46 protein-coding genes (2 of these 46 running past the window's edge) are annotated in these 57,671 nt (G+C 67.1%); 21 read left to right on the top strand and 25 right to left on the bottom strand.

Annotated elements, in window-relative coordinates:
• The 3 genes from P0M04_RS24225 to P0M04_RS24215 all read right to left on the bottom strand — a co-directional run.
• On the bottom strand, nt 1-1,276 hold the beginning of the coding sequence (locus tag P0M04_RS24225) for a glycosyl hydrolase (protein ID WP_259449228.1). Its footprint begins 1,412 nt before the window's first position; the window shows 1,276 of its 2,688 coding nt (coding positions 1-1,276); its start codon is at nt 1,274-1,276; its stop codon lies beyond the left edge, outside the window.
• Between the two features lie 156 nt (nt 1,277-1,432).
• Nucleotides 1,433-2,728: an L-rhamnose catabolism isomerase gene (gene rhaI, locus P0M04_RS24220; protein ID WP_259449229.1), complete on the bottom strand. Its 1,296-nt coding sequence runs from the start codon at nt 2,726-2,728 to the stop codon at nt 1,433-1,435.
• Between the two features lie 60 nt (nt 2,729-2,788).
• Nucleotides 2,789-4,897 carry a bifunctional rhamnulose-1-phosphate aldolase/short-chain dehydrogenase gene (locus P0M04_RS24215; RefSeq protein ID WP_259449230.1) on the bottom strand — a complete coding sequence of 703 codons (2,109 nt, stop codon included), beginning with the start codon at nt 4,895-4,897 and terminating at the stop codon, nt 2,789-2,791.
• Nucleotides 4,898-5,218: 321 nt separating this feature from the next.
• Here P0M04_RS24215 and P0M04_RS24210 point away from each other — a divergent pair, with 321 nt between their 5' ends.
• From P0M04_RS24210 to P0M04_RS24185, 6 genes are all read left to right on the top strand, one after another.
• Nucleotides 5,219-6,121 carry a DeoR/GlpR family DNA-binding transcription regulator gene (locus tag P0M04_RS24210; RefSeq protein ID WP_259449231.1) on the top strand — a complete coding sequence of 301 codons (903 nt, stop codon included), beginning with the start codon at nt 5,219-5,221 and terminating at the stop codon, nt 6,119-6,121.
• Entirely contained in the window at nt 6,118-7,125 is a 1,008-nt protein-coding gene (rhaS, locus tag P0M04_RS24205; RefSeq protein WP_259449232.1) for a rhamnose ABC transporter substrate-binding protein, read from the top strand. The genes P0M04_RS24210 and rhaS overlap by 4 nt, the downstream gene beginning before the upstream one ends.
• A 130-nt stretch (nt 7,126-7,255) precedes the next feature.
• The gene (locus P0M04_RS24200; protein ID WP_259449233.1) at nt 7,256-8,767 is read left to right on the top strand and encodes a sugar ABC transporter ATP-binding protein; all 1,512 of its coding nucleotides are present in this window, start codon (nt 7,256-7,258) and stop codon (nt 8,765-8,767) included.
• Nucleotides 8,764-9,762, top strand: coding sequence for an ABC transporter permease (locus P0M04_RS24195; protein WP_259449234.1), 999 nt, complete (start codon nt 8,764-8,766; stop codon nt 9,760-9,762). The genes P0M04_RS24200 and P0M04_RS24195 overlap by 4 nt, the downstream gene beginning before the upstream one ends.
• Complete coding sequence (locus P0M04_RS24190; protein WP_259449235.1) at nt 9,759-10,784, top strand: ABC transporter permease; 1,026 nt, start codon at nt 9,759-9,761, stop codon at nt 10,782-10,784. Before P0M04_RS24195 ends, P0M04_RS24190 begins: the two co-directional genes overlap by 4 nt.
• Nucleotides 10,781-12,121 (top strand): FGGY-family carbohydrate kinase, encoded by a 1,341-nt coding sequence (locus tag P0M04_RS24185; RefSeq protein WP_259449236.1) that lies wholly within the window; start codon nt 10,781-10,783, stop codon nt 12,119-12,121. Before P0M04_RS24190 ends, P0M04_RS24185 begins: the two co-directional genes overlap by 4 nt.
• A 134-nt stretch (nt 12,122-12,255) precedes the next feature.
• Here the strand turns inward: P0M04_RS24185 and P0M04_RS24180 are convergent, their stop codons facing one another.
• On the bottom strand, nt 12,256-12,822 hold the full coding sequence (locus P0M04_RS24180; RefSeq protein ID WP_259449237.1) for a hypothetical protein: 567 nt from the start codon (nt 12,820-12,822) through the stop codon (nt 12,256-12,258).
• A gap of 423 nt (nt 12,823-13,245) precedes the next feature.
• Between P0M04_RS24180 and P0M04_RS24175 the strand changes: the two genes are divergently transcribed.
• Nucleotides 13,246-13,995 carry a PEP-CTERM sorting domain-containing protein gene (locus tag P0M04_RS24175; RefSeq protein ID WP_259449238.1) on the top strand — a complete coding sequence of 250 codons (750 nt, stop codon included), beginning with the start codon at nt 13,246-13,248 and terminating at the stop codon, nt 13,993-13,995.
• 379 nt (nt 13,996-14,374) lie between these two features.
• Nucleotides 14,375-14,854, top strand: a complete 480-nt coding sequence (locus tag P0M04_RS24170; protein WP_259449239.1) for a YbaK/EbsC family protein — start codon at nt 14,375-14,377, stop codon at nt 14,852-14,854.
• Between the two features lie 8 nt (nt 14,855-14,862).
• Here P0M04_RS24170 and P0M04_RS24165 read toward each other — a convergent pair whose 3' ends face one another.
• From P0M04_RS24165 to P0M04_RS24155, 3 genes are all read right to left on the bottom strand, one after another.
• The gene (locus tag P0M04_RS24165) at nt 14,863-17,145 is read right to left on the bottom strand and encodes a putative bifunctional diguanylate cyclase/phosphodiesterase (RefSeq protein WP_259449240.1); all 2,283 of its coding nucleotides are present in this window, start codon (nt 17,143-17,145) and stop codon (nt 14,863-14,865) included.
• A 138-nt stretch (nt 17,146-17,283) separates the two neighbouring features.
• A complete protein-coding gene (locus P0M04_RS24160) occupies nt 17,284-21,069 on the bottom strand; it encodes a beta-galactosidase (RefSeq protein ID WP_259449241.1) in 3,786 nt (1,261 codons plus the stop codon).
• The gene (locus tag P0M04_RS24155; protein ID WP_259449242.1) at nt 21,066-22,490 is read right to left on the bottom strand and encodes a glycoside hydrolase family 28 protein; all 1,425 of its coding nucleotides are present in this window, start codon (nt 22,488-22,490) and stop codon (nt 21,066-21,068) included. The genes P0M04_RS24160 and P0M04_RS24155 overlap by 4 nt, the downstream gene beginning before the upstream one ends.
• Nucleotides 22,491-22,703: 213 nt before the next feature.
• Here P0M04_RS24155 and P0M04_RS24150 point away from each other — a divergent pair, with 213 nt between their 5' ends.
• The 3 genes from P0M04_RS24150 (at nt 22,704) to P0M04_RS24140 (ending at nt 26,419) form a co-directional block, all read left to right on the top strand.
• Nucleotides 22,704-25,721, top strand: coding sequence for a TonB-dependent receptor (locus P0M04_RS24150; protein WP_259449243.1), 3,018 nt, complete (start codon nt 22,704-22,706; stop codon nt 25,719-25,721).
• Between the two features lie 80 nt (nt 25,722-25,801).
• Nucleotides 25,802-26,014: a hypothetical protein gene (locus P0M04_RS24145; protein WP_259449244.1), complete on the top strand. Its 213-nt coding sequence runs from the start codon at nt 25,802-25,804 to the stop codon at nt 26,012-26,014.
• An 18-nt stretch (nt 26,015-26,032) separates the two neighbouring features.
• Nucleotides 26,033-26,419 carry a glyoxalase superfamily protein gene (locus tag P0M04_RS24140; protein ID WP_259449245.1) on the top strand — a complete coding sequence of 129 codons (387 nt, stop codon included), beginning with the start codon at nt 26,033-26,035 and terminating at the stop codon, nt 26,417-26,419.
• Here P0M04_RS24140 and P0M04_RS24135 read toward each other — a convergent pair.
• The 7 genes from P0M04_RS24135 to P0M04_RS24105 all read right to left on the bottom strand — a co-directional run bounded on the left by P0M04_RS24135 (nt 26,416) and on the right by P0M04_RS24105 (nt 33,247).
• Nucleotides 26,416-27,615: a glycosyltransferase family 9 protein gene (locus tag P0M04_RS24135; RefSeq protein ID WP_259449246.1), complete on the bottom strand. Its 1,200-nt coding sequence runs from the start codon at nt 27,613-27,615 to the stop codon at nt 26,416-26,418. The two genes, P0M04_RS24140 and P0M04_RS24135, sit on opposite strands and share 4 nt — an antisense overlap.
• Before the next feature lie 98 nt (nt 27,616-27,713).
• Complete coding sequence (locus P0M04_RS24130; protein ID WP_259449247.1) at nt 27,714-28,301, bottom strand: helix-turn-helix transcriptional regulator; 588 nt, start codon at nt 28,299-28,301, stop codon at nt 27,714-27,716.
• Nucleotides 28,302-28,307: 6 nt separating this feature from the next.
• Nucleotides 28,308-29,027 carry a hypothetical protein gene (locus tag P0M04_RS24125; protein ID WP_259449248.1) on the bottom strand — a complete coding sequence of 240 codons (720 nt, stop codon included), beginning with the start codon at nt 29,025-29,027 and terminating at the stop codon, nt 28,308-28,310.
• Nucleotides 29,028-29,048: 21 nt separating this feature from the next.
• On the bottom strand, nt 29,049-29,582 hold the full coding sequence (locus P0M04_RS24120; RefSeq protein ID WP_259449249.1) for a hypothetical protein: 534 nt from the start codon (nt 29,580-29,582) through the stop codon (nt 29,049-29,051).
• Nucleotides 29,575-30,030 carry a (2Fe-2S)-binding protein gene (locus P0M04_RS24115; RefSeq protein WP_036227903.1) on the bottom strand — a complete coding sequence of 152 codons (456 nt, stop codon included), beginning with the start codon at nt 30,028-30,030 and terminating at the stop codon, nt 29,575-29,577. The genes P0M04_RS24120 and P0M04_RS24115 overlap by 8 nt, the downstream gene beginning before the upstream one ends.
• A 14-nt stretch (nt 30,031-30,044) precedes the next feature.
• Nucleotides 30,045-32,198, bottom strand: coding sequence for a xanthine dehydrogenase family protein molybdopterin-binding subunit (locus P0M04_RS24110; RefSeq protein WP_259449250.1), 2,154 nt, complete (start codon nt 32,196-32,198; stop codon nt 30,045-30,047).
• 110 nt (nt 32,199-32,308) lie between these two features.
• Nucleotides 32,309-33,247, bottom strand: coding sequence for a GlxA family transcriptional regulator (locus tag P0M04_RS24105; RefSeq protein WP_259449251.1), 939 nt, complete (start codon nt 33,245-33,247; stop codon nt 32,309-32,311).
• A 202-nt stretch (nt 33,248-33,449) separates the two neighbouring features.
• Here P0M04_RS24105 and P0M04_RS24100 point away from each other — a divergent pair, with 202 nt between their 5' ends.
• The 3 genes from P0M04_RS24100 to P0M04_RS24090 all read left to right on the top strand — a co-directional run bounded on the left by P0M04_RS24100 (nt 33,450) and on the right by P0M04_RS24090 (nt 35,390).
• Nucleotides 33,450-34,328: a PhzF family phenazine biosynthesis protein gene (locus tag P0M04_RS24100; protein ID WP_259449252.1), complete on the top strand. Its 879-nt coding sequence runs from the start codon at nt 33,450-33,452 to the stop codon at nt 34,326-34,328.
• A gap of 64 nt (nt 34,329-34,392) precedes the next feature.
• Nucleotides 34,393-34,743 (top strand): TfoX/Sxy family protein, encoded by a 351-nt coding sequence (locus P0M04_RS24095; RefSeq protein WP_259449253.1) that lies wholly within the window; start codon nt 34,393-34,395, stop codon nt 34,741-34,743.
• Between the two features lie 113 nt (nt 34,744-34,856).
• Nucleotides 34,857-35,390 (top strand): hypothetical protein, encoded by a 534-nt coding sequence (locus P0M04_RS24090; protein ID WP_259449254.1) that lies wholly within the window; start codon nt 34,857-34,859, stop codon nt 35,388-35,390.
• A 24-nt stretch (nt 35,391-35,414) separates the two neighbouring features.
• On the opposite strand, the gene P0M04_RS24085 is transcribed toward P0M04_RS24090, so the two are convergent.
• Nucleotides 35,415-35,699, bottom strand: coding sequence for a hypothetical protein (locus tag P0M04_RS24085; RefSeq protein ID WP_259449255.1), 285 nt, complete (start codon nt 35,697-35,699; stop codon nt 35,415-35,417).
• A 201-nt stretch (nt 35,700-35,900) separates the two neighbouring features.
• Between P0M04_RS24085 and P0M04_RS24080 the strand changes: the two genes are divergently transcribed.
• The gene (locus P0M04_RS24080; protein WP_259449256.1) at nt 35,901-36,263 is read left to right on the top strand and encodes a hypothetical protein; all 363 of its coding nucleotides are present in this window, start codon (nt 35,901-35,903) and stop codon (nt 36,261-36,263) included.
• A gap of 23 nt (nt 36,264-36,286) precedes the next feature.
• Here the strand turns inward: P0M04_RS24080 and P0M04_RS24075 are convergent, their stop codons facing one another.
• Entirely contained in the window at nt 36,287-37,906 is a 1,620-nt protein-coding gene (locus P0M04_RS24075; RefSeq protein WP_259449257.1) for a right-handed parallel beta-helix repeat-containing protein, read from the bottom strand.
• 108 nt (nt 37,907-38,014) lie between these two features.
• Here P0M04_RS24075 and P0M04_RS24070 point away from each other — a divergent pair, with 108 nt between their 5' ends.
• The 4 genes from P0M04_RS24070 (at nt 38,015) to P0M04_RS24055 (ending at nt 41,302) form a co-directional block, all read left to right on the top strand.
• On the top strand, nt 38,015-39,022 hold the full coding sequence (locus tag P0M04_RS24070; protein WP_259449258.1) for a S41 family peptidase: 1,008 nt from the start codon (nt 38,015-38,017) through the stop codon (nt 39,020-39,022).
• A gap of 7 nt (nt 39,023-39,029) precedes the next feature.
• Complete coding sequence (locus P0M04_RS24065) at nt 39,030-39,764, top strand: hypothetical protein (RefSeq protein ID WP_259449259.1); 735 nt, start codon at nt 39,030-39,032, stop codon at nt 39,762-39,764.
• Nucleotides 39,765-39,785: 21 nt separating this feature from the next.
• The gene (gene lspA / locus P0M04_RS24060) at nt 39,786-40,259 is read left to right on the top strand and encodes a signal peptidase II (RefSeq protein ID WP_259449260.1); all 474 of its coding nucleotides are present in this window, start codon (nt 39,786-39,788) and stop codon (nt 40,257-40,259) included.
• A 71-nt stretch (nt 40,260-40,330) separates the two neighbouring features.
• Nucleotides 40,331-41,302, top strand: coding sequence for a family 43 glycosylhydrolase (locus tag P0M04_RS24055; protein ID WP_259449261.1), 972 nt, complete (start codon nt 40,331-40,333; stop codon nt 41,300-41,302).
• 29 nt (nt 41,303-41,331) lie between these two features.
• Here the strand turns inward: P0M04_RS24055 and P0M04_RS24050 are convergent, their stop codons facing one another.
• Genes P0M04_RS24050 through P0M04_RS24040 form a run of 3 tightly spaced genes read right to left on the bottom strand, consistent with a single transcriptional unit; the run spans nt 41,332 to nt 43,689 of the window.
• Nucleotides 41,332-42,096, bottom strand: coding sequence for a hypothetical protein (locus P0M04_RS24050; RefSeq protein ID WP_259449262.1), 765 nt, complete (start codon nt 42,094-42,096; stop codon nt 41,332-41,334).
• Nucleotides 42,083-42,919 (bottom strand): DUF2491 family protein, encoded by an 837-nt coding sequence (locus P0M04_RS24045; protein WP_281042087.1) that lies wholly within the window; start codon nt 42,917-42,919, stop codon nt 42,083-42,085. The genes P0M04_RS24050 and P0M04_RS24045 overlap by 14 nt, the downstream gene beginning before the upstream one ends.
• A 5-nt stretch (nt 42,920-42,924) precedes the next feature.
• Entirely contained in the window at nt 42,925-43,689 is a 765-nt protein-coding gene (locus P0M04_RS24040) for a hypothetical protein (protein WP_259449264.1), read from the bottom strand.
• 76 nt (nt 43,690-43,765) lie between these two features.
• On the opposite strand from P0M04_RS24040, the gene P0M04_RS24035 reads away from it, so the two are divergent.
• Entirely contained in the window at nt 43,766-44,257 is a 492-nt protein-coding gene (locus P0M04_RS24035) for a phage regulatory CII family protein (protein WP_056125469.1), read from the top strand.
• Here the strand turns inward: P0M04_RS24035 and P0M04_RS24030 are convergent, their stop codons facing one another.
• The 6 genes from P0M04_RS24030 to P0M04_RS24005 all read right to left on the bottom strand — a co-directional run bounded on the left by P0M04_RS24030 (nt 44,258) and on the right by P0M04_RS24005 (nt 56,831).
• Complete coding sequence (locus tag P0M04_RS24030; RefSeq protein WP_259449265.1) at nt 44,258-44,695, bottom strand: hypothetical protein; 438 nt, start codon at nt 44,693-44,695, stop codon at nt 44,258-44,260.
• Between the two features lie 96 nt (nt 44,696-44,791).
• Nucleotides 44,792-45,814 (bottom strand): glycoside hydrolase family 43 protein, encoded by a 1,023-nt coding sequence (locus P0M04_RS24025; RefSeq protein WP_259449266.1) that lies wholly within the window; start codon nt 45,812-45,814, stop codon nt 44,792-44,794.
• Nucleotides 45,815-45,912: 98 nt separating this feature from the next.
• Nucleotides 45,913-49,194, bottom strand: coding sequence for a DUF8487 domain-containing protein (locus P0M04_RS24020; protein ID WP_259449267.1), 3,282 nt, complete (start codon nt 49,192-49,194; stop codon nt 45,913-45,915).
• 3 nt (nt 49,195-49,197) lie between these two features.
• Nucleotides 49,198-52,902, bottom strand: a complete 3,705-nt coding sequence (locus P0M04_RS24015; RefSeq protein WP_259449268.1) for a TonB-dependent receptor — start codon at nt 52,900-52,902, stop codon at nt 49,198-49,200.
• Between the two features lie 290 nt (nt 52,903-53,192).
• Nucleotides 53,193-53,903: a GntR family transcriptional regulator gene (locus tag P0M04_RS24010; RefSeq protein WP_259449269.1), complete on the bottom strand. Its 711-nt coding sequence runs from the start codon at nt 53,901-53,903 to the stop codon at nt 53,193-53,195.
• 3 nt (nt 53,904-53,906) lie between these two features.
• On the bottom strand, nt 53,907-56,831 hold the full coding sequence (locus tag P0M04_RS24005; RefSeq protein ID WP_259449270.1) for a DUF4982 domain-containing protein: 2,925 nt from the start codon (nt 56,829-56,831) through the stop codon (nt 53,907-53,909).
• A 172-nt stretch (nt 56,832-57,003) separates the two neighbouring features.
• Between P0M04_RS24005 and P0M04_RS24000 the strand changes: the two genes are divergently transcribed.
• Nucleotides 57,004-57,671 carry the 5' end (the start) of a right-handed parallel beta-helix repeat-containing protein gene (locus P0M04_RS24000; protein ID WP_259449271.1) on the top strand. The gene runs 985 nt beyond the window's last position, so 668 of the gene's 1,653 nt are visible here — the first part of the coding sequence; it begins with the start codon at nt 57,004-57,006; its stop codon lies beyond the right edge, outside the window.

Genomic DNA, 57,671 nt, shown 5'->3' with positions numbered 1-57,671 from the left:
GCCAGCCGTGGCCGATGAACTGGTTCACGCCTTCAAGCAGCATGCGGTCCGCTTCCACCTTCATGTCCAGCGGCGTGGCCGCGAACGCGGGCGAATGGAGCCATGTCCACGTCTCGGCCGAGATGACGGGCCGGCCGTACAGGTGACCCGCGGAGGTGGCGAGGCGCGTGAATGAGAATTCGCGGAACTGCGGCCCCTCGCCTTCCGGCAGCGCGACGAGGCGGTTGCTGGACAGCGACACGGCCGGCTCGCCATACGTCTGCGAGCGGAACTGCGTGCCGTGTTTCTTCGCCCAGGCGTCGATCGGCGTGAGGTAGCGCTCGTTCACGAGCTCCGTCTGCGTCAGTGCCCAGTCGTGGCGCACGGCGGCCGCATCCGGTCCCTGCCCCGTGAACACGGCCGGCAGGTGCGGCACGATGTCGTAGCCGCGCCGCCGCCGGAACTCGGCGACGAAATCATCGGTCCAGTCGGTGTTGTAGACCTCCAGGCTGTCCGAGAACACGGCATACGGCGGCGCATCGCCGAACGCCTTCATGAGCGGTTCGGCCACGGTGGCGAGGTGATGGTCGACGGCCTTGCGGCTCAGGTGGTCGAGGACGAAGCCTTCCGCGCCCAGCGCGGCGCGCTTGACCTGCTGGCCCGTGCGGCTCGCGATGTACACGACGACCTTGCGGGGCGCACCGTCCGGCGCGATCGCGGCGCGGCCGTCCGTACCGGGTTGCACCTGCAGCGGTTTCAGGGACGCCGGATCGCCGCCCGTGCCGACGAAGGCCGCGATCAGCTTTTCGCCGTTCATGACGGCCGGCAGCACGAAGCTCGCCGCGCCGGCCGGCACGTCGACGACGGCCTGGCGCAGGCGCGATGCCGCTTCGCCGACGGTGACGTGCGGCCCGCCGTAGGGCCAGCCGCTGGCCAGGGTCATGTCGACGCGCATGCCGTTGGCACGGCCCGTGCGGTTGGCGAAGCTCACCGCATCGAGGAATTCGGGAGAGAGATACGGCACGTTGCGGATGCCGCGCGCGGCATCGTCGAGCTCCATCGGATACACGGGCTGGATCTCGAACCCGCCGATACCGCCGGCCTTCATCGCGAGGATCTCGCGTTCCAGCTCGGGTTTCACGACGGCGGGGCCGAACCACCACCAGCGCATCATGGGACGGGCGTCGGGTGGCGGCGATTGCAGGTGCTGGGCGACGTCGGCGAACGTCGTGGACGGACCGGCCGCGTGCGCGGCGAAGGCGCATGACAGGACGAGCGCCAAAAGGGTCTTGCTCATGCGGGAAAACTCCGGGACGAGTGGACAGAACGCGCCGGAAGCACCGGCGGCCGTAAATTTCCCGTCATTCCCGCGCAGGCGGGAATCCAATGTCGCGTGCGCGCACACGAGATTGGGCCCCTGCCTGCGCAGGGGCGACGTCCGGTTACCGCAGTCTCAAACGATCCCGCTGCTGCTCGCTCCCGCCTTCGCGGGACGTGCGCTCGCGACCCTGTCGCGATACCCGCTCGCCCGGTAGCACGCCACCGGATCCGCCGCGCCGCCCGAGCGCACGCGCGCCATCGCAAGGATGGGCGACACGTCCGTGCGGAACGCCTGTTTGAGCGCCTGCGCCGACAGCAGCACGTCGTTCGATTCCTGCAGCTCCGCCAGTTGCGCACGGTCGACGAGCGCGGCCTGTACGTACGCGCGCTGGACTTCCACCGCGCTGTTCATCAGGCTTTCCACCGGGTCCGTCACGTTGTGCGACTGGTCCAGCATGTAGGCCGGCTTGAACGCCGGGCCCTCGCGCAGCGCGGCATCGGCCAGCTCGTTGAAGACCAGGAACAGCTGGAACGGATTGATCGAACCGGAGTCCAGGTCGTCGTCGCCGTATTTGCTGTCGTTGAAGTGGAAGCCGCCCAGCTTGCCGAACTGCGCGAGGCGCGCGACGATCATTTCGATGTTCGTGTTCGGCGCATGGTGGCCCAGGTCGACGAGGCATTTCGCCTTGGGACCCAGCGCCGTCGCGCACGCGAAGCTCGTGCCCCAGTCGGCGATGGTGGTCGCGTAGAACGCCGGCTCGAACAGTTTATGTTCGATGAAGACGTTCCAGTCGTCCGGCAGCGCGGCGTAGATCTCGCGCATGCTGTCCAGGTAACGCTCCAGCGCGCCGCGCAGGTTGTGCTGGCCGGGGAAGTTGGCGCCGTCGCCGACCCACACCGTCAGCGCCTTCGAGCCAAGTTCGCGCCCCAGCTCGATGCACTCGATGTTGTGCTTGACGGCCTGCGCGCGCGTGGCGCTGCTGTTCGCCGTCAGGCTGCCGTATTTATACGTGTGTTCCTGGTTCTGCTGGTCCTGGAAGGTGTTCGAGTTGACGGCGTCGAACGCGAGGCCCAGGTCGTCGGCCTTCTGGCGCAGCTCCTTCGCATCCGTCGGACGGTCCCACGGGAAGTGCGGAGAAACCGCAGGCGTGGCGCGGGTCAGCTCGTTGATGACCGCGCAGTCGTCCAGTTTCTCGAACACGTTGCGCGGCTCGCCGCGGCCCGGGAAGCGCGCGAAACGGGTGCCGCCCGTGCCCACGCCCCAGCTCGGGACCGCGACCGCGAAGCGCTGCGCAAGGGCCGTCAGTGCCTCGATATCCTGGCCGCGGCGGGCCAGCATGCCGCCGAGCGCCTCGTAGTCGGCTTCCAGCCGGGAGGCCAGCGTCGCGTTATGGTCGGCCACCAGACCGGCATCGATGAGGGTCGTCATGTTGTCTCCTGTCGTCGCGGCACCGCGCCCTGCGGTGCCGCTGTTTCTTCTGAATGGTTATTATCGCGTGAATGCCGCGGCGTTGCCGGCATCCACGTTCAGCACGTTGCCCGTGCTCTTGCCCGACTTTTCGCTGGCGAAGAAATACACGGCTTCCGCGATATCTTCCGGGAACACGCTCTTTTTCAGCATGCTGCGCTTGCGGTAGAACTCTTCCACATCGTCCGTGTCGATCTTGTTCGATGCCGCGCGTTCTTCCTTCCACTTGCCGTCCCAGATGCGCGAGCCGCGGATGACGGCGTCCGGATTGACGACGTTGACACGGATGCCGTGCTCCGCGCCTTCCAGCGCGATGCAGCGGGCCAGGTGGATCTCGGCCGCCTTCGCCGTGCAGTACGCGGAGGCGCCGGCCGACGCGACGAGGCCGTTCTTGCTGCCCACGAAGACGATGCTGCCGCCCAGCTTTTGCTGCTTCATGATCTGGAACGCGTTGCGCGACACGAGGAAGTAGCCCGTGACGAGGATGTCCTGGTTGCGCTTCCACACCTCCAGCGACGTTTCGTCCAGCGGCGCGGCCGACGCGATGCCCGCGTTGGACACGAGCAGGTCGACGCCGCCGAAGCGCAGCGCGGAGGCGGACAGGATGCCGGCCACCTCATCCTCGCTCGTGATGTTGGCCTGCACGGTCGCCACGTTGTCCTTGCCCGCGACCTTGACGAGATTCTGCTTCGCGCCTTCCAGCGCCTCGGCGTCGATATCGGTCAGCATCACGCACGCGCCTTCCTGCAGCAGCTGACGCGCCACGGCCTGGCCGATGCCACCGGCGCCGCCGGTAACGAGGGCGATGCGGCCCGCGAGGCTCTTCGGCTTCGGCATGCGCTGCAGCTTCGCCTCTTCCAGCAGCCAGTATTCGATGTCGAACGCTTCCTGTTCCGGCAGGCCGACGTACTCGTCGACGCCGTTCGCACCGCGCATCACGTTGATCGCGTTGACATAGAATTCGCCGGCGATGCGCGCCGTTGCCTTGTCCTTCGCGAACGACAGCATGCCCACGCCCGGGATCAGGTAGATGATCGGATTGGCGTCGCGGATCTTCGGCGAGGTGTCGCGCTTGCAGCGCTCGTAATACGCGGTGTAATCGGCGCGGTAATCGCTCAGCGCCTGATCGAGACTGCCCACCAGGCGATCAAAATCGGGCGCGGCCGGATCGAAGTCGAGCACCAGCGGGCGGATCTTCGTGCGCAGGAAGTGGTCCGGGCAGGACGTGCCCAGTGCGGCCAGCGGCGCGAGGTCGGCGCTGCAGACGAATTCCAGCACGGCGTCGGAATCGTCGAAGTGGCCCAGCTTGAACTCCTGCTGGCTGATCTTCCCGCGCAGCAGCGGCATCAGGCGGGCGACGAGGTCCGCACGGTCGGCGGCCGGCAGCGGCTCGGCCACCTGGCCGCCGAATACGGGCTGCTTGACGTTCGCGGCCAGCCATTCCTCGGCGCGCTTGATCATCGCGAGCGTCGTCTCGTAGCACGATTTGGCGGTGTCGCCCCATGTGAACAGGCCGTGGCCCTCGAGGATGATGCCCTTCAGCTGCGGCTGTTCCCGCGACAGCTGTTCCAGCTTCAGGCCGAGATCGTAGCCGGGACGCTGCCACGGCAGCCAACCCAGTTCGCCTTCGAAGATCTTGTCGGTCAGCGCGCGGCTGTTCTTGCACGCGGCGACCGCGATCACCGCATCCGGGTGCATGTGGTCGACGTGTTTACGGTCGATGTAGGCGTGCAGCGGCGTGTCGATCGACGCCGCACGCGGATTCAGGTCGAACGTGCAGTGCGGCAGGTAGCCGACCATCTCGTCCTCGTGTTCGAGGCCGCGGTAGCGCTGCTTCAGCGCCTGCAGCTTGTCCATGTACAGGGTCGAGAAGCCGTCCAGCTTGATCGATCCCAGGTCGCCGCCGGAACCCTTCACCCACAGCACGTCCACCTGCTCGCCCGTGAGCGGATCCGTCATGACGATCTTGGCCGACGTATTGCCGCCGCCGAAGTTCGTGATGCGCAGGTCGGAACCGAGCAGATTGGAACGGTACAGCAGCAGTTCAGGTTCGCTCAGCGTGGCGGCGAGCTGGTCGTCCCAGCGCGACGTGATCGGTTCCTTGTGCCTGGTGTCGCTCATTGCACCCATAAATACGTCTCCATGTGTTTGCGTTGTGTGTCGTTCGGGCCCGCGCCGTGGACCACGGTCGCGGCATCCGGCACAGTAGAATTCAGCGGCCCAATCAGTGTCAACGCGGAATCGATCAACATCGTGAGCAAGAGCGATTTAATCATCCGGTTGATCGAAACGCGCATTTCCACGCCGCCCGAAGGTCAAATAATCAATCGGTTGATCATTTAACGATTGACGACCTTTCAACTCCTGATTACTCTTTTTCCCAGACGGCGCGACCCACGGTACGACGCTGTCACGCCGCACAACTACATAAACGGCATACAGGAGGAGACTATGGTGAATCACAAACGCCGCAAGCGTTTGCTGAAACTGCTCGCCGAGCACCAGACGGCGACGGTCCAGCAACTCGTCGAATGGCTCAACGCGTCACCGGCCACGGTCCGGCGCGACATCAGCTGGCTCGCAGCCCGCAACCTGCTCACCCGCACCCGCGGCGGCGCCGAGAACCTGCTTCCCAAGAAGCGCCAGTTCCCGCTGTCGAGCGAAACGTTCCAGAACAATATCCAGTGCTACGCCGCCCGCAAACGGGCCATCGCCCGCCACGCGGCCGGCATGTGCACGGACGGCGAAACGATCATCATCAACGGCGGCACGACGACGTTCATGATGGCCGAGTTCCTGGCCGACAAGCACCTCAAGATCCTGACCAATTCGTTCCTGATGGCGGAGCGCCTGCTCGTCTCGAGCGAGAACGAGATCATCGTCCCCGGCGGAAAGGTCTACCGCGAGCAGAACGTGATCCTCTCCCCGTTCGACAACGACATCACCCAGCACCACTACGCCGGCAAGATGTTCATGAGCGTCTACGGACTGTCGCTGCTTGGTCTCATGGAAGCGGACCCGCTGCTGATCCAGGCGGAGAAGCGCCTGATCAGCCAGGCGGAGGAACTGATCGTGCTGGCCGACAGTTCCAAGTTCGCGCGCAAGGCGGGCCTGATCCTGTGCGGCCTCGATCGCGTATCGACCGTCATCACGGACACCGGCGCGTCGGACAAGGCCGTACAGACGCTTGAGCAGTACGGCGTCAAGGTCGTCACGGTGGAGCCGGACGAAGTGGCGCCGAACGTCGGTGCGCCTTTTTTTAATCCGCAGTTCGACCTGCAATCCGCCGCGCTGTTCCACCTGGACGGGCAGCTCGACCCGCGGCTGGACGCGCAACTGGAGGCCGCACATTGAAGCTTAAAACCACCCTGCTCGCGCTGGCGGCCGTCGGCGTATTGGCCGGCGTCGCCGGTTGCGCCGAGAAGAAGCCCGAGAAGACCCGCATCGCGATGGTCGTGAAAAACCTCGGCAACGGCTTCTTCGACGCGGCCCACACGGGCGCCGACGAAGCGGCCAAACAGCTCGGCAACGTCGAAGTGATCTATACAGGTCCGACGACACCCAGTGCCGAGGGCCAGATCGAGATCATCAACTCGCTGATCAGCCAGAAGGTCGACGCCATCGTCATCTCGGCGAACGACCCGAACGCGCTGGTGCCGATCGCGAAGAAGGCGATGCAGCGCGGGATCAAGGTCGTCTCGTTCGACAGCGGCCTGGCGCCGGAAGGCCGGCAGATGCAACTGAATCCATCGAATGCGGAACTGATCGGCGCAAAGCAGATCCAGATGGCGGCCGACGAGATCGGGGGCGCGGGCGAGATCGCGATCCTCTCGGCGTCCGCACAGGCGACGAACCAGAACATCTGGATCGGCGTGATGAAGAAAGTGCTGGAAAAGCCCGAGTATTCGAAGATCAAGCTGGTGGCCACCGTGTACGGCGACGACCAGTCGGATAAAAGCTACCGCGAGGCGATCGGCCTGCTGCGCAGCCACCCGCAGCTCAAGGCGATCATCGCGCCGACCACCGTCGGCATCGTCGCGGCCAGCAAGGCCGTGGCGGACGAACACCTCGTCGGCAAGGTCTACGTGACGGGCCTCGGCCTGCCTTCCGAAATGGCGGGCCACGTGAAGAGCGGCGCCGTGAAGGAATTCGCGATCTGGAACCCGATCGACCTGGGCTACGCCGCCACGTATGCGGCCGACCAGTTCGTGAAGGGCAAGGTCGAGGCGAAACCGGGGGCCAGCGTGTCCGTCGGACGGCTGGGCAGCGTGACGCTCGATGCCAATGGCGAGGCGGCGCTGGGTCCCCCGTTCACGTATAACGCGGACAACGTCGACAAGTTCGCGAAGTTGTTCTAAGCCGTACTCTCAAAACCGTCGCCCCCGCGCAGGCGGGGGGCCGAAGTTCGGCTTGCGCACCGCTAGCTGCAATTGGGTCCCTGCCTGCGCAGGGACGACGACTCACGCGCCAACAAACAAGCATTACCCTATGCCAGCCACCCAGACACCCCCGGTCCTTCAACTGACCGGCATCAGCAAGCGCTTCAACGGCATCCACGCCCTGAACGGCGTGAACATCACGATCCGCGCCGGCGAATGCATGGCCCTCATCGGTGAGAACGGCGCCGGCAAGTCCACGCTCGTGAAGACCCTCACGGGCATCTACCGCCCGGACGCCGGCTCCCTCTCCCTCGACGGCAAACCCGTGACGTTCGCGAGCCCGCAGGAAGCGATGGCCGCCGGGATCACCGCCGTGCACCAGGAAACCGTCATGTTCGACGAGCTCTCCGTGGCCGAGAACATCTACGTCGGCCGCCAGCCCGTGCGCGGCGGGCGCATCGACTGGGCGCAGATCGAGCGCGAGGCGGAAGCGCTGTTCGCCCGCCTGGAAGTCGCGCTGCCCGTGAAGGCGCGCGTAAAAGACCTGTCGGTCGCGCAGCGCCACTTCGTCGAGATCGCACGCGCCCTCGCCCAGGACGCCCGCGTCGTCATCATGGACGAACCGACGGCCGCGCTGTCGCAGCGCGAGATCCGGGAACTGTACCGCATCATCGATCAACTGAAGGCCGCAGGCACCGCCGTCATCTTCATCTCGCACAAGTTCGACGAGATCTTCGAAGTGGCCGATTGCTACACCGTGCTGCGCGACGGCCAGTTCGTCGCCGAAGGCCGCCTGGCCGACATCACGGAGCAGGAACTGGTCGCGCTGATGGTCGGCCGCGCCGTGCACCAGGCGTATCCCAAGGCGGATGCCGAGATCGGCGAGCCGCTGCTCGTCGTGCAGAACCTGTCGCACCCCACCGAATTCGACGACGTCAGTTTCACCTTGCGCCGCGGCGAGATCCTCGGCTTCTACGGTCTCGTGGGCGCCGGCCGCTCGGAAGTGATGCAGGCGCTGTTCGGCCTCACGCCGGGCGTGCAAGGCTACGTCACCCTGGACGGCCGGCCCGTGATGGCACGCTCGCCGAGCGAAGCAATCGCCCTCGGCATCGCCTACGTGCCGGAAGACCGCCAGCACCACGGCGCGCACCTGACGATGCCGATCCAGCACAACATCACCCTGCCGATCCTGTCGCGCATCGGCTTCTTCCTGCGCGGCCGCGGCAAACAGGAGGCAGGTATTGCCCGCCATTTCGCGGAACAGCTGGAACTCAAGGCGAGCCACCTGACGCAGCACGTGGCCGAGCTCTCGGGCGGCAACCAGCAGAAGGTCGTCCTCGGCAAATGGCTCGCGACGGACCCGAAAGTGATCATCCTCGACGAGCCGACCAAGGGCATCGACATCGGCTCGAAGGCGGCCGTGCACCGCTTCATCAGCCAGCTCGTGGCGCGCGGCCTGTCGGTGATCCTCGTGTCGTCCGAACTGCCGGAAGTGCTGGGCATGGCGGACCGCATCGTCGTCATGCACCACGGCCGCGTGCAGCGCGAATTCCTGCGCGGCGAGGCCACGCCGGAATCGGTCGTCGCCGCCGCATCCGGACTGACCATGGAGGCCGCATGAACATCCTGAAACAACGCGAGCCGCTGCTGGCCGCGATGGTCGTGCTGCTCGTCGTGGCCGTCGGCCTGCGCGAACCGGCCTTCCTGTCGGCCGGCTCGCTCGCCAACCTCGTCACGGACAGCACCCTGCTCGTGATGCTGGCACTCACGCAGATGCTCGTCATCGTCACGCGCGGCGTCGACCTGTCCGTCGCATCGAACCTGGCCCTGTCCGGCATGGTCGCCGCGATGCTGGGCGCGCATGTCCCCGGCCTGCCGCTGCCGCTGATCGTGCTGGCGGCCGTCGCGGTGGGCCTCGCGCTTGGCCTCATCAACGGCTGGCTGATCGGCTACCTCGAACTGCCGCCCATCGTCGTCACCCTGGGCACGATGAGCGTCTACCGCGGCGCCGTGTTCGTGCTGTCCGGCGGCGCGTGGGTGTCGGCGCACCAGATGCCGGCCAGCTTCGTCGCCTTCCCGCTCGACCGCCTGCTGGGCCTTCCGCACCTCGTGTGGATCGCGGCCGCCACCCTCGCCCTCATGGCCTGGATCGCGCGCAGCACGCGCTTCGGGCGCGACCTGTACGCCATCGGCAATGCGCCGCAATGCGCGGGCTATATCGGCATCCCGAGCCGCAAGCGCCTGCTCGGGACGTATGCGCTGTCCGGTGCCGTCGCCGGCCTGTGCGGCTACCTGTGGGTGGCACGCTATGCCGTCGCCTACACGGAAATCGCCTACGGCTTCGAATTCACCGTGATCGCCGCGTGCGTGATCGGCGGCGTCTCCATCGGCGGCGGCGTCGGCACGGTGCTCGGCGCCACGCTGGGTGCGCTGTTCCTCACCGTGATCGGCAACGCACTGCCCGTGCTGCAGGTATCGCCCTTCTGGCAGAGCGCCCTCACCGGCCTCGTGATCCTCGTCGCCGTCCTGATCAACGCCCGCGGCGCCGGCCGCCGCAGCCGCCAGATCCTGCCGCTGCACGGCACGGATGCCCAACCCAAACGGAGTGCCGCGTGAACCCGACCACCACCATGCCCCCCGAACCCAAGTCGTCCTCGCGCTACACGATCCTCGACCGCGAAACGCCGCGCCTGAGAACGCTCCTCGGGCGCTGGGAAAGCCTGCTGGCCATGCTGTTCATCGTCGTCTTCGTGGCGAACAGCATCGCGCTGCCGCACTTCCTGGACCTGTACAACCTGCTGGACGGTACCCAGAACTTCAGCGAGAAGGCCTTGATCGCGCTGCCGATGGCCTTGTTGATCATCTGCCGCGAGATCGACATCTCCGTCGCCGGCACGCTCGCCCTGTCGTCCGTTGCGATGGGTCTCGCCAAGGGCGCCGGATTCCCGGCCGAAAGCCTGCCGCTCGTCGCACTGGCCACTGGCACCGCGTGCGGTTTCCTCAACGGCGTGCTCGTGACGCGCTTCGCGCTGCCGTCGATCGTCGTGACCATCGGCACCGTGTCGCTGTACCGCGGCCTCGCCAGCGTCGTCCTCGGCGACAAGGCGTTCACCGGCTATCCGCAGCTGATGGCCGACTGGGGCCAGGGCTACTTCTTCGGCATCGTGCCGCGCGAGTTCGTCGTGCTGCTCGTGTGTGCCGCGCTGTTTGCCGTGCTGCTGCACACGACGAGCTGGGGCCGCCGCATCTACGCCATCGGCAACAACCCTGAAGCGGCGCGCTTTTCCGGCATCGCCGTCGACCGCTACCGCCTCGCACTGTTCATGCTGACGGGCGCAATGGCCAGCCTGGCCGCGTTCCTGCTGACGGGCCGCATCGGCAGCACGCGCCCGAACATCGCCACCGGCTGGGAACTGGAAGTGATCACGATGGTGATCCTGGGCGGCGTCAGCATCGCGGGCGGCGCGGGCACGATCGCCGGCGTGATGCTGGCCGTGCTCACGATGGGCACCGTCACGTATGGCCTCTCGCTCGCCAACATCCCCGGCATCTACATGACCATCGTCGTCGGCGTGCTGCTGCTCGTGACCATCGCGCTGCCGAAGCTCCTGCGCATGCGGCGCGCGCGGGGCGCATGATGGTTGACGCCCTGATCGTCCTCGACATCGGCAAGACGAACGCCAAGCTGGCGCTGATCGACGCCGGCGGCAACGTCCTCGCCGAGCAGCGCCGACCGAATACCGTGCGTACGGACGGGCCCTACGCCCACCTCGACACGGACGGCCTGTGGGACTGGCTGCTCGCCACATGCCGCGCGTTCGCGGCGCGGGCGCACGTGTCGGCCATCGTGCCGGTTACGCACGGCGCCACCGCCGCGCTGGTGGACGACGCGGGCCTCGTGCTGCCCGTGCTCGACTACGAAGCGGAGCTGCCTGGTGTCGAGTACGCGGGCCCGTCCTACGAAGAGACCCTGTCGCCGCGCCTGCCGGCGGGGCTGAACCTGGGCCGGCAACTGGCGTGGCTGCAGGCGCGCTTCCCGCGCGAATTCGCGCGCACGAAGCACATCCTCATGTATCCGCAGTACTGGGCGTGGCGCCTGTGCGGCGTGGCGGCATCGGAAGCGACGTCGCTGGGCTGTCACACGGATCTGTGGAACCCGCGCACGCAGGCGTATTCGAGCCTTGTCGGGCGCATGGGCTGGACGGGCCTGATGCCGCCGCTCGCGCCGGCGCACGCGGTGCTGGGCGTCCTGCTGCCGGAGATCGCGGACGCCACCGGTCTGCCGCGTGATTGCCAGGTCGTGTGCGGCATCCACGACAGCAATGCGTCACTGCTGCGCTACCTCGGCCGCGCCGAGGGCACGGTGCTGTCGACGGGCACGTGGATGATCGCCGCGGCCTTCGGCACCGCCCTGGACGGGCTGCGCGAACGGGCCGACATGCTCGCCAACACGAATGCGCTGGGCCAGCCCGTCGCGTGCATGCGCTTCATGGGCGGGCGTGAATTCGGCGAACTGGCTGGCGCGCAGCCGGTGACTTGCGGCTTCGACGACATCGAACGGCTCGTCGCGCAAGGCACGCTGGCACTGCCCTGTTTCGCGGCGACCGGCGGTCCGTTTGCGGGCCGGACGGGCAGCATCGACGGGCCGCCGCCGGCCGACGCGCAGGAACGCTATGCGCTAGCCACGCTGTACTGCGTACTGATGACGGATTACTGTCTCGACGCCCTGGGCGCCGCGGGCCCACTTGCCGTCGAAGGCAGTTTTACGGCGAATCCGTGGTTCGGTCCCCTGCTCGCGGCGCTGCGTCCGCAGCAGCCGGTGTCGTATTCGGACGATGCGAGCGGGACCACGTGCGGGGGCTGGATGCTGCGCTACCGCGATGCGGCGGCGCCGGGGACCAGCACGGCGATCGCGGCACGCGTGCCGGCCGGGCTCGACGGATACCGGGCGCGCTGGCGTGATTCGCTCGCGTGACGCCGGTCAGGAGCCGTCATGTCGAGCCAAATCCGGCTGGTCGATGACGATGTCGACGGCGGAATACCTATGCAGGCGTGCTACCGCAACCTGATGGTCGTAGGCAGGCCTGACCTGCTTTTTGCGCAGCGCAGTCAGTGGTCCGGGCGCTGACTCCTGCGCGCCTTGAAGATCATTGCCGCCACAAGGCCCGGAACGAGCATGGCGTATGGGGCTGGCTCGGGGACCAGTGACACTTGCAGGGTGGTCGCGGGTGTCCAGCGATAGAACTGGGACGGTACAAAGAGACCTTCCTCGATCGTGTATGACCAGGCCCTGTCACCGGTATCGACTCTGTGGCCCGCAGCATGGAGACGCGGCCGGTCCTGGAACTCCTCACCGACCGAAAACGACAGCTCACCGCCTGGGGTAAAGGAAAAAGGACCAACGCCGCACACGTAATACGGACTTTCCGTCCCGCCGCAGGTCTTGTAGTTCTGGCCGCCGTCTATGATGATCGAGGTCAATTCCCCGGTATCGATGGTGCCGTCGTGATTGATGTCTTCACCAGTGAATTCACCGCGCAGTACATGGTCCGGAATAAAACGGCCGGCCAACTGGTCGAAGAAGCCGGTGTAGGTGAACTGCCAGGTCTCCGGGGCGGCGAAGCTCACGCCTGCATACATCGAGAGCAGGCAAGCAGCAATGTTCTTGGTGCGCATGATGTGTGGGTTCCAAAGTTCTATCTGGTCCGGCATTCCTGCGCTTGCAGGTTGAGATGCCGTGGAATCGAAGTAGATGGCCACATCGTGATCCGCACGCGCATGACGCCGGCGTTGTTTTCGAAGGTCCCGGGTTCGTCGTTCATCGACAACATCAGCTCGCCGGGCGCCGCTGGAATAAGGCAGAGTTGCTTTTTCGATGACAAACGTTATGCGTATCGGATCAACAGTAGGACAGCAAATCCTGCCCTAGTTTGCTCTATCTCAAATCGACGCAAGTTATTGGGACTTGTGGCGATAAAAGAACAATCAGACTACAGTCCGCAGATTCGGGGCATAACGGTCTGTTTCCTGACACGATCTGCATGATCGGGAGATCGCAGGCAGGTGTACATTGGATGAACGTCCTGACTGGAGACTGCGATGAAATCCAAACATTTGCTGTCTGCATTGAGCTTGCTGGGAATGTGCGCCCCGTCGACACCTGCCATCGCGCAGGCATCGGCCCTCGCAACGCTAGAAAACGCCGGGTACTGGTTGGTTGACCTCAGCCCCGCCGATGGCATCGCTCCACGGCTCAGTTTGACAGTACCCGGTGTTTCTCTGGAGACGACGCTCTTCAACAATCCGAAATACGATCCGGACGGTGCCTTGAGAGAGGACTTCAATGACAGGGCCCAGGCCGGCGTCATCAATTCCGACGGCTTTTCGCAAGCCGTTTCGAGTACCGGCTATACCTTGGCCTCGGTGTATACGCACGTCAACTCCGCCATCGCCACGGGGCAGACAACCTGGGACTTCGTCCTCTCGGCGAACACCCGCGTGGTGTTCTTTGCTGACGCAATGGTCGACGTGCGCCCTGGCGGCGCAGACGGCTTCGCCTATGCCCAGGCGCAGATCAGCGGCACCGTGGACAACGAGTCCAACGGCGGCGCGCTGCATTTCTCGAACAGCCTGGACGCCCGCGACGGCCGTGAGTCCGCATTTTTGGAAACCGGAGTGAGCTCGGGCGCTAGCGATACCGCCGGCACGGTACAGGTGCTCGCTTTCACTTCCGCCGCCGCCGCTGCAACGATTCCCCCCGTCCCCGAACCGGCCTCCTACGTGATGCTGCTGGCCGGGCTCGCCGCCCTGGCAACGCGACTGTGCCTGCGCCGAGCGGGGCGCCGGTAGGCGTGGCTCGCCGCCCCGGCATCAGCCTGTTGCAGTGTCCTGAGGTCGCAATCGTTCTCTTCCGCCGGCTGTACGATTTCGGTCCCAGGCGAGGGCGACAGTGTTGCAGGCATCTCGCATGCCACGTCCAAATCGTTTGCGATCCGCGCAACCGTTTCGACGTGCGCGCGTGCCAGCTCAACTAGTCAGATGTCTGCTTCTGGCCCGATAGCGGACGATCAGCACGGCTCAGTGTACCGGGCTGTTTTGGTCTGAGCAAAAAAAGGGTCTTGTCAGGCACTCCTGACCCTCGCAATTTTCAAGCATGCGAAATTCCGGCTTTCGTTCCCAGCAGCGTCTCAATGATAGACTGACCGGATCATCAGCTACGAACACACGCATGAGCCTCGCTTCCGTCACCGACTTCTTCGCCACCCGCGCGCCCGACATCGCCATCCAGCGCTACGCCACCAGCACCGCGACCGTCGCCCTTGCCGCCGAGGCGCTGGGCGTCGTGCCGGGCCAGATCGCCAAGACGCTGTCGCTGCGGCTGGACGACGAGGTCGTGCTGCTCGTCGCGCGGGGCGATGCGCGCATCGACAACCGCAAGTACAAGGACACGTTCGGGCAGAAGGCCAGGATGCTGGGGCTGGATGAGGTGGAGCGCGAGACGGGACATCCGGTCGGCGGCGTGTGCCCGTTCGGCCTCGCGCGGCCGCTGCGCGTGTTCTGCGACGTGTCGTTGAAGGCGTTCGACGAGGTGTTCCCGGCGGCCGGCGCGCCGGATGCGGCGGTGCGCCTCACGCCGGCCCGGCTGGCCGTGCTGACTCGCGCGGAGTGGGTCGACGTCGCGCAGGACGTCGGTGTGGCAGTGGCGTAGGCCGTGAACTAGCCGCCGCGGTCCAGCCTTGCGACGAGCTCCGCCAGCGGCAACGGCCGGCAATACAGATAGCCCTGCATGCACGGCCGCCCGTTCTCGGCCAGGAAGCGCGCCTGCGCCTCCGTCTCGATGCCTTCCGCGACGACGCGCAGGCCCAGGTGGTCGGCCATCGCGAGGATGGTCTGCACGATCGCCGTGCCGTTGGCGTCGTGCGGCGTGTCCCGCATGAAGCTCTTGTCGATCTTCAGTTCGTACAGCGGCATCTTCTTCAGGTAGCCCAGGCTCGAGTAGCCGGTACCGAAATCGTCGATCGAGAAGCGGATGCCCATCGCCGCCAGTTCGCGCATCTTCGCCGTGATCATGTCGAAGTCCTCGACGAGCAGCCCTTCCGTCACTTCGAACACGAACGCATGCGGCGTCACGCCCGATTCCTCGAACGCGGTGCGCACCTGCGCCACGAATTCCGGCTGGCGGAACTGGCGCGGGCTGACGTTGATCGACAGCTGCAGCGGATGGCCGGCGGCCTCCAGCGCGAGGCGCGCCAGGCAGGCCTGGCGCAGCACCCACTGGCCGAGGGGGACGATCATGCCGGTCGTTTCCGCCACGGGGATGAAGATGTCGGGCGGGACGAACGTGCCGTCGGCGCGGCGCCAGCGCATCAGCATCTCCGCGCCCACCGGCTGGCCCGCATGGTCGACCTGCAGCTGCAGGTGCATGGAGAGTTCGCCGTTGTCGAGTGCCGCGGAGAGATCGCGGCCCAGCGTCAGCTGGCGCTCGGCCGCGGCCAGCATCTTCGTTTCGAACACGGCCACGCCGTTGCGGCCGGCCGCCTTGGCGTGGTACATCGCGAGGTCGGCATCGCGCAGGAGGTCGGCCACGGACTGGCCGGGGCGCGTCGGCAGTGCCACGCCGATGCTCGCGGTGGAGTGATAGCTCTGGTCGTCGATGACGACGTCGTCCGCCAGCGCGACGCGGATCTTGTCGGACACCGACAGCGCAGCAGCGGTGGCGGCGGCGGGATCGGTGCCAAGACCGTCGAGCAGCACGACGAATTCGTCGCCGCCCAGGCGCGCCACCGTGTCGCCCTTGCGCACGACGTGGCCCAGGCTCTTCGCGGTGTGCTTGAGCAGCGCATCGCCCGTCGCATGGCCGCGCGCGTCGTTCACGTGCTTGAAATTGTCCAGGTCGATGTACAGCACGGCGCCGAGCCCGCGGCCCGCGTTGGCCGATGCCACCATCGCGTCCAGGCGCTCCGTCATCAGGCGGCGGTTGGGCAGGCCCGTGAGGACGTCGTAGTACGCGAGGCGATGGATCGCGTCGGCCGAGTGGCGGCGCTCCGTGATGTCGCGCCCGACGACGACCCAGTGGCTGATCCGGCCCGCGTCGTCCGTGAACGGCATGAGTTCCATCTCGACCCAGTAAGGATCGCCGGACTTGGTGTAGTTGACCAGCTCCGCCGTCGCCGCCTGGCCGTTGCGCATGGACTCCAGGATCCGTTCGACGACGGCCGGATCGGTGCCCGGCCCGTGCAGCACGCGCATGCTGCGGCCGACGATATCGGCGTCGCTGTAACCGGTGCGGCGCTGGAACGCTTCGTTGCTGAAGATGATGGGCTGGTCGCGGTCCGGCGTGTCGACGGCGCGCGCGATCAGCACCATGTCGTTCAGGCGCGCAAGCGCGGCCGACGTCAGGCGCAGTTCGGCGTTCACCGCCTGCAGCGCATCCTTCCCGCTTTCCAGCGATTTCGCGAAGCCGCGCGCCTCGTCCAGCGAGCGCGATAGTCCCTTGAGCAGCGTGCTGCACGTGAGGGTCAGCAGCGCGCCCACGCAGGTGAAGTTCAGTGCGACGAGGAGCGACACGACCAGCGGGTCGTGCCCCATGTCGACCACCGAGGCCTGGAAGTGGCCGATGCCGATGATGAGGATGACGGCGCTGGCCGCGAGCGCCACCAGCGCCGGCGCGGTACCGAGCAGGATTGCCGCCATCACGGGCGGCGCCATCAGGTAGTTCTGGCTGACCGGCCCCACCTTCAGCATCAGGCCGATGGCCACCATGTAGATGATGGCAAGGAAGTTCAGGACACGGAAGGTGTATGGCAGCCGCTTCAGGCGCCACAGCGCGAACAGCCAGCCCAGCGCGGCGCCGTCCATCGCGGCGACCGTCCATACGCCTTGACGCAACACGACGACAGCGCTGGGAATGGCCGCGATCGTGCCCAGGACGAGCACTATCGACAACAGGCGCGAGAAAATCCGCGCGCGCCATTGTGCGATATCGTCTAACCCTAGCATCAAATTGTATCCTCGCGGCGACCGGGGAGGATCCGGTCCGTCCAATGTTCTCGTGAGGCAACATTGTACGGCCCGGACCGGCTGCTGTCACGCCGCACACTATCAGGTGTTGCGGCCGTGTGACTGACGGTTCAACAACTACGGCCCGGGCTGGCCCTTTTCCGCATCGCCGGACACGCCACCGTGGACAGCGCGCAACACCTCGAGGCGCACCGGTTCCAGCGCGTTGGCCGGGTCGCCGTCCGTCGTGACGGCCAGGGCGATCGTATTGTCGCCATGCGGGTCGAGGATGCCCGGCGGGATGACGAACACGCGCTGCGGCCCGACGTGGGCGATGAACTGCCCGAGGTTCCAGCCGTTGACGAAGATGAGCGCACGGTTCTCGCGGCCGGCGCGCGGCCGGTGCGTGTCGCCGAACGCGAGGCCAAGCTGGACGTCGTGCCCGCGCGGCAGGTCCAGCTTCACCCTGGTACGCAGCCAATACGTGCCGGGGGCCGGCGGAGCATCGCCCGGCTTCGCATTCGACCAGTCCTGGCCCGATGCGCCGGGCAGGTGCCACCCCGCGCGCTCGCCGTACAGGCCGCCGTCGTTGTAGGGCCCGCGCACGCGGTCGGCGATGTCTTCTCCGCCCCGGTTGCCCTGCAGGCGCCAGCGGATCGGCACGGCGAAGCGCTGGCCGCCCCTGGACGTGAGCGACGCCGCGATCAGGCCGCGCGCCTCGCGGTGGGCGTCGTCCGCCATCAGGTCCCAGTTGTGCGAATCGTTGCGGACCATGACGGCGACGACGTGCGGCCCCGGTACCAGCTTGCCGAGGTCGAAGCGCACGGTATCCGTCGTCTCCGGGAACGAGCGGCCCGTGTCCAGCTCGTGCTGGCCGACGAAGCGGCCGTCCACCCACGCCTGCAGCATCCCCGCGCCCCCGCCGCCGTAGAACAGTTCCAGCCTGTTCGCGGCGGGGTCAAGGACGTCGAAGCGGCCGCGATACCACACGTCGCCATGATGGAAGCCGTAGTCGCTCATTGCCAGCGCGGGCTGGCCGCGCTCCGGCAGGGTCCACGTCTGCGCGGCCGACGGGCGGTTGTCCGCCTGTACCCAGCCGCCGTCGTCGAAGCCGGGCTGTGCCTCCGGGCTGTCCATGCGCCGCGTCCAGTCCACAGTGCGGAGGTCCGGCACGGTGACGGGCGCCGGGCCGGCGAGCGGCTCGATGCTGCGCAGGCTGCCGTCCGGCTGGCGCGCCATTTTGATCGTGGAACCGTTGAACGAGACCGCGGCGACCTCCGGTCCCCAGATCTCGAGCGGACTGGCGGCCGCCGTATCGCCTGTCAGGTGCAGCCGTCCCCCCTCGATGCGGGCCATGCGCACGAGCGCCGGCGTCAGTTCGAGGACGCGTCCGGCCGGTGTCTCCTGCAGCCAGAAGCGTTGCGACGTGCCCTCGTCCGCGATCAGCAGGAGCAGCGGCGCGCGCCCGCCGCCCGTGATGCGCACCCGCGCGAGGCCCTTGTGCGCATACGCGAGCTTCAGGTCGCCGCGCGCCGCATCGAACGTCGAGCGCACGTCGCCCGCCAGGACCTCGACGTTCGGCGCGGACGCGTAGCGCAGCACGGTCTCGCCGTGTTCGCCATCGCGGCCATGGAGCAGCACGACGTCGCGCGCACCGTCGCGGAACTGCGCCTGCAGCTCGGACGTGGCAACCACGAGGTGCTGGCGCTCCAGCGCGTAATCGGCCAGCAGCATCTTCGCGTCCTGGCCGTTGAGGCGCGAGGCGATCGTGTACGTGCCGTCGCGCGTGGTCAAATCGAACGAGAACGCATCGTCCGTCAGCAGGTCGGACGGGCCGTGCACGGCGAACAGCACGTGCGTGCCCAGTTCCGTGTTGACGTTGTGGTAGAGCCGCACGCGCGGATTCGTCGTGCGGATCTCCGGCCCCTTGTCCATGCGCGCCAGCACGGGCCCCGCCGCCTGCACGAACATCCCCTGCTGCTTCAGCGCCAGCGCCTTCGGACGCACGCCGCGGTCTTCCGCGATCGGCGCGCCGTAATCGTACGACGTGTACACGATGGGCCCCGGCAGCCAGCCCCACGACGTGCCGCCGAACGCCATGTAGAGGTTGTGGACGGTGATGCGGTTGATGAGGTTCGTCCCGTAGAACACGCGCTGGTAGCCCTTGCCCTGGCGTTCGGCCGTGCACGCGTAGGTGCCGTTCGAGCCCCAGTAGTCGAACCAGCCGGCGCCGATCTCCGCCAGGAAGCCGGGCGTGCCGGGGGAACTGAGCGCGCCCGCCTTCGGCCCTGGCGCCGCGTAGATGCCCCAGTCCGGTGCCTTGTTGGGCCCCGCCGGGTTCGCGTGGACGTCGCAGGCGCCGCCCGGGTAGCCGTCGAACGCGTACAGGTCCGCCGGTCCGGGATTCGCCCACGGTGCGGAGGATCCCTGCGGCGTCCAGTCGGGCAATCGGCCCGCCGCGTTGTGGAAGAACGGCACCGTGATGCCGTCCGCGCGCGCCTTCGCGGCCAGGTGCGCCATCTGGCGCGCATGCTTCGGCTCGACCTTGCCCAGTTCGTTCTCGAGCTGGTAGGCGATGACGGTGCCGCCGCCCGTCGTGACCTGGTGGCGCGCGACGATGGCGTCGATCTGCGTCATCCATTCGTCCACGGCCGCTAGATAAGCCGGATCGTCCGTGCGCGCCTCCGCCCGGTTGCGGAACATCCAGCCGGGAAAGCCGCCGCCGGACAGCTCCGCGTTCACGTACGGGCCCATGCGCGCGATCACGTACATGCCCTCTTCTTCCGCGATCTCGAACGCGCGCTCGACGTTGCGCACGCCGGAAAAATCGTAGACGCCCGGCGCCGGCGAATGGTAGCCCCAATCGAAATAGAACGACACGCCGTTGAAGCCCAATGCCTTCATTTTCTGGATCACGTCGCGCCATTGCGCGGGGTCCGGCAGCCGGAACGGGTGGATCTCGCCCGACCACACGACGACCCGCTTGCCACCGACCGTCAGCGAATACTGGTCCCAGCCGACCTGCTGCGCCACACCGCGCGGACGCACGGCGTTCGCGACATCCTGTGCGCGTTCCGCCAGCACGTCCGGCGCGGCCACGCCCGCCGCCACGCCGGCCAGCGGCCGTTTCGCAGACCACGTCTTCATGCCGTCGCGGCTGTCGGCCTGCCATGCGTGGCCATCCGCGTCGGCGAAGACCAAACGCCAGCCGCCGTCCGGCCAGCGCGCGAGGCCGACGCCCGGTTCGACGCGGCCCAGCGCATCAAGCGTGCGTTCGGCGGTCCAGGGTCCCGCCAGGTCGCGCGCCCGCCCCAGTTCGAGAATACCGTCGGCGCGCCGACGCGCGAGCGCCACGTAACCGTCGCCATCCTGGACGATGGCCGCATCCTCGTGCCTGTCCTGCAGGCCCGTCAGCGCCCGCAGGGCCCGCGCGGCATCCGGCTCCAGCAACACCGGCCCGCGCGGCTGCGCCACGACGAGTTTCAGGCTGCCGTCGCGCGCCCGCACCCAGCGCGGCGCGCGCACGGGGCCGGGCATGGGCACCGTGCGGTCGAACGTCCAGTGTTTGAGGTCGCGCGAGCGCGCGAGGCCGATCTCGTTGCCGCTGCCTGCCACGTAAGCCACCCGGTACTGGCCGCCGTCGCGCACGATCGCCGGCTCGCGCAGCATGCCGCGCGGTGGCGCATACGCTTCCGACGCCTGCGTGACGAAGGTCGTGCCGTCCTCCGAACGGAAGATGCTCAGGCGGTCCGGCAGGCCGGGCGCCACGGCCGCCATCAGCCAAGTGGTGCCGGCCTGGCTCACGCGATCCCCCGCGCGGGCCGCCGTATCGGACGCTTGCGGGATACCGAGTTCCTGCGCCACCGCGGGCGCGCACGCGAGGACGGCGGCGGCGAGCGCCGCAAACAGACGGCGGCCGCTCATGCCCGCACGTCCGCGCGGTTGTCGAAGCCGACCACATGCTCGGTGACGACGGGCGTCCCGCGCACCGTACGCACGGCCACGTCCCGCACATGCACGGCGCGCACGGGCAGTTCCGCCTCGCCCTTGACGAGGCAGACGAAGCCCGCATCCTCGACGCGGATGCCGGCGACGAACAGGCCCTCGATGGGCGTGAGGCGGCGCTCGAGCGTGGGCACGAGCGTCTTCCACTGGTACAGCACGTCCGTCTCGACCGCGAGCACGCCGCCCTTGATGCGGGTGGCGCTCACGTTCGTCATGTGGATGTTGCGCACGTAACCGCCGCGCCGCTCGTTCGTCTTCACGTACAGCAGGTTGTTGATGGTGCTTGGAACGGAGGAATCGGCATGGTCGAAGTGGCAGTCGTCGACGAACACGTTTTCCACGCCGCCCGACAACTCGCTGCCGATGGCCATCAGCTGGTGGCCGTTCTTGATGCGGCAACGGCGCATGACGATATTGCGGGCCGGGACGCCGATGCGCCACGCGTCGCGGTCGCGGCCCGACTTCACGGAGACGGCATCGTCGCCCTGGTCGAACGTGCACTGGTCGATCAGCACGTTCTGGCTCATCTCCGGGTCCACGCCGTCGTTGTTGTGGCCGTGGGCGGCGATGTCGACCCGACGGATCACGACGTCGCGGCACAGGTACGGATGCAGCACCCAGAACGGGCTGTCGACGATATGGATGTCCTCCACGAGCACGTGGCGGCAGCGGTTGAACTGGATGAAGTGCGGGCGCAGGTTGGCCTGGCCCGCCGTCATGTCGCGCCGTTCGACCGGCACGCCGTCGCGGCACGCCATGTTGTACAGGGCGACCAGCGCATCCATGTGCGCCTTCGGCCGGGCATACCACTGCTTCCACGCGTCGAGGCGTGCGCGCAAGGTACCTCGGCCGGTCACCGCCACGTTCTCGCAGCCGTAGGCGTAGACGAGCGGCGAATAATTCATGCATTCGAGTCCTTCCCAGCTCGTGGGCACGGCGGGAAGGTAGTCGCGCGGGTCGGGCGAGAACAGCAGGGTCGCGCCCTCTTCCACATGCAGTGCGACGTGGCTCTTCAGATGGATGGGGCCCGTCGGCCACGTCCCCGGCGGCACGACGACGACACCGCCGCCGGCCGCATGCGCCGCGGCGATGGCCCGGGCGAGCGCGGTGCCGGTCTTCGCCTGGTCGCCGGGCGCGGCGCCGAACGCGACGATGTCGAAGTGGGGCGCGTTCGAGAAATCGGGCACGGCGATGGCGGGCATCGCGAACGGCGCGTCCACCCGGACCTCGGACCGGGGCAGCGTGCCGGCGTGCTTCGGCACGAAGGCCTGGCAGCCGGCCAGCACGGGCATGGCGACACCGGCGCGCAGCAGCGCGCGGCGCGAGAGGGAACTGGGCACTGAACGTCTCCTTTGATTGTGCACCGCGCACGCGGTGAGCGCATATTGTGCCGCCTGAGCGGGCACCGTTGTCGATTCGCCATGCAAGCGCTCAACAACGTGATTATTACCGTGATCGGGCCGGAAGGACGGTTCGCGGCACGGTGCTTGGCGCTACCATGCCCCCGTCAATATGACCGCATGCGTCAACGATAACAACACGGAGACAACACGATGCAATTCACTGGACACCCTCGGACCTTTCATCCCCTCTCGCGCCGCAGCCGCATCAGCGTCGGCGTCCTCGCCATGCTCGCGTCGCTGCACGCGCACGGCCAGGAGACTGCCGCCGCGGCCGACGCCGCACCTGCCGCCACGACCAGCGCCGACGGCAAATCGCCCGACAGCGTCGTCGTCGTGACGGGCTTTCGCGCAAGCCTGAACAGCGCGCTGAACACGAAAAAGAACAGCGACGGCATCATCGACGTGATCAAGGCCGAGGACATCGCCAAGTTCCCCGACGCGAACCTCGCGGAATCGCTGCAGCGCGTGCCCGGCGTGGCGCTGGCGCGCGGCGACGGCGGCGAAGGCAAGCAGATCACCGTGCGCGGCCTGAACGCGGGCTTTACGCGCGTGCGCATCAACGGCATCGAAGGCGTGGCGGCGACCGGCGCGTCGGACATCAACGGCAGCACGAACCGCGGCCGCGGCTTCGACTTTTCCGTGTTTGCCTCGGAGCTGTTCAACAGCCTCGAAGTGCGCAAGACGTCGGAAGCGGACATCGAGGAAGGATCGCTGGGCGCCACCGTCGACCTGCGCACGGCGCGGCCGTTCGACTTCAAGGGCCGCACGTTCAGCATCGGCGGCCAGGAAAGCCACAACTCCCTGAGCGGGAAGACGCAGCCGCGCGTGACCGCCCTGCTGTCGGACCGCTGGGACACCGGCTACGGCAAGATCGGCGCCCTGCTCTCCGCCGCGTATTCGAAACGGCGCGCGACGGAGGAAGGCTACGAGGCCGTGGAACTGCTCAGCGCGAGCAATGACGGCGGCTTCTGCTCGCCCGTGGGCGTCTCCCCGCAGGTCCCGGGCAACGATGCGATCAAGGGCATCACCGCGACGACGTGCGGCACCGGCATGCCGCGTGCGACCGACCCGACGGCCTACAACAGCGTCATGGGCCGCAAGGACAATTACGGCGGCACGGTCGCGAATCCCGCCGCCGGCTCGGGCGCGTTCGCGCCGCGCATCCCGCGCTACCGCCGCTCGCAGACGGATTACCAGCGCACCGGCATCACCAACTCGTACCAGTGGCGCAATGCTGACAGCGAGCTGAATCTGGACCTCATGTACGGCAAGTTCGCCAATAAACGCTACGACAACTACATCGAGGCGATCTCGTTCGGCCGCAACCTGGGCTCGAACGGCAAGCCGCAGACGTCGATCCTGGACGCGCACTTCGACCAGAACGGCAGCTGGGACTACGGCAAGTTCAACGGCGTGGACGTGCGCACCGAGGGCCTGCTGGACGTGTACACTACCAAGTTCCGCCAGCACGTGCTGTCCGGCAGCCACAAGTTCAGCGACACGGTGAAGGCCGACTTCATGGCCGGTAACTCGAACTCGAACCTGAACGAACCGATGCGCGCGACCGTGCAGTTCGACGCGCCGAACGTGAACGGCTTCTCGTGGGACTTCCGCGACAACCGCAACGTCCCGGCGCTCAACTTCGGCATGGACGTGAGCAATCCCGCCAACTTCCAGTGGGCCCCGCAGGACGCCGCCGGCAACGTGCGCGGCATGTTCGTCGGCCGCTACCTGGACACGACGAACAAGCTGCAGACCCAGGCCGCCAACGTGCATTGGGAAATCAACGACCACCTGACGAGCCACTTCGGCATCTCCGCGCGCAAGAACATCTGGACGAACTACGAGATCGGCAACAGCGCCAACGCGGTGAACCTGCCGGCGGGCGTGACGATGGCCGACATCTCGCGCCAGATCAGCGGCTTCGGCTCCGGCCTCGGCGGCACCGGCGTGCCGACGTCGTGGGCGGCCGTCGACCTGCAGAAGTTCCTCGGCGCAGTCAACACGGAATGCCATTGCGACGCCGTACCGGGCTCGCAATACAACTACCTGGCGCAGACGAACCGCCGCGTGGAAGAAAAGATCAATGCGCTGTATGGCATGGTCGACTTCAATTACGACCTGTTCGGCGTGACGTGGCGCGGCAACGCCGGCGTGCGCGGCGCCGAGACGACGGCCACCTCCATGGCGATGATCAACGTGCAGGGCCAGCTGCAGCCGAACACGGGCACGAAGAAATACCGCGACTGGCTGCCCGCCTTCAACCTGACGGCGCAGCTGCCGAAGGACGTGTTCCTGCGCTTCTCGGCCGGCAAGACGCTGTCGCGCCCCGAGTACACGGACCTCGCGCCGAATGCCACCGTGTCGCCGATCGCGCAATCGGTCTCGATCGGCAACCCGAACCTGGACCCGATCCGCGCCAACACGTACGACCTGCAGGCCGAGTGGTATTACGCGAAGAACGCGATGATCTCGCTCGGGCACTTCCGCAAGGATATCAAGAGCTTCATCCAGAGCGTCAACGAGCGCGTGCCCTACAACACGCTGGGCCTGCCGAACGAACTCCTGATCCTGAACGGCTGCTCGCTGACGGGCGCCCCGATCTGCCAGACCTTGCCGACCACGGAAGTCAACGTCAGCCGCAAGGTCAACACGGCGGGCGGCCCGCTGAAAGGCTGGGAGTTCAACCTGCAGGCGCCGTTCAGCTTCCTGCCTGGCTTCTGGAGCAATTTCGGCCTGCTCGCCAACGCGACGCGCGTGAAGTCGCGCATCACGTACATCACCCGCGTGGACAACCCGGCCACCCCGGCCAACGAGCAGCTGACGCAGGTGGCGGACTTCACGGGCCTGTCGCCGCGCACGCACAACCTGACCCTGTACTACGAGGATGCGAAGTTCAGCGCGCGCGTGTCGGCGGCGCACCGCTCCAGCTATATCTACGCCGTGCTGGGCGACGTGGCGGGTCACGACTACACGATGGTCGACGGCTCGACCAACATCGACATGAGCCTCTCGTACAACATCACGCCGCAGCTGCGCGTGTCGCTGGAAGGCCAGAACCTGAACGACACGCCGCTGCGCTACGGCCGCGACACGCAACGCAACGACACGCTGCTGTACGTGCACTCGGGCCGGTCGTTCGTGCTGGGGCTGAACTACAAGTACTGACGATGCGGGTGTGAGAAAGTGCGATCTTTACGGCGCGGCGATCTGGTATGCTTTCCGTTTCACTGCCATCCCGCCGCGCCATGTCATTCTTCGCACGCTACTCACGCTTCCTTGCCCCCGCCTGCATGTTGCTGGTTGCGGCCATGCGCCTCGTGGACGCCGTGCGCTCGGGCGCGACCGCCGACTGGCTTGCGGGCATCGGCTTCGCCGGCGTGGCCGTCATGCTCTACCTGGCCCTCGGCGCGGCGCACCGCAAGCGTCTCGCCGACGCCGGCCGGGACGGCAGCGCCTGATTCGTACAAGGAAGCCTCATGTACACCCTGTCCCGCGTCACCCCGGTCCTGCGCATCTTCGACGAAGCGAAGGCGCGTGAATTCTATGTCGACTTCCTCGGCTTCACGATCGACTGGGAGCACCGCTTCGAAGGCGGCGACTTCCCCGTCTACATGCAGGTGTCGCTGGGCGACTGCGTCTTGCACCTGTCCGAACACTACGGCGACGGCAGCCCGGGCGCATCGATCCGCATCGCCGTGCGCGACCTCGACGGCTACCAGGCCACGCTGCTGGCCAAGTCCTTCAAATACTCGCGCCCGCACATCCAGACGATGCCGTGGGGGACGCGCGAGATGACGATCCGCGATCCGTCGCACAACCGCCTGTCGTTCGAGGAACCGGTTCCGGAAACCGACGCGCCTTAATCGCATCCGTCCACGGCAGCCAGCACCTCGTCCACGCCGATACGCGTGACCCAGTCGTCCGCTTCCGGCACCATGATCACGGTGCTGCGGGCCCGGTCGACCGGCGCCCATTCCGGGTGGTTGCGGCGCATCAGCGCGACGACCGGCACGCCCACCGCGTTCGCCAGGTGCATCACGGCCGTCTCCACGGAGATCACGAGGCTGCACAGCCGTATCACGGCCGGTAGCTGGAAGAAGTGCTCGTCCGCGCTGAACAGGCGCACGTGCGCGAGGTCCGGGTCGGACCGTCCTTCGAACAGCCGGCGCGCTTCCTCCAGCGCTTCCGGAACGACGTTGACGACGACGGTTACGCCGCGCCACACGAGCCGGTTCTTCAGTGACCGCGCCAGCGCGGCCACCCGTTCCAGCGGCCACGTGCGGTCCGGCGATTTCGAATACGCGTTCACGAATACGACGGGTTTGCCCACCGTGCAGCCCCAGGCCGCGAACTGCGCGTGCGCGCTGCGTACCCAGCGTTCGGGGATGTGCAGCCGCGGCAGACGCGCGGCCGGGGGCACGTCGACGCCGAAGCAGCGGGCGAACCACCCGGCGTAGATGTCGCTGATGTGCCGATCCGCCGCCTCCGCGGGCCCGTACACGGGCAGCACCGCGTCCAGCTTGCGGTAGCCGGCCCAGCGCGACGGCACGTGCAGCAGGCGCTCGGCCGGCTTCGTCAGGCCCACGACGAAACCGTGCGGGCTGATGCGGCGCGCCAGCCGCGCATAACGGTGGCAGTCGACGACGGCCAGCGACGCGACGACGGGATAGCGTTCCGCGCGCGCCTCGTCGACGGATTGCGCGAACGCGGCCGGGCTGTACGTGCTGTCGTAGACCTTGGCTATCCATGGACAGGCCGCGAGCCAGTCGTACAGCGCGTACCTGCGCAGGTGCGGCCACGCGGCCGGATCGGCCGTGCGGCGCCGCTCGTCGACCCACACGTGGATGCGCACGTGAGGCCACGCGCGGGCGAACGCCTGCAGACACGCTTGCAGGTACGTAAAATCGCCGATGGCGAGGTGGGTGACGAACAGGATGCGGTCGGCGCGCGCCAGCACGCCGGCCGGCACGAGCGGCAAGGCCGCCGCTGTGTGTCGTGCCGCCTCCCGGGCGGGTCGGACCGGAATCGTTCCGGCATGTGCGCGCGCTGTGTTCACCATCGTCCTTTCGTCGCAGATCTGGCCGAATTATGCGCAGGACGGCGCGCGCCATGTGTGTCGAATAAAACTCTTTTACCCTTCTTTACGTCCCTTTACACTCAACCCGGCACCACGCCGTCGATACCGACGATGCCCCGCTGCGCCGCCACGACGACGGCCTGCAGCCGCGCCGACACGCCCAGCTTGCCCATCAGGTTGCGCAGATGCCAACGCACGGTGCCGACGCCGATGCCCAGGTCGCGCGCGATCTGCTTGTCGCACCGGCCCCCGGCCAGCAACCGCAGCACGTCCGTCTCGCGGTTCGTCAGGTGCTCGCGGCACCCGCCGACTTCCAGCTGCTTCGTCACGCCCGGACTGTAGTGCCGGTCGCCCGTCAGGATGCGCCGCACGGCGTAGCGCAGCTCCGCCGCGTCGGCGTCTTCCAGCAGGTAGCCCGCCACGGCCGCCGCGCAGGCGCGCAGCACGTCGGCTTCCTTGTCGCGGTGCGTCACGATGAGGACCTGCCGCCCGGGCGCGATGGCGAGGCCCGTGTCGTAGTCGGCGATGACGAGGTCCGCGCCGGCCGCCGCGCCGGGCTCCAGGTCGTGCGTCGTCACCCGCCAGTCGGGGTCGTGCAGGGATGCCGCGAGGCCCGCCGTCATCAGGGGCCGCGCGTGCATCACGTGGATCTTGCTGCCGATGTGCATGCGCCCTCAGCCGAAACGCACGTCGCTGACGGCGATGGACACGACCAGCGGATCGGTCGAGTAGCCACCGTCGGGGTTGCGCACGTAGATCAGGTGCCGGGTCGGCAGGTTGACGCCGTCGACCGTCGCATAGTCCGAGAAATAATGCACGGCCGGCGTGCCGCCGTTGATGTCCACATCGTAATCGTGACGACGCAACCTGAAATCGGCGCCGACGTAGAACGTCTGCACGCGGCTGTGCGTGGCGATCGTGTCCGGGTAGGTGACGCGCAGGCGGTGCCACTTCTCGCCGTTTTTGTCCCACGCCGACAGTTCCTCGAACCCGAAACCGGGTTCCGCGAACGCGAACGGCAAGGTGAGGTAGTTCCACATGGCGTAGCCGACGAAATAGGCCAGCTGCAGGTCAGACCATGGCGTCTCCAGGCCGAAGCCGGCGAACGACGCGCGCGGGTCGGCCAGCGAGTCGACCACGGCGCCGTCCACCGTCTCGATGGCGGCATACTGCGGCGTCACGGCCGTGCGGCGGCCGGCCATGCCGAACGGCGCATGCGACGTCCACTGGCGCTTCAGGTCGACTGTCACGTCCACTTCATCCAGCTTGCCGCCATGCCCTTTCAGCGGCCACAGGATGCCGCCTTGGCTCAGGTGGGCCGACAGCTTGTCATGCGACTTCCAGCGGGCCAGGCCGCCGTGGGCTTCGAGAATCTGTTCGATCAGCGTGTTCATTGTCATTCCTTGATAAAAAGTTCAGGGCGTGCCGGGGCACGGCAGGCCGGCGTCGGCCCACGCGACGAGGGCCTTCACGAAATCGTCATGCGACAGCGCCGGCGTCGTGCGGTTGCTGCCGGGCTGCCACGCCCACAGCACGAGCGGATCGGTGCGCATGTGCTCCACCACCTCGTGCGGCGTCCTGCGGTTGCCGTTGCGGGCCGGGTCGCGCATCTGCAGGCACACCGCTGTCTTGTCCAGTCCCTGCCACGTCATGCTGCGCGGCGCGAGGTGCCAGTCCTTCACGCCGGGCACGCGCCCGTCGGCGGAGTTCGTCGCCTGGTGGCAGGCCTGGCAGCGCAGCGCGGCCGACCCGTGGCCGTCCGCCCCGCGCACGACCTGCTGCGCGTGAATGACGCCCCAGTCCTTCTGGCGCGGCGCGTCGGCCTGGTGGCAGTTGATGCAGCGCGGGCCCATCACGACACTGGCCACCGGATCGAACAGGGACGCATCGCCCGCATGCGCGACCGCGCCGAGGCCGAGCGCGCACAGGAATACGAGAACCTTACGCATCGCCCGCCGCCTGGTGGATCGCGAGCCGGATGCGCTGGTAAGTGCCGCAGCGGCAGATATTGCCCGACATGGCCTGGTCGATGTCCGTGTCGGTCGGCTTCGGGATCGCCTTCAGCAGCGCGGTCGCGGCCATGATCTGGCCGGACTGGCAGTAGCCGCACTGCGGCACGTCCAGCGCGGCCCAGGCCTTCTGCACCCGCTGGCCGACCGGCGTGGCGCCGATCGCTTCGATGGTCGTGATCTTGTGCCCGGCCGCGGCCGAGATCGGGGTCACGCAGGCGCGCACGGGCTGGCCGTCCAGATGCACCGTGCAGGCGCCGCACAGCGCCATGCCGCAGCCGAACTTGGTGCCGTTCAGGTGCAGCTCGTCGCGCAGCACCCACAGCAGGGGCGTATCCGGTTCGGCCGTCACGGTCTGCCGTTTGCCGTTGATGTTCAATGTGGTCATGTTCGTTCCTTTATTCAGGCGGTGGGCAGGGTTGCGCCGATGGGCAGCTTGCGGATGCGGCGGCCGGACAGCGCGTACACGGCATTGGCCAGCGCGGGCATCAATGCGGCCGTTCCCGGCTCGCCCATGCCGCCCGGCGCGTCGGTGCTCGCGACGATGTGCGTCTCGACCCTGGGCGCCTCGTGCATGCGCAGCACGCGGTAATCGTGAAAGTTGCTCTGTTCGACACGGCCGTCGCGGAACGTGATGTCGCCGTACAGCGCGCCGCTGATGCCGAACACGATGGCGCTTTCGACCTGGGCGCGCACCGTGTCCGGATTCACCACGGCGCCGCAGTCGACCGCGCAGACGACGCGCGGCACGCGGATCTCGTTCTCCGGCCCGGCCACCGCATCGACGACGAGCGCCATGTAGGTGCCGAACGCGAACTGCACGGACAGCCCGCGCCCGGTGTTGCCCGCGCGGGGCCCCTGCCAGCCGGCCTTCTCGGCCGCCAGTTCGAGCACGCGGCGCGCGCGCGGGTCGTGGCCCAGCAGGTCGAGGCGGTAGCGCAGCGGATCGGCGCCGGCGGCGGCCGCCAGCTCGTCGATGAAGCTCTCCACGACATACACGTTGTGCGTGGGCCCGACGCCGCGCCAGAACGCGGTCGGGATGTTGCGCGGTTCATGGCGCACGTACGAGACGCCGATCGCGGGGAAGGCATACGGCGGGGCCTCGGCGCCATCCATCGTCTCGTGGTCGAAACCGTTCTGGAATGCGGGCGGCATGAAGCGGCCCAGGACGGACGATCCCGTGACGTGGTGCGTCCACGCGACGACCTTGCCCTGCGCGTCCAGACCCGCGCGCACGCGGTCGTAGAAGTAAGGACGGTACATGTCGTGCTGGATGTCCTGCTCGCGGCTCCACACCACCTTAACGGGATGCGGCACTTCGCGCGCGATGCGAACGGCGCGTTCGACGCCGTCGATCTCCAGCCGGCGTCCGAAACCGCCGCCCAGCAGGTGGTTGTGCACCGTCACGCGCTCCTCCGGCAGGCCAGTGACCTTGGCCGCCACCGCGCGGGCGCGGGTGATGACCTGGGTACCGGTCCAGATCTCGCAGCTGTCCGGCTTCACGTGCACGGTGCAGTTCATCGGTTCCATCGCGGCGTGCGCGAGGAACGGCAGCTCGTAGGTCGCCTCGATCACGCGCGCGGCCTTGCCCAGTGCGGCCTCCGGGTCGCCGTCCGTGCGCACTTTCGCGCCGGCGCCCTGGGCCGCCTTGGCCATGTCGACCACGATGTCCTGCGTCGCGAGTCCGGCATTCGGACCGTCGTCCCAGCGCACCGCCAGCGCAGCGATGCCCTTATTGGCGGCGCCCATGTTGTCCGCGACAACCGCGACGCAATCGTCCAGCTTCACGACCTGGCGCACGCCCAGGATCCGCAGTGCGGCCGCGTCGTCCGCGCCGGCCAGGCGGCCCCCGAACACAGGAGAAATGGCCAGCGCCGCGACCTTCATGCCGGGGACGACGGCGTCGATGCCATAGCGCGCGGACCCATTCAGCTTGCCTGGCGTGTCGAGGCGCTTCGCCGGCGTGCCGATCAGGCGGAATTCGCTCGCCGGTTTCAGCACGACGTCCGCATCCTTCGGCAGCGGCAGCTTCGCAGCGTCATCGACCAGCTGGCCGTAGCGCAGCCGGCGCCCGCTGGGGACGTGCAGCACGGTGCCCCGCTCGGCGCGGCACGAGGCCGGATCAACGTTCCAGCGGCCGGCCGCCGCGCGCACCAGCAGCATGCGGGCCGTGGCACCGGCGCGGCGCATGGGCTCCCACGCGGCGCGGATCGTCGTCGAACCGCCCGTCACCTGGAAGCCGAGGGCCGGATTGATGAATCTGGCGTCGTCGGGCGGCGCGTGTTCCAGCACGACGTCCTTCAGGTCGATCTCGAGTTCTTCCGCGATCAGCATCGGGATCGAGGTGTACGTGCCCTGCCCCATCTCGACATAGGGCATGGTCAGGGTCACCTTGCCGTCGGGACGGATGCGCACGATGGCGTTGGGGGCGACGCCGGCGCTGGACGCCATGGCGGCGGCGCCGGCGACCGGCAGCGCGAACTGGAGCAGGAGGCCGCCGCCGGCGGCGGCACCGGCCGCGAGGAAGCGGCGCCGGGATAAGGTGGGATGGGACAAGATCAACTCCTGTGGAATGGTTGCCAATCATTGTAGGAAGGCAAGCCTCCCGACGTGGGCCATGATCGGGGCGATCCGGGCCATGGCGACCCTGTCTTAGGATAGGGGTGTCAGTCCGAGCGGCGGCGCAGATCCTGGGGAGTCTGGCGGTACACGCGCGCGAGCGCCATGCGCATCTGGTTCGCGCTCGCGAATCCCGCTTCGCGCGCCACCGTGTCGAGCGGCAACGTGGAACTCTCCAGCAGCGTGCGCGCGACCTCGGCGCGCATGGTCTCGATCGCGCGCGCCGGCGATTGTCCCGTCTCGGCGCGGAACATGCGCGTGAAGTGGCGCCGGCTCATGTGGACCTGGTCCGCGAGTTCGTCGATCGACAGCGGCAGCCGGAGATTGCGGCGCGCATAGCCGAGCGCCGTGCGGATGCGGTCCGACTTCGGCCGCATGTCAAGCAGGTTGGAAGACTGCGTGTCCGCGCCGCTGCGCCAGTGGTACAGCACGAGCCTGCGCGCGACGGCCAGCGCGACGTCCGCACCGAGATCGTCCTCCACGAGCGCGAGGGCGAGGTCGATCGACGCCGTCATCCCGGCCGAACTCCAGATCTTGCCGTCGCGGATCCACACGCGCTCCGGATCCACGCGGATCGCCGGATGGCGCTTCTGCAGGCCCGCCGCGTGCATCGCGCGCACGGCGACGAGGCGCCCGTCCAGCAGTCCGGTCGGCGCCAGCAGCGCCGTGCCGTTGCAGACCGTGCCGATGCGGCGCGCGCCGGTGGCGGCCCGGCGCAGCAGCGCGACGGTGTCGGCGTCCGGGACGATCGGGTCCGCCGCGCCGAACACGAGGACGGTGTCGAATGCCCCGTCGGCCTCGCGCCACGCCTGCGTCTGGAGTGTCGCGCCGGCCGCGCTGCGGATGGGCGTCCCGTGCGCGGACACGATGCGCAGGTCGTAGGGCCGGCCGGCATACTCGTTGTTCGCGAGGTCGAACACGGTCATGGCGCCCAGGTCGACGAGCTGGAAGCCGGGGAACAGGAAAAAGGCGATGGATCGGTTCATGGTTCAGGGCAGATGATCGCGCACCCTGCGGCGGGTGTTCGGACGAATTTCCCTCATCGACGGACATCGTTGTCCGGGCGACCGCAGCGATACCGTGCAGGGCCGATCGCCAGTACAGTGCCGGCCGCAATCGGCCGACTGTGCCTGTCGGTGCGCACCGCCGTTACGTAGACTGGTCCCATCCCGACAACACGAGACCCACATGACACGCCTTCCTTTCAAGACTGTCGACGTCTTCACCGCCACCCCGTTCCTGGGCAATCCGCTCGCCGTCGTGTTCGACGCCGACGACCTCTCGACCGCGCAGATGCAGCGCATCGCCAACTGGACCAACCTGTCCGAGACGACGTTCGTGCTGCGTCCCACGCAGGCCGGCGCCGACTATCGCGTGCGCATCTTCACGCCGGGTGCCGAGCTGCCGTTCGCCGGCCATCCGACCATCGGCACCGCGCACGCGCTGCTGGAGGCGGGCAGGATCGCACCGCGCGACGGCCTCCTGACACAGGAATGCGCGGCGGGCCTGGTCCGGCTGGACGTGACGCGCGCGGACGATGGCGCGCGCTGGATCGCGTTCGAGCTGCCGGCGACGACGATCACCCCGCTGGGTGCAGCGCAGGCGGATGAACTGGCACGCATCCTCGGCACGCCGCTGGCCGGCATCGCCCCGCCGTGCCTCGTGGATGCGGGAACGCGCTGGGTCGTCGCGCAGCTGCCGGATGCCGGCGCCGTGCTGGCCGCCGCGCCGGACCTGGTCCGCATGAAGGCGCACGATGCCGCAACCGGCAACACGGGCGTGATCGTGTTCGGCCCGCACGCCGACGGCGCCGCCGCACGCATCGAGGTGCGCGCGTTCGCGCCCGCGCACGGCGTCGACGAAGACCCGGTCTGCGGCAGCGGCAACGGCTCGATCGCCGCCTATCTGCGGCACACGGACCAGGTTGAATCGTTCGGCCGCGACTTCCTGTCCAGCCAGGGCGCCGCCGTCGGCCGGGCCGGCATCCTGCGCCTCACAATCGGGCCGGATGCGATCCGGGTCGGCGGCAACGCCGTCACCTGCGTCGACGGGCACCTGACGTTCTGACGTCTTGATCGAATCGCCGGGCCGGGCTACGCTGGCGGTTTCGATCACGGCACGGAGGACGCGCATGGCAACGGACAAGGGCTTCATCGACTACGTCGCGGAAGTGGTGGGTTTGGGGGCGCGGCTGACGCACCGGAAGATGTTCGGCGAATACGCCCTGTACGTGGACGACAAGGTCGTCGCCTTCGCCTGCGACGGCAGCCTGTTCGTGAAACCGTCCGACGCCGCCGCGCGCCTCGCGCCCGACCTGCCGCAAGGGCCGCCCTACCCCGGCGCCAAGGATTATCCGATCGCCGACGAACTGCTCGACGAACCGGAGGCGCTGCGCCGCCTGCTGCTCGAGACAGCGGCGATCATGCCGCCACCGAAGCCGAAGAAGCCCGCCGCACCGCGTGCGAAACGGGGTGCAGGCTGACAGCGCGATATCACCGTCCGGCGCCCGAATACCGCCGTTCGTCGCAAACGGCGAGCCGGCAGTGTACCGCTTGCGCTATCGTCATCCCGTTATCAATCGGCTTTGGAAAAACCATGAACACGATCCGCGTCATCCTGTGCGCCACCGCCATCCTTGCGACCACGTCCTTTGCCCACGCCTCGACCATCTCCATGGACGCCAAGGAAGGGGATGGCCCGGAGCGTGTCGGCCCCCGCCAGCAGCCCGCATCGGGGAAGCCCTCCCTGCAGTCGACGAGCCGATGGACCGAATTGATGTTGAAGGACGATGCGGTGTATATGCAGCTCACGGATTACGGCATGAAGCAGGTCGGGGAGCCGGAGGACGCCCCGGCCAGGGACGAAGGCTTTTTCGGTAACATGATGAGGTCGATGGCGCTCAGCGGCGTAAAGCATTTTCTCAACCACAGCATTGCGCTGTCGCTGGCCGACATGCGCTCCGCCCTGGTTCGACGTGGCGAAGTCGTTCTCGTCACGTGCCAGGGCAAGGAAGTGTTCAACAAGGTCAAGATCAACGACCAGGTGCAGACCTATCCGCAGGATAAAGCGGAAGAGTTCGTCAAGGACCTCAACCGGCAGCGGGAAAAGCTCCCCGCATGCCGGACCTGACGCAATCCTGGTCGGCGGCCGCCATCAGGCCCGGCGCCGCAGGCGCTTGTCGGCAACGCGCGCATAACCGTCGACGACGTGTGCCGGAAGCATGGTCGCGATGCCGTGCAGGATGAGCGGGAGCAGCACGAACTCGTCGATCGTGCCAAGCAGGGGCACCGCGAAATTCAGCGGCTCCACGGCGAACAACGCCAGGACGGCCAGTGCCGGCAACAGCCATCCGGGGCGGTTCTCGTGGCGGATGGCGAACCACAGCAGGCGCAGGTCCTGACCGGCGACGGTGCGCCACAGTGCAATGATGCGTTTCAAGGCGGGCCTCCATGGCTGGCGACGTTTCGGTAGCCCCTAGATGGGTCGTGCTGGGCTCGAACGCAATAGACGATCGAAAAAATCGCATCGCCTGCCAGGTTCCGGCCTTCGGCAGGTTTTCCTGAGTGAATGTATACTAGCGGCATTCGCGCATTGCCGCGGGCGTTGACCGATAAACGCCATCACTTGCCTGATTTTCCGATGACATTACGCCAGCTTACCGTTTTCCTGGGTGGATACCTCGCGACAGTCGTTGTCCTCGCCCGCCTGTACCATCGCTTTTCCGGGGTTGCCACGGCCGCCGACATCGCCATCTGCCTCGCCATCGCCCTGCTGATCGGCTTCGCGGCCGGCACGTCGGAAACGGCCGCACGGCATGGCGCGGCTTTCGTGCTCGCCTCGTTCTGCGGCGCGTTCACGATCCTGCTGTCGTTCTACGCGGACACGGCCCGCCTGGCCCTGGTCGCCTTGCCTTATGTCTTCTTCTGGACGAATGCCGCCTGGTTGGGATGGCAGGCGGCCCGGATCTGCCGTACCGCTTTGAACGCACCCTCGGCGCAGTAGTCGGGCGAACTCACCAGGAGTCGTCAACGCCCGGGCCGGAAGCTGCAGGTCTTGAGAGCTCCATGGTCTGGATCGCCGAACGTGGCGTTCGAGCAAGTCACGGGACCGGTGAGTACCTTCGTCACGTTCTTGTTTTCGGTCCCGTAACGCACCCGGTTGGTGCCGCTGAGCTGGCAGATCGCGCCCTCGCCCGCGCAAGGCGTCCAGGCGCTTGCGGCGGCGGTTTTCCGCAACGCCGCCGGCACCACCGCGGTAACGTCGGCATAGCTGCAGGTCTTGGCCTGGCCGCGCGCCGGGTCGCCGAACGCGGCAACCGTGCAGGGCGTCGATGCGGTCACGATCTTCGACGTATACATGCCCCCGCCGCCGAAACGCACTTCATGTGTGCCGCTGAAGCTGCAGACCTTGCTCTCGGCGGCGCATTCGGTCCAGGTGACCGCTTTCGCGCCGGCCCTGGCGCCGGGTACCTCATAGGCGCCGAGGTCAAGCGCGCCCGCAACGGGACGCTCCTCGCCCGACGCAACGTCCTTGTACTGCCCGGTCGGCGCCAGCGACACGCCGGAGGCCGACTTGCCCGGGTCGGTGCCTGCGTCGATCACGAGCGCGCTGGCAAACCGCCGCAAGCTGCCGGTCGAGCGATCGGCGATGTCAGGGGCGAATACACGGTAATTGTTCTTCAGTATCGCGGTGGCCTGGGTACTGAGTGTGCCGTTGCCGACGAAAATATTGTTCTGGATGAGCGCGGGCGTCGATACCTTGCCGCTGACGAACAGGAACATCCCGCCGCCGAAGTCGTTCACCACCGTATTGTTGACGAAGTACAGGTCCTGGCCCGGATTGGTCGCCCCTTCCTCGCCGTACGCCACGATGGTCGGATTCTGGTTGGCAGCCGGTTGCTGGATGACGTTGCCGATGACGTAGGAGGTGCCCGCATTCGGGAGGTCGATCTCGTAGCTTGGCTGGCCCGAGGCCGTGCTGCCCTTTTCGCCCGGATTCGTGCTCGAGAAGCGGTTGTAGGCGATCGTGTTCGTCATCGCGCGCGATTTCAGGTTGTGGCCGACGTTCGCATCGTGCGAATAGTTGTAGCGGAACGTGAGGCTCTTGACCTTGCCGATATACAGGTTATGCGTCTGGCCCGTGCCGCCGCCGTTGTGGCCGAACTCGGTGTATTCGATCACGATGTCGCTGTTCGGGTTGGCGTTCGCCAGGATACCGTTCTCGTTGTCGTGAATGAACGAATGACGTAACGTGAAGTTGGTACCCTGCAGACGGAAGGCGGCGCCGTTGGCGTCCATCACCTTCGCGCCCACCATCTCGACGTTGTCCACGGTCAGGTTGTTGCCGTTGACCACCCAGATACCCTTGTCGGCGGCATTCTTCCCAGCCGCGTCGATCCGCGGGCGGCCGTCGACGCCGCGGATGGTCAGGTCGTTGCGGTTGATGCTGCAGGTGTCGCCACTGTAGGTCGTGTCACCGGTAATTTCGATGGTGTCGCCATCCCGGGCCGCGGCGATGGCCGCGCATGGTGCGGAAAAGGCCTTGCCCGGGCCGACGGACAGTGTCGCGGCCGGGGCGCTGCCGATGACGGCTGCGGCCAGCGAGAAGAAGGAGATCGAGCGGAATACGATGTGCGTGCTATGCATGAGCCGAGCTTAGCACGGTTCGGCCCGACGCCACCTTTCCGATAGGTGACAATCCGTGCATTTCCCGGCCGGGCTTTCCGATAATCTTTCGAGCGTGGAGGAAAAGAATTGAAGAGAAACCTGCTCGTCCTGCTGGTGTTGCTGTCGCTGGGGCTGACCGGCACCGTCATTGCACTGCCGGAGCTGTTCCAGGCCGGCTTGCCGGTCGACGGCGCCATGCGCACACAAACGATCGATACGCTCGTTGCCCGGCTCGACCAGCACTACGTCTTCCCCGACAAGGCAAGACACATAGCGACGTTCCTGCGCGAGCGGCAGCGGGACGGCCAATACGACACGCTGACAGACGGCGAACAGTTTGCCGCGCAGCTCACGGCCGACATGGCTTCCGTGGCCCACGATCTGCACATGAAGGTGAAGTTCAGCCCGACGCGCCTGCGGCCCGGCCGCGAGCCTGACGGCATGACGAATGCGATGTCGAACGCCGCCCGCAACCACACCTACGGCGTCGAGAAGGTCGACCACCTGAGCCCCGCCATCGGCTACCTGCGGATATCGGCATTCCTGCCCCGTTCCGCGGTAGCGGGACGGTATGCATCCGCGCTGGACGCGCTGTCCGATACGGACGCGCTCATCATCGATGTGCGCGACAACAGCGGCGGCGCTCCCGAATCGGTCGCCCTGCTGATCAGCTATTTCGTCGACCGCCCCACGCGTCTGAACGACATCTGGTCGCGCGATACCGACCGGACGACGCAGGCCTGGACCGAGGGCGCGCTCGACGGCAAACGCTATGGCGGCAGGAAGCCCGTCGTGATCCTGGCCGGCCCGGGTACGGCGTCCGCCGGCGAAGACTTCACTTATACGATGCAGGCATTGAAACGCGCCACCGTAATAGGAGAACGGACGTGGGGCGGCGCCCATCCGATAGGGATGTATCGCCTCGGCGACCACTTTTATGCCGCCATCCCGCACAGCCGCTCCATCAGCCCGATCACGCACACGAACTGGGAAGGCACAGGCGTCACACCCGATGTCGCGGCGCCATCCGCCGATGCGCTCGCGGTGGCGCAGGACATGCTGCAGCGTCGGCTCGACGCCGCCCCATCTCCATGACGACCCCATGAAAAAATTCATCAAGCTCGTATTGTTCGCCTCGGCACTGGCCCTTCCCGTCCGCGCGCTGTGCTCGTCCGCCTGGGTGGCCCGCGCCTTCGTCGGCGCGCAAGGCTATGTGCAGATCGACGACGGCGTGTATGCCGCGCGCGATCTGCCGCTCGAGGAGCGCCGGCGCGCCTTGACCGCCCTGCACGCGGCCCGCGGACGCATCGCCGGGACGTTCGGCGCCCCGGTAGCGCGACCGACGACGATCATCGCGGCCAATGACCGGGAGGCGGCGCGCCTCGGCCTGGCGGACGACGTCCCCGGCACGGCATTCATCTCGCCGCTGCGCACCGAGGTGGTATTGAATCTGGCGCACTTCAGCATCGACGTCACGGCCCACGAGCTGGTACATGCCGAAGTGGCGCAGCGACTCGGGTTCTGGACCCGTGCCGTCAAGCTGCCGGTGTGGTTCGATGAAGGCGTCGCCGTGCAGCTCGACCGGCGCGAGCCTTACCTCATCGACTGCGGCGCCGTCGGCGGGCAGCGCATCCGCGAGGTGCGGCAACTGACGACCGTGCGCCGTTTCTGGCATGGCGACGGAGGGCAGATCGTGCGCAACTACCAGGCCGCCAAATGCGCGGCGGCCGACGTGCTCGAGCGGCATCCGCCGCGCACCTTGTATGCGTCGCTGGCACGGCTGGCCGAGGGCGCGCATTTCGACGACGTGTTCGGGCCCGAGCCGATCACACCCTGAATGCAACGAATGACGTCCTTTATGCCCCTGCTCCGAATCGCTATCGCATCGCTGGTCTTCTTCGGCCTGGATCGTCTGTCGAAAGTCATCATCATCCAGTGGCTCGACCTGGCGACCGTGCAGCATCTCCCCGTCTGGCCTCCGTATCTGAATTTCGTGATGGCCTGGAACAAAGGCGTCAACTTCGGCTTTCTGAACGGCGCCGACGCCCGCTGGCTGCTCGTCGCGACCAGTATCGTCGTCTCGCTGGCGCTGGCATTCTGGGCACGCAACAAGCCAGGCTGGCCGTTATTGCTTGCATGCGGCGCCATCATCGGCGGTGCGCTCGGCAATGCCTACGACCGGGTCGTCTACGGCGCGGTGGCCGATTACATCAACGTGAGCTGCTGTGGGATCGCCAACCCGTATTCGTTCAACGTGGCCGACGTATGGATTTTCGGCGGTGCGCTGTTCCTGGTCCTGGCGCACGATTTCGCCCAGCGCGAGAAAATTTAGTTATCGATATCATTTCACTCCCCAACCTGTGCTAGCATGCGTGCTCGTTCCTATTTCGACCACGAGCCGCCATGCACCTGACACGCCGTTTCTTCGCAGTTCTCGCTCCCACGTTGTCGCTTGCCCTTGCCGCCCACGCGGCCGCACCGCAGACGGGCCATCCCATCGCCTCGCGCTTCAACGCGGACCCGTCGCCGCACTTTTTCCCCGCCGCGAAGGGCGACAAGTTCTACCTGTACGCGACGGACGACGCGTCGAACACCGGCAAATACTGGGATTCCGTCACGTGGCGCCTGTACACGTCGCCCGACATGAAGACGTGGCGCGACGCGGGCGTGCCGCTCGCCGTCACCGTGTTCAAGTGGGCGCGTCCCGACGCGAAGGCGTGGGCACCCGAAGCGGTCTACCGCAACGGGAAGTATTATTTTTATGCGCCCGTCGGCGGCGACAAGATCGGCGTGGCGGTGTCCGACCGGCCGGATGGGGGCTTCGTCGATGCGCGCAACGATGCACTCGTCGACCGGGAGCGCGACGTGAATGCAGGCGACGAGCCGATCGATCCGGCCGTCTTCGTCGACAAGGACGGCCAGGCGTACATGTACTTCGGCACGCGCGTGCCGAAGGTCGTGAAGCTGAAGCCCGACATGATCTCGCTGGACGGCCCGATCCGCATCGTGAAGATCGACGGCCTTCCTTCTTCCGACCCGAAGAAGAAATACGGCGAAGCGCCGTTCATGCACGAGCATAACGGCGTGTACTACTTCACGTTCTCGTCCGGCTGGCCCGGCCAGATCCTGTACGCGACGGCCAGCTCGCCGATGGGCCCCTTCACGTACCGCGGCGTCATGATCGACTACCTGAAGATCTCGACGAACCACCAGGCCATCCTCGAACACGACGGCAAGAGCTGGGTGTTCTACCACGACGCCCTGCTCCCGGGCGGCGGTGGTTACCGCCGTTCGATCGCCATCGCGCCGCTGGAATACGGCGCCGATGGATCGATCAAGCAGGTCGCGGTGAAGCCCGGCCAGCCGAACGACTGACCGGGTCACGCTGACCGGGCATCGCATCGTCAAGCCGCCGTCTTGCCCGACAGGCGCTTGAGGCGTTCCAGCGCGCTCTCGCCGGCCGTTTCCGGCTGGCTGACGGACTTGCGGATCGCATCCAGTTCCGCCTGCTGGTCCAGCGGCTTCTGGCCGATGTCGGCGACGATGCGCATGCCGGATGCCTCGTTCGTCACGGCCTGGGCGCGCCGGGTCAGCGCGGACAGCGCCGTCGAGTTGCCGCGCATGCTCGTGAGGCCGTTCAGCTGTTCCTGGCGTTCGATGCGCATTTGCTGCAGCTCCTTCTGCGCGTTGGCGGCGGCCAGCGCCTGCATCGCCTTCTTGGCCTGGGCGTCGAATTCGGCGAGCTGCTTCGACAGCGCATCGACGATCTTCTGCAGCTCGTCCATGTACGCCTTCGCATCCGCCTCTTCCTGGATTTCCTGCGGCAGGCGTGCCTTGTTCGATTCCAGCTCGTCGCAGAACATCGTCACGGTCGCTTCCGAGATCGTGCCGGCGGCCAGGCGCTCGGCCAGCTTCTCGGCGGCGCGTTCGTCGTTGGCGATCAGGTTCTGCAGGTTCACCACGTCGCCATGCTCCTTGTCGAACGACGCGCGCGACGTCGCCAGCAATTGCGCCGTCTCGCGCAGGGTGGCGACCAGGCGGTCGCGGTCGGCCTCGGTCGCGGTTTCGGGGTCGAAGTTCGCGATGACCTCGGCGATGCGGTTGCCCAGTGCGCCGAAATGCTTCGTGACCAGTCGTGCGGTCAGGCCCCATCCACTAGCGTTGCTCATTGTTGTTCCTTTCTGCGGTGAAGAAAACGGTGTTACAGTTATTGAATGACGATGCGTTCCTGCTCCATCGGGATGCCGATGACGAAGTCGACGTGAATCCCCGCTTGTTCGCATCGCCATCGACGCTTTCCACGATCTCCGTCGTGATCAATAAATATTCGCGGCTGCCGTCCGCCAGCTGGCGCACGTACGGCATGAAATACATTTCCTGGCGCAGGCCGCGCTGCCCTTCCGCATCGTCGATGCGGGTCTCGCGGCCCTTGAACGGGCTGACGAATTGCGCGCCTGGCGAACCCGCATCGCGGGTGTAGTCGACGCGGTCCGACTCGCCGAACACGGTCGCCAGTTCCGCCGCGCCCAGCATGTCGGCCAGTTGCTCGCGCCACAGCGTGTAGCCCGCATCGCCCAGGCCGTAGCCGGCCATGCCCGTGTAGGCATCCTGGTCGTCTGCCGTCTCCGGGATGATGCGCGCCAGCTGGGTGCAGTACAGGACTTCGGCGACCTTGCCGTCGTCGCCGCAGAACACCTGCAGGAATTTTTCGTCGGCCGCGTCGTCGCCCTTGTCGAGGTACAGGCGGTACAGCTCCGTGTCAGGCTGCAGGCGGATCTGCGACACCGCGAGGATGCGGGTATCGCCTGCCGCCGGCATCGCGATCAGCGAGCCGTTCGTCTGCGCGCGGATGATCGGCGACATCTGGATCTGCACGACGCTGCCGATGCGCGCGCCCAGCGGCACGTCGTCGTCGGCGCGGGCCTCGCCCTTCGTCACGCCCTTGTTCGCGGCCACCGCACGCACGTAGCTGAAGACATCCTTCCAGGCCATTCTCGTCAATTCCTTTCGAACGAATAATTCGGTTTCTTGGCGTCGCGGCTGCGGCGCAGGCGGCGCCACGCGAAGTACAGCCCCCAGCCGATCAGCGCCAGCACGCACAAGGTCAGGAACACGCCGAGGAACGACGTGCCGCCGCCGGAAGGCGCGGGCGCGGCTCCACCGGCATACCCGCCCGGATAGCCGTTGTTGTTCGCATGCGCGCCACGCGACGCGTTTGCGATCACGGCGCCCGCGATCACGTGACCGAGGCCGCTGTCCTGCCTCACGATCACCGGCGGCTGCTGTTGCTGCGTCGGCGGCGGCGCATATGTCGGCGCGCTTCGTCCCTGCTCGTAACCGGGCACCGGGCGGGTGTCCCTCGCCGCGTCGGCCTGCGCCTGCCGGCGCGCATCCAGCGTGCGCAGCGCGTTCGCTTCCGACGTGTTCCTGTCCAGCTTTTGCGACAGCGCCGAATCGGACTTCTGCGGCGTCGTCGACCCGCGGCCGAACGAACCGAAGCCGCCCGACGACCGGCTCGGCTGGGCCGGTGCCGGTGCCGCATCGGAGGACGACGACGAGCGCCGGCTGAACGACCCGAAGCTGGTCCCGCTCGACTTCGCCGACGAGTACGACGGCTTCGACGGCGACGACGAGCGCTGCGACGAAAAGCCGCTCTTGAAGGAGCTCGACGAGGACGGCTTCGCGTCGACGGCGCCCACATGCGCCAGCGAGAGCAGCAGGGCCAGCACGAACGCGACGTTATAAGACTTCAACATGGTCATGGAAGCGATCGAAAGTTAGAATTAGCATAACGACCGCGATGGTCGCACGCACCGGTAAAATTAGCAAAGGAATACCATGACCCGCCGTTACCTCGACATGAACCAGCACGATGCCCTGTACACGGTGGCGCGCAAGTACCCGGGCGGCATCGACGCGCTCGCGCGCGAGCTCGACATGTCCGCCAATGTATTGCGCAACAAGCTGTCGCCCACGATCGCATCGCACTATCCGTCGTTCGAAGAGGTGTCGCAGATCGTCGAATGCTGCCACAAGGCCGGCGTGCAGGAAGCGCACCTGCCGCTGCACGCGCTGCTGGTGCGCCACGGGATGGCGGCGTTCGTCGTGCCGCAGCCGGAACAGGCGCGCCAGGACGATTTGTCGCAGACCGTCTGCCGCGTGATGAGCGACGTGGGCGCCGTAGCCGAAGCGGTGTCGACCGCCCTGCTCGACGGCACCGTCACTCCGGTCGAGGCCGACCTGATCGAACGTAAATTCCATGCCGCGCTGTCCGCCCTGGGCGCCTGGCGCGCACGTCTGCGCCAGGAGACCGAGGCGGGCATCCGCTGATCAGGAACGCAGGCGGCGTTCGGGCGCCGCCGCCGCTTCTTCCTCGCGGGCTGCACTGCGCAGCGAGCGCAGGAACAGTCCGAGGCCGCCGAAGGCCAGCGTGAGGATACAGATGAGTTCGAACGCCGACATCGTGCGCAACGACATGTTCACGGACGCGATGACGCCGAAGACGAGCGCGGCGAATGCGCAGATGGACAGCAGCCAGCCCAGCACGTTGCGGGCGTTGTAGAAGATCATGGCGATGCCGATCACGAGGGGAATCAGCACGATCCCGCCCGTGATGCCGTAGCCGCCCACGCCGAACAGGCGCGTGCCGAGGCCGAAGCTGGAACTCACCACCACGCTGTTGAGCAGCAGGTAGAAGCCCCCGCACATCAGGACCAGCCCCAGGAAGAACTGGCCCGTTCCCCCGTTCGTACCGCCCGCACCGTTCATTGTGTCCTCCGTCTTGTTTTTTGTTGCGACGGCGACAACAATACCAGACTTTCCGGTCACATTGCCAGTGTGCCCGGCGGTAAAGCAACGGTCGGATTACCGGGGAGCATCCGCCACCGGCTCGCCGAAATCCGGCATCCCGTCCGCGCGCCAGCGGATGACCTGCGCGCGCGTATGACGGTTCGGGTCGTGCAGCGAATCGCCCTGGATCTCGCGGTAGTTGCGCGCGTGGTAGACCAGCACGTCGGTCTTGCCGTCCGGCGTCGTCGTGAACGCGTTGTGGCCAGGGCCCCACTGGCCGTTCTTCTCGCTGCTCCTGAAGACGGGCTCCGGCAGCTTGGTCCACGACTTCGCGTCGAGCAGGTCCGCGTCGGCCGGCGCACTGACCATGCCGAGGCAGTAATTCGCATCCGTCGCGCTCGCCGAGAACGTGACGAACACGCGGCCGTGGCTCACCAGCACGGCCGGGCCCTCGTCGACGGCGAATTTGACTTTCTCCCACGCGTACTCGGGCTTCGTCAGCAGCACGGCCGGGCCCTTGATCGACAGGGGCGTATCCATCTTCGCGAGATAGATGTTGGTACCCTTGCTGCCGTCGGGTGCCGTCTGCGTCCACAAGAGGTAGCGCTGGCCGCGGTGTTCGAACGTGGTGGCGTCCAGCGAGAACGATTCCCAGCCCGTCTTGACCTGGCCGCGCTCGACCCACTCGCCCGCGAACGGATCGGCGGACGCGTTTTCCAGCGCGTACAGGCGGATCTCCCACGGGTGCTCGGCGCTGCCGGCCGTGAAGTAGATATACCACTTGCCGTCGATGCGGTGCATCTCCGGCGCCCAGATGTGCGCGCCCATCACGCCGGTCGCGTGCTTGCGCCACACGGTTTTCGCGGGCGCGGCGCCCAGGTCGTCGAGCGAACGCGCGCGGCGGATTTCGATGCGGTCGTATTCCGGCACGGTCGCGGTATAGTAGTACCAGCCGTCCGGCTGCAGGCTCACCTGCGGGTCCGCGCGCTGCTGCACGAGCGGATTGTGGAATACGGGTTCGGCGGCATGGGCCGGCGCGAACGCGGTGGCGAGGCACAGGGCCAGCGCCGGCAAGGCGCGTACGGTCAAGCGATACATCGGAGCTCCAAAAAGAACGCAGTCTGGCGGCGATGATCGGATCATAGTCGCGTGGCGTCCACCCGGCCAATGAATTTTTTCGCGCGACCGATATGTTTTCAGCGTGCCCGCTTGCGTGGCTTGTCGTCCATCCCCGCCTCGTCGACGTCCGCCGACGTCGACCGCGACCGCTTGTATTCCAGTTCGCCCGCTTCGTCCGGCAGCGGCGGGCCGGCGTACAGCACCGCGACGTCGGCCAGCGCGCTCGCCCTGTCCGCACCGAACCCGGACAGGGCCGTCAGCCGCAGCCAGCGCGCGGTGACGGTCTGCCCGAAGCGCACGGTCTGCGGATCGAAGGTTGACGCCAACGCCGCCTGGGCCACGTCGCGCCACGTCGTGCCGTCGTCGCTGGCTTCGATACGCCATTCGCGTACGTCGCCCTCGTGGTCGCGGTGGTTCTGGCGCGGCATCAGCACGAGACCGTCGAACGGGACGGCCTGCGCGAACGCGATCGTCAAGGCCGGCTGCGGACGCGGTACGTCGCCCTTCACCGCGACAACGCTATACGTATTCGGGTCGCCGTCGATGACATGCGCCGCATCGGGCCACCCGCTTGCGGTCGCGCCGAGCTTTTTCATCACGCGGGTGTCGAACAGGCTGGCGCGCAGCGTGGCGGGATCGATGGCCGTCGCCGGCGCGAAGCGCGGACCGGCCATGTAGTCCAGTAGCGAGCGGCGCAACTGGCGCGCGGCCGGACGCTCGTCCAGGCGGCTCTCGAGGTCGAACGTCGCCACCATCAGCCGGCCGCTGCCCACCTTCGCCTCGAACACGGTGCCGAGCCGGTAGTTGCGGTTCCAGTCGTCGATGGGCTGGACGATGGGCCGCAGCCCGGCCGGGAGGCGTTCCAGGTTGAACGCGCGGGCGCCCGCCACGAGGTCGCTCCACTGCCAGTCCACGTGATCGAAGGTCGGGAACCCCGCGAGCGCGGGATGCGCGCGGTCGACCCACAGGCCCAGCATGCGCGACCACGCGGGATTCATCAAGCGGTTCCAGAACACGGGGACATCCGCGAGCGGCGGCGACGTCCAGTCCAGGTCCGCCTTGCGCGGCAGGTACAGCACCTTGCCGCCCTGCGCCAGCCGCGCCTCGGCGTCCGGCCACGCATGCGTCACGAGCACGCCGGCGGGGACGGCCGCATCCACCTTGTCGGGATACAGCCAGAAATTCCAGTCGTTGGCGACGGCGGTGCCGTCCAGTCCCACGACGAGCCGGTAGTGCGCGGGCGCCGGCAGCCGCGCAAGATCGGCCGCGACGCGGCCCAGCGGGATGTTCTTGCCGATCGGGATATCGAGCACAGCGAACCGCCCTTCCAGGACCGCACGCCCGGCATCGTCCTCGATGCGCCACCACGGCCGCGCGCCTTGCAGCGGCTGCGCGCCGTAGTGCGCAATCTCCACTGGCACATCGAACGTGTCGCGCGACGCGAGGACCGGGCGCGTCAGCCGGGCCAGCGGCACCGTCTCGCCGTTGAAGCGGCGGAAGGCCTCCGGCGTCGCATACCCCTTCGGTTCCCAGAACGTGTCGAGGATGCCGACGAGCGCCGTGCCCTGGCCCAGGTAGTCGTGCAGGTCCAGCAGCTGGTAGCCGCTCATGCCGCGCGTGCGCAGCGCCGCCTCGATCTCTTCCTTGTAGCACGCGAGCTGCCACGCGCCCGACGCCAGCGCGAACTCGCGGTTGCGGTCCAGTACACCGTGGCGGCGGGCGGACTCGCGGAAGATCTCGTAATTCCCCGGCTGCAGGTAGCCCGTGAACTTGTCGATGATGGAAAAATCCGGATACGCGACCCACTGGCCCGTCTCGTGCCCGAGCACCGGCACGCGGATGCCGTCCAGCGACGCCGCGTAGTCGCGCCCGAACCAGCCCGTCTTGTTGCGCAGCGGTTTCGGGCCGATGCGCTGCACCGCGAGGTAATCGACGTCCTTGTCGAGCTCAGGCACGACGGGCTCCGTGTGGCCCGTCCCGTTCGTGTACAGGCGGCGCGGATCCTCGGCGCGGAAGCGCGCAGTCCATGTCGCGAACACCTCTTTCCAGCGCCCCGACGGCTCGTTGCTGGGGCTCAGGAGCAGGAACGACGGATGATTGCCATAGGCGCGGATCAGGCGCTCCGTTTCGTCGTACAACGCCGTCTCGATGGGCGAACCGGGCTCGAACCGGTTCCACATGCCCGGTTCCGGCTGCAGATAGATACCCACTTCGTCCGCGGCCTGGAATGCCGCTTCCGGTGGCGTGAACGAGTGGAAGCGGACATGGTTGATGCCCCACGCCTTGTTGATCGCGAAGATCTTCTTCCAGTAGGCGACGTCGGTCGGCGGATAGCCCGTGAGCGGGAAGTCGCCGCCGTGGTGCGTCCCGCGCAGGAAGACGGGGCGGCCGTTGACGAGGATGTCCGTGCCGCGCGCCGCCACCTGCACGAAACCGAACGACACGTCGCGCGCGTCATCGGCGCCCGGTCCTGCGAGGCGCAGCTTCAGCGACTGCAGCACCGGGTGGAACTCGTCCCACGTCGGCGCGTCCTTCGGGTACTGCACGCGGAACTCGGCATTGCCGCCCTCCGTCGTCCAGCGCACGGGGATGCGCTGGCCGTTGGCCGTGACCGTCCCCGCCCCGGCCTTGCCGCCGCCATTGCCGACCTTGAGTTTCACGAGCACGCTGCGGCTCGCAACGTCCGGAAAGACCTGGGCATCCGCGATGTAGACGGGCGACGTCGCGCGCAGCTCGGCCTTGCCGACGATGCCGTTCCAGCTCATGCCCAGCGAATCCGAGATGCTGTGCGCGTCCGGCCGGTACGCCATCAATACGCGCGAATCCACGCGCACCGTCACGCGGTGTTTGCCCGGCGCCAGCGGGCCGAGGTCATAGTCGTGCGGCGCCACGAGGGAGACGTTGGCACCCAGCGGACGGTCGTCGATCCACGCGCTGGAACCCCAGCGAGGCCGCTCCAGGTGCAGCACGACGCGCTTGCCGCGCCAGGCCGCCGGCACCTCGACATCGCGCTGGTACCACGCCGCGCCCAGGTAGTGGCGCGGCGGCTGGCTCAGGAACGGCACCTTCACCTGGCCTGGTGTCGTAAATGCCGCATAGTCCGCGCGCAGGTTCCAGTTCTTGTCGTACAGCGACAGCACCCATGGCGTCTGCGCCGTGACGGCGTCGCCGTAGCCCTGCGCATTCAGGATGCCGGGGATGCGGATGCGGTCCGCCAGCGTGCGGCCTTCCCAGTGGCCGGCCACGCCGGCGTCTTCGCGGTCGAGCGCGAAGCGCCAGTCGCCGGCAAGATCGATCGTGTCCGCCGTGCCGGCCGATACGGCCCAGGCCAGCGCGGCGATACCCAGCAGGTTCCTCATGCGTCAACCGCCGAAGCGGAAGTCCGCGCCCACCATGATGCGGCGGCCGGCGTAGCTGTAGTCCAGGATGCTCGGCGTGCCGTTCGAGAACGGTACGTACGAACCCTGGCTGTTGCTGGTCGCCGCGTTGTTCAGGTTGCGGCCTTCGATGAACACGTCGAACTCCGGCGTGATGCGGTACTGGATCTTGGCGTCGACGTAGCGCGTCGCGTCCTTGAAGTTCGGCGAACCCGGGTTGTAGGCCGGCGGACGGGTGTTGCCGCTCGCGTTCGGGTAGTTGTTCAGGTAGTTGGCGCTCGAGCCCGCGATGTTGTTGAAGTAGCTGCCCACACCCTGCACCGCGACACGCGCGGACAGGCGGCCGTCGTCGTACCAGATCGCCCAGTTGTACTGGAACTTCGATTCGCGCAGCGGCGGCAGCGGCGTGCCGGTCAGCAGGTCCACGATGTTCTGGGTCGACGTGACCGAGGCCAGCTTCGTGTAGTTGCCGTCGAAGCCGAGGTAGCGCAGGCGCCACGGCAGGAACGTGAAGGCCGTCTTGGTATTGAACTCCCAGCCCTTGCGGGTGGTCGGGACGCCGTTGTCGTAGGTCGGGAACGAGAACGGCAGTTCCGCCAGCGATCTGCCCGTCGTCGGATCGACCAGGGCCAGGCCCAGCGTGCCGTTCTCGGTCTGCACAATCGACGGGCCCACGATGCCGCGCTGGTTGAAGTAGGACAGCGAGAACATCGTGTCCTTGCTCGGGTAGTATTCCGCGCTCCAGTTCTGGTTCAGGTTCTTCTGCGCCTGCAGGGCCGGGTTGCCGACGGTCTTGGTGCAGGTCTGGGTGCCCTGCGCATCGACGCGTTCGTCGTAGCGGCACAGGCCCGACGGCAGCAGATTGGTCACCGGCGGACGGGCGACGGTGCGGGCGCGGTTGTAGCGCACCACGAACTTGTCCGGCACGAGCCACATCGCGAGGTTATAGATCGGCAGGAAGTCGTGCGTGGTGGCGTCCACCGCGGTGTTGGTCGACACCGTGACGTCGTTGACGCCGCCGGCCGCGTTCGGGCTGGCCGGATCGAACGAGGCCGTGCGCGTGATCGACTGGAACTGCATGTTGCCGATGCCATGGATCTTGGTGCGGATGTAGCGGTAGCCCAGGTTGCCTTCGACGGCCCAGTCGAACGGCAGCGCGCGGCTGGTGAACGGGATGCGGTCGATGTTGAAATCGCCCATGACGTACAGGGCCTCGGAACGCTCGCTCATCCGCGTCACGGGCGCTTCGTACGTCTTGCCGTCGGTGCCCGTGCAGCTGGTGACGCAGTTCAAGTTCGCATTCGTGATGCCGGCCAGCTGGAACACCTTCTGCACGTCGATGTTCGGCCAGTTGGTCACGGCACCACCGAACTGGCCGTTGGCGCCGTTGAAGAGCTGGGTACTGGTGATGTTCCCGCTGAGCGACTTGGCGATGATGTCCTGGAACTGCTGCGGCGTCACGGTCACGGTGCCCGAACTCTGGCTGTCCCAGCGATTGCTCTTCACATAGCCGTATTGGCACTTGTTGCCGCCGGCGCCCAGCGAACCGGCGGTGTCCTGGCAGCCCACGAGAGTGCTGCGGACCAGGCCCGGGATCGCATAGACGATCGGGTCCGTGCTCACCTGGTAGCCGTTGCCGCCGCGGGTGTCGTAGCGCGTGTCGCGGAAGTTGAAACCGGTCTTGAAGCGGGTGAAGAACGGGATGGATTCCGGCACCTGGAACGTGAAGTCCGCCTTCGCGGTGCGTTCCTCCGTCGCCGTGATCCCCGGCGTGTAGGTCAGCTGCGGCTGCGAATACGTGAGCAGCGGCTGCTGGTTCGCCGTGTAGGCCGGCACGTTGTTGATGTAGGTGGTCCCGCTGGTGACGGCGGCCGCGGCGGCCGGCTGCACGAGGCGCGCGTAGTTCGCGGGTTTGTACAGGTCGAAGGTCGACCCCTGCGGGAAGTTGTAGGTCCACAAGCCGGTTGGCGTCACCGACAGCTGCGCCGCGCCGTAGTACGAGGCGAACGACGTGCGGAAGATCTCGGTCGTGTAGTTGGACTTGGCGTCGCCAACCATCCACTCCGCCTTGATGCCGTCGTGGTTCCATTCGCCGCCGGTCTGGAAGTACTTGGTGATCGTATCGGACTTCTGGAAGATCTGGTCGACGCCTGCAGCGCCGTCGCTGATGCTGAATCCGGTCACGTGATGGCTTGCGTCCACCGTGACGGTCGACGGGTCGACGTTCGTCACTGCGCCCTGTACGGCCGGTCCGCCGCTCAGGTAGCTCACCGTACCCGGATACAGGTAGTAGCCGGCGCCGCTCGTCCCCGGGGCGACCGAGCGCACCCCGTTCGCGTCCACGAACGTCTTGGCCGTATTGACGTTCATGCCGCCCAGGTTGAGGAACGACGTCTTGTTGTCGGTATGGCGCTTGGAATAGCTGCCCTTGACGTACACCGTCAGGTCGCGGTTGACCTTGAAGTCGGCGCGCAGGTCGAGGTCCTGGCGGCGGTCGATCTCGGTCTGGATCTTGTTGCGGACCAGCGAAGGCGTGTAGTCGTTCCACTGGTTCAGGCAGCTGATCAATTCGTTCTGACGCTCGTTCACCGCATTCGTGCGGTTGGATGCGCTCAGGTTTTTCAGCGACGCGTCCGTGGTGGCCAGTTGCGGGAACGCGCCGTAGCAATCCGCCTTGGTCTGCGCGGCGGCCGACTTGGTCAGGATCTCGTACGGCGAATACGTGTTGTAGTTGCCGGTGCCGTTCGTGTACGGATAAATGCCGGTGGAGCCGGCCGCCGGACCGGCCGGCGTCGTCGACGCCGGATCGGCCATGTTCAGCGTGGACGGGTTGTATGTGAAGGTCTTCTGCGGCGAGTTGTCGAAGTCGATCAGGCGCGCGTAGCCCGCGGCCGCGCTGGTCGCGACCTGCATCTGGTGTTGCTCGTTGGCGGTCGTCGACTTCGACGCGTTCAGGATCACGCCGAGCCGGTCATCGAAAAATTTACGCGACAGGATGACGTTGGTGTCGGGCTCCCACTTCTTGTTCAGATTGTTGGTGGTGCCGGCCACGCGCACTGACGCGAACGGCTCCTTGAAATCGAGGCCCGTGCGCGTCTTGATGATGATGCCGCCGCCGAGCGAGCCCTCGACCATGTCGGCCGTCGAGCCCTTGACCACGTCCACGCTCTTGATCAGGTCGGCGGACAGCTGGCGGAATTCGCTGCCGCGACCACTGGCGGCGTTGTTGGCCGATTGCACGGCCATGCCGTCGATCTCCACGCGCGTCAGGTCTGGGCCGTTGCCGCGGATGGCGACGGTGACGCCCTCGCCGAAATCGCCGCGGTCGAGCGCCACGCCGGCCATGCGCGAGATCGCCTCGCCGATGTTCCGGTCCGGCAGCGAGCCGACGTCTTCCGCGACGATGGAATCCAGCGCGGTGGCCGCGTTCTTCTTGCGGGCGATCGACGATTGCTGCGATTTGCGCGTCGAGACGACGACGGTCGCGATGCCGCTCGCGACCTCTTGATTGCCCTGGGGTGCGGCGGTGGCGCTGCCTGCGCCGCCGGCGGGCGCCTGCGCATTGGTCGCGTCCTGCGGGGGCGGATTGTCCTGCGCGAACGCGGCCTGGCCCGCCATCAGCGATGCGACTGCCAGCGAGACGGCGTAGGCGAGGCGCGTGGGGCGGATGACCTGTCGGATGTCGTGCATTTTTCTGTCTCCTTGGTGGACCGCTGTGCGGTCTGTTTTTGTCTGGATCGGCGTGAAAACAGTGTAGGGTCGTGCGCACCCGTCGTGATATATCAGCCAGAAATACTCATCGGCGTGAGCGAAGTGCGTGCGCAAACACCACACCAATCGCTCAATGCCACGATTGCGATTCCTTTTTGCCGCCGATTCGCGCGTTTGACGCATCGGTGGTTATCGCAACGCGCGTGGCGCGTCCTTACACGGTCGAATCGCTCAATCGGGTGAGCGATTCGTTCGCACACGCTCGACCATCAGGCCGGCTCGTAGTCCGCCGGCAGCATCATGTCCGGAAAGCGGGCACGCAGCACGTCCAGCGCGTGCAGGGTGCCGGACAGGTGCTGGCGCACCGCGCGCTGCGCGCCGGCCGCGTCGCCCTGCCCGATGCAGCGCGCGATCTGGCCATGCTGCTGCAGGATCGACAGCGCCTTGCCGTTCAACGGCAGGTGCAGGCGGCGCAGCCGGTCGAGGTTCCCGCTGCAGCGGCGCATCATGGCCCACAGGTCCGGCAGCTCGGACTCTTCGTACATGCGCATGTGGAACTCCATGTCGATGCGCGTGAAATTCTCCAGGTCGCCCGCTTCGAGGCAGCCGCGCTGGCGTGCGACCAGGTCCTGCAGCGCCTTGCCCAGGTCCGGCCGCGGCTGGCGCGCCAGCACCCACGCGATCTCCAGTTCCACGGACAGCCGGAAGAAATGCGCCTGGCGCGCTGCCGCGAGATCGATGGGACGCACGCGCGTCTGGTGCTGCGGATAGATGTCGACGAGGCGCTCTTCCTCCAGCCGCAGCAACGCTTCGCGGATGGGGCTTTGCGACAGCTGGAAGTAGTCGCACAACGCGGGCCGCGCCAGCACGGCCCCCGGTTTCAGGGCAAGGCTCACGATCTGCGCGCGCAAGTGCTCGAACACCTGCACGGTGGCGTTGCGCGAGCGGTCCAGGCGGAACGGAACGTCGACGGCGCTCATCGCTCAGGGCCTTTCATGGAATTCCGCTTCGACGATGGACAGGGTCGACGTCGACACGCCCTTCGTTCCCGTCGCCGTGTTCGCCTGGTTGGCCACCTCCGTCAGCCTGATCCCGCCGCCTTCCTCCGCCTGCCCGGCCAGGACGATGCGCACGGTGCGGCCTTGTACAGGCTTCAATGGCAGGGTGACGTAGCCCAGGCTCTTCGGCGTGAGGCCGCTCCACGCTTCCTGGTCATCCACGTAGACCTTGAGCGGATAACTGCGTTCGCGCCAGCCCGTCAGTTTCAGCACCACTTCCGACAGGCGCGCGGGCCGCGCCAGCGTGTACGTGATCGCGGGCGCGGCGCCGGCCAGGCTGGTCCACGCCGTCGTCTCGTCGTCGTCGAACGACTTGTTCCCGTCCGGCGCATCGCTGGACGCCACCGGGACGGCCACGCGCGATACGGTGAACGATGGCGTGGCCGGCGTCGGGCCCCGGTCCAGGTGTACGGACAGCGCGGGCGGCAGTGCCGCGAGTCCGCCCTGCACGACGACGGGTTTCGATTCCAGCACCACCTCGGCCGGCGCCAGTCCCTGCGCGCGGGCACGGACGACGATGCGGCCCGGCTGCGGCGTCGTGCGCAGCAGCACGCGGTTCACGCCGCCCTCCACCGGCAGCGACCGCGCGAGGATGAAGTTGTCCGGTCCCTGCGCGATCCCGCCGCGCCATTCGGCCGGTCCCTGCACGTCGAAGTCGACCTTGTCCAGCGCGAGCGGATGACGGCGGCCGGCGGCGTCGACGACTTCCACTTGCACGAGGGCCAGGTCGGCACCGTCGGCACGCAGGCCCTGCGGCGACACGATGAGCGTCAGTTTCAATGCGACCGGTGCGCCGGCGGTGGCCAGCGTTGTTTCGCACAGCTGCCTGCCCTGCGCATCGTAACCGACCGCTTTCAGTTCGCCCGGCGCCCACGCCACCTTGTCGAACGTGAACAGGAAGCGCGCGCTCTGCACGGCCGTCCCGACTTCCTTCCCGTTCAGGAACAGTTTGACGTTGTCCGCACTGGAGACGACGGTGACCGGCTTGACGGTGCCCGGCGGGTAGTTCCAGTGTCCGACGATGTGGGCACGCGGATGCTCCACGTCGACCCAGCCGTCCCACATGACCTGGTGCGCGTAAAACCCGTCCTTCGGGATTCGCATGGCGTCCACTTCACCGCTGCGGCGATAATTCTCGGCGCCCCGGTGGTGCGTGTTCGAGTCCGAGAAGACGATGTTCACGCCGCCGCTGGACACGCGCGTGCCGGTGCCCGGACGCTCGCGCCAATAGTCGTACCAGCGCTGGACGTCCTCGATGGCGAAGCTGTCCTGGTTGCGGTTGTAGACGCTCGCGTCCTGGCCCTTGTGCGGCGGTCCGTCGCCATCCTTGTGGAACGGCGGGCTGAGTTCATCCCAGTACTTGCGCAGCGCCTCGTCGCGCGAATACTCCGTCGCCCACACCGGCATCCCGGCGCTCTTGTTTATGTACAGCATCTCGCCGCCGTATTCCGCGATGTGCTGCAGCTCCCGGCTCAGCATCTCGCGGCTGCCGGACGCGCGGCCGCCGTACGGGTCGAACTCGTCGCGCAGCGCCTTCATCGCGCGCATGTGGTCCGCGCTGACGCCCTTGTTGCCGCTTTCGTAGAACACGATGCTGGGGTTGTTGCGGTTGTAGACGATCGCATCGCGCATCACCTCGAGCCGCTGCTCCCAGCGGCGGTCCTTCACGTCCGCTTCGGAGTCGCCGGCCGGCAGCGCCTCCATCAAACCGAGGCGATCGAGCGACTCCACATCCTGCTTCCAGGGCGTCACGTGCATCCAGCGGATCAGGTTCGCATTGCTGGCCAGCGCGAGACCGTTGCTGTAGTCGGACAGCCACGCGGGCACGGCGCTGCCGACCGCCGGCCATTCGTTCGTCGTGCGCTGCGCATAGCCGTGGACCTGGATCACGCGGTCGTTCAAGGCGATCATCCCGTTGCCGAAGGCCGTTTTGCGAAAGCCCGTGCGGGTCGTGACCGCGTCGAGCGGTTTGCCGTCGACCTTCAGGGTCGTCACGACGTCGTACAGGTAGCCGTAGCCCCAGCTCCAGAAGTTCAGACCCGCGACCGGCGCGCCGGCTTTCAGGGTGACCGTGGCGCCGGGCGCGATCGTCTGCGCGGGCGCACCGAAGCGCGCCACGCGCCTGCCGTCCTTGTCGCGCAGCTCGACGTCGTACGCGACCCTGTGCGCCTTGGTGGAGTCGTTGCGCACCTGCGATTCGGCCGTCACGGTGGCCTTGCGGCGCGGGATGTCGAAGTCGCGCGCATACACGTACACGCCCGTCGTGCCGAGGCTCGCATACAGCGGGAGCGTCTGGTACACGGGTTCCGTTACGTGCAGGCGCACGTTCTTCGGCAGGCCGCCGTAGTTCGCGAAGAAGTTCTTGTCGTTCCACTGGTAACGCTGGCCCGTCGCCTGTTCGCGATAGTCCCAGCGGTTGTCCGTGCGGACGGCCACGACGTTGTCGCCGGCGACGAGCGCCTTGGAGATCTCGACGCCGAACGCATTGATGCCGTTCTCGTGCAGCGCCACCTTGCGGCCGTTGACGAACACCTCGGCCGCCTGGCGCGCGCCTTCGAATTCGAGGAAGACCTTCCGGCCGGGCTTCAGGCCGGGCACCTTGAAATGCTTGCGATACCAGGCGATCCCGGTCGACAGGTCGGCGATGTCCTTACGGAAGGCATCGTCCTCGTTCCATGCGTGCGGGAGGCCGACGGCCTTCCATCCGCTGTCGTCGAAGCCGGGACGCGCCGCGTCGGACGGATCGCCCACCGTCAGCTTCCAGCCGGGATTGAAATCGTAGAGCGCGCGCGCGGCATGTGCGGGGACGGCCGCGGCGAGCGCCAGCAGCAAGGCAAGACGTGGATTCATGGAGGTCCGGGTCGAGGTAAGAGGTCACTGAAATATTAGCAGTCCAGTATTCGACCTTTTCGTGGTCGGGCCAATTACTCAACATGCTGAGCGTTCTCCGCACCCCGATTGACGCTCCATCCGATTGAGCAGGTAATGACGGTCCAACAACAACAGCAAACAAGGAGGCGGCATGAGAAAGCAGCACCTCGCACGCGGCGCGTTCGCGCTGGCGACCCTGTCCGGCGCAGGCTGGGCAGCGGCGGCGACGTATTACGTGGCCCCCACCGGCAGCGACACCGGCGCCGGCACGCAGGCGGCGCCGTGGGCGACGTTCGCGAAGGCGCAGTCGGCGGCCCTGCCCGGCGACACCGTGTACTTCCGTGGCGGCGCATACGTCTTCCACGGTGGCCTGAACCAATGCGCCAGCATGACGGACACGGTCAACGTGGTCACCCTGAACAAGAGCGGCCAGTCGGGCAAGACGATCCGCTACTGGGCGTATCCCGGCGAGAAGCCCGTATTCGACTTCTCGCAGATGACGGACAACTGCCGCGTGAAAGGTTTCAACGTGACGGGCAGCTGGATTCATTTGAAAGGCCTGGAAGTGACGGGCGCGCCGCAGCAGCCCGGCAACCTGCTGAACAACGAATCGTGGGGCGTGTGGAACAGCGGCAGCAACAACACGTTCGAAGCGATCGATACGCACCATCACATGGGCCCCGGCATGTTCATCGCGAAGGGCAGCAACAACCTCGTGCTCAACGTGGATTCGCACCACAACTACGACCCGTACAGCAAAAGCGGCGCGGGCCAGAACGCGGACGGCTTCGGCGTGCACATCGGCGCCAACCAGCCCGG

Origin of the sequence: Telluria mixta (assembly GCF_029223865.1) — a bacterium.
GTDB classification, from domain to species: domain Bacteria; phylum Pseudomonadota; class Gammaproteobacteria; order Burkholderiales; family Burkholderiaceae_D; genus Telluria; species Telluria mixta.
This window is presented reverse-complemented; position numbering and strand designations above follow the sequence as displayed.

What these genes read in the sequence shown, in the direction of transcription:
- rhaI (WP_259449229.1), bottom strand. Translation starts at nt 2,728, where the DNA reads ATGACGACCCTCATCGATGCCGGTCTGGTGGCCGACCATAACGCGACG.
- P0M04_RS24215 (WP_259449230.1), bottom strand. Translation starts at nt 4,897, where the DNA reads ATGGGTGCAATGAGCGACACCAGGCACAAGGAACCGATCACGTCGCGC.
- P0M04_RS24210 (WP_259449231.1), top strand. Translation starts at nt 5,219, where the DNA reads ATGGTGAATCACAAACGCCGCAAGCGTTTGCTGAAACTGCTCGCCGAG.
- P0M04_RS24200 (WP_259449233.1), top strand. Translation starts at nt 7,256, where the DNA reads ATGCCAGCCACCCAGACACCCCCGGTCCTTCAACTGACCGGCATCAGC.
- P0M04_RS24195 (WP_259449234.1), top strand. Translation starts at nt 8,764, where the DNA reads ATGAACATCCTGAAACAACGCGAGCCGCTGCTGGCCGCGATGGTCGTG.
- P0M04_RS24185 (WP_259449236.1), top strand. Translation starts at nt 10,781, where the DNA reads ATGATGGTTGACGCCCTGATCGTCCTCGACATCGGCAAGACGAACGCC.
- P0M04_RS24180 (WP_259449237.1), bottom strand. Translation starts at nt 12,822, where the DNA reads ATGCGCACCAAGAACATTGCTGCTTGCCTGCTCTCGATGTATGCAGGC.
- P0M04_RS24175 (WP_259449238.1), top strand. Translation starts at nt 13,246, where the DNA reads ATGAAATCCAAACATTTGCTGTCTGCATTGAGCTTGCTGGGAATGTGC.
- P0M04_RS24170 (WP_259449239.1), top strand. Translation starts at nt 14,375, where the DNA reads ATGAGCCTCGCTTCCGTCACCGACTTCTTCGCCACCCGCGCGCCCGAC.
- P0M04_RS24165 (WP_259449240.1), bottom strand. Translation starts at nt 17,145, where the DNA reads ATGCTAGGGTTAGACGATATCGCACAATGGCGCGCGCGGATTTTCTCG.
- P0M04_RS24160 (WP_259449241.1), bottom strand. Translation starts at nt 21,069, where the DNA reads ATGAGCGGCCGCCGTCTGTTTGCGGCGCTCGCCGCCGCCGTCCTCGCG.
- P0M04_RS24150 (WP_259449243.1), top strand. Translation starts at nt 22,704, where the DNA reads ATGCAATTCACTGGACACCCTCGGACCTTTCATCCCCTCTCGCGCCGC.
- P0M04_RS24145 (WP_259449244.1), top strand. Translation starts at nt 25,802, where the DNA reads ATGTCATTCTTCGCACGCTACTCACGCTTCCTTGCCCCCGCCTGCATG.
- P0M04_RS24140 (WP_259449245.1), top strand. Translation starts at nt 26,033, where the DNA reads ATGTACACCCTGTCCCGCGTCACCCCGGTCCTGCGCATCTTCGACGAA.
- P0M04_RS24135 (WP_259449246.1), bottom strand. Translation starts at nt 27,615, where the DNA reads ATGGTGAACACAGCGCGCGCACATGCCGGAACGATTCCGGTCCGACCC.
- P0M04_RS24130 (WP_259449247.1), bottom strand. Translation starts at nt 28,301, where the DNA reads ATGCACATCGGCAGCAAGATCCACGTGATGCACGCGCGGCCCCTGATG.
- P0M04_RS24125 (WP_259449248.1), bottom strand. Translation starts at nt 29,027, where the DNA reads ATGAACACGCTGATCGAACAGATTCTCGAAGCCCACGGCGGCCTGGCC.
- P0M04_RS24120 (WP_259449249.1), bottom strand. Translation starts at nt 29,582, where the DNA reads ATGCGTAAGGTTCTCGTATTCCTGTGCGCGCTCGGCCTCGGCGCGGTC.
- P0M04_RS24115 (WP_036227903.1), bottom strand. Translation starts at nt 30,030, where the DNA reads ATGACCACATTGAACATCAACGGCAAACGGCAGACCGTGACGGCCGAA.
- P0M04_RS24105 (WP_259449251.1), bottom strand. Translation starts at nt 33,247, where the DNA reads ATGAACCGATCCATCGCCTTTTTCCTGTTCCCCGGCTTCCAGCTCGTC.
- P0M04_RS24100 (WP_259449252.1), top strand. Translation starts at nt 33,450, where the DNA reads ATGACACGCCTTCCTTTCAAGACTGTCGACGTCTTCACCGCCACCCCG.
- P0M04_RS24095 (WP_259449253.1), top strand. Translation starts at nt 34,393, where the DNA reads ATGGCAACGGACAAGGGCTTCATCGACTACGTCGCGGAAGTGGTGGGT.
- P0M04_RS24090 (WP_259449254.1), top strand. Translation starts at nt 34,857, where the DNA reads ATGAACACGATCCGCGTCATCCTGTGCGCCACCGCCATCCTTGCGACC.
- P0M04_RS24080 (WP_259449256.1), top strand. Translation starts at nt 35,901, where the DNA reads ATGACATTACGCCAGCTTACCGTTTTCCTGGGTGGATACCTCGCGACA.
- P0M04_RS24075 (WP_259449257.1), bottom strand. Translation starts at nt 37,906, where the DNA reads ATGCATAGCACGCACATCGTATTCCGCTCGATCTCCTTCTTCTCGCTG.
- P0M04_RS24065 (WP_259449259.1), top strand. Translation starts at nt 39,030, where the DNA reads ATGAAAAAATTCATCAAGCTCGTATTGTTCGCCTCGGCACTGGCCCTT.
- lspA (WP_259449260.1), top strand. Translation starts at nt 39,786, where the DNA reads ATGCCCCTGCTCCGAATCGCTATCGCATCGCTGGTCTTCTTCGGCCTG.
- P0M04_RS24055 (WP_259449261.1), top strand. Translation starts at nt 40,331, where the DNA reads ATGCACCTGACACGCCGTTTCTTCGCAGTTCTCGCTCCCACGTTGTCG.
- P0M04_RS24050 (WP_259449262.1), bottom strand. Translation starts at nt 42,096, where the DNA reads ATGAGCAACGCTAGTGGATGGGGCCTGACCGCACGACTGGTCACGAAG.
- P0M04_RS24045 (WP_281042087.1), bottom strand. Translation starts at nt 42,919, where the DNA reads ATGGCCTGGAAGGATGTCTTCAGCTACGTGCGTGCGGTGGCCGCGAAC.
- P0M04_RS24040 (WP_259449264.1), bottom strand. Translation starts at nt 43,689, where the DNA reads ATGACCATGTTGAAGTCTTATAACGTCGCGTTCGTGCTGGCCCTGCTG.
- P0M04_RS24035 (WP_056125469.1), top strand. Translation starts at nt 43,766, where the DNA reads ATGACCCGCCGTTACCTCGACATGAACCAGCACGATGCCCTGTACACG.
- P0M04_RS24030 (WP_259449265.1), bottom strand. Translation starts at nt 44,695, where the DNA reads ATGAACGGTGCGGGCGGTACGAACGGGGGAACGGGCCAGTTCTTCCTG.
- P0M04_RS24025 (WP_259449266.1), bottom strand. Translation starts at nt 45,814, where the DNA reads ATGTATCGCTTGACCGTACGCGCCTTGCCGGCGCTGGCCCTGTGCCTC.
- P0M04_RS24020 (WP_259449267.1), bottom strand. Translation starts at nt 49,194, where the DNA reads ATGAGGAACCTGCTGGGTATCGCCGCGCTGGCCTGGGCCGTATCGGCC.
- P0M04_RS24015 (WP_259449268.1), bottom strand. Translation starts at nt 52,902, where the DNA reads ATGCACGACATCCGACAGGTCATCCGCCCCACGCGCCTCGCCTACGCC.
- P0M04_RS24010 (WP_259449269.1), bottom strand. Translation starts at nt 53,903, where the DNA reads ATGAGCGCCGTCGACGTTCCGTTCCGCCTGGACCGCTCGCGCAACGCC.
- P0M04_RS24005 (WP_259449270.1), bottom strand. Translation starts at nt 56,831, where the DNA reads ATGAATCCACGTCTTGCCTTGCTGCTGGCGCTCGCCGCGGCCGTCCCC.